Genomic DNA, 56,316 nt, shown 5'->3' on the forward strand with positions numbered 1-56,316 from the left:
CCGAATGGCCGGGCTGGACACCGCCGGCCGCCATGCGCGTGCGCGAGAAGGCGAAGGGCCGCATCCTGCCGGCCTACATGCCGGGCGGCCCGGAAAATCCGCTCGGCGCGCGCGCCATGTATCTCTATCGCGGCGGCGGCGACTCGATGTTCCGCATCCACGGCACCAACCAGCCCTGGACCATTGGCCTCAACATGTCGTCGGGCTGCATCCGCATGATGAACGACGACGTCGCCCACCTCTACGAGCGCGCCAAGCGCGGCACCAAGGTCGTCGTCATCGGCCCGGGCCAGCCGAACCGTCTTGTCCAAGAGACCGGCACCGTGCGTCCGGCCGGCCGGAAGCCCGGCCTCTTCGCCGGCGTCTTCGGCTGATCGCAGCCCTCCCAACCTCCTCGAACGGCCCGCCCTCGCGCGGGCCGTTTGCCGTTCCTACTCCGCCGCCACGGCAGCAGGGCGCGGCGTGAAGCCTTCGAGCGCGGCGGGCTTCTCGCCTCCGAAGGCCCAGTCGAGAAGCTCGACCGTGTGGACGATCGGGATCGCGGTGGCCGAGCCGATCTGCGTCATGCAGCCGATATTGCCGGTCGCGATGATATGGGGCCGGATGCTTTCGATGTTGGCGACCTTGCGGTCGCGCAGCTTTGCCGAAATCTCCGGTTGAAGGATGTTGTAGGTCCCGGCCGAGCCGCAGCACAGGTGCCCCTCCGGCACGTCGCGGACCGTGAAGCCGGCCTGCGCCAGAAGCACCTTCGGCGCCTGGCCGATCTTCTGCCCGTGCTGCATCGAGCAGGCGGAATGATAGGCGACGACGGCGTCGACCGGCCGCTCGGGCAGGGGCAGGTCGAGCCTCGCCAGATACTCCGTCACGTCCTTCGCCAGCGCCGAGACGCGCGCGGCCTTCTCGGCATAGGCCGGATCGAGCCGCAGCATATGGCCGTAGTCCTTGATCGTCGTGCCGCAGCCCGACGCCGTGATCACGATGGCCTCGAGCCCCCGCCCCTCGATCTCGGCGGTCCAGGCGTCGACGAGTCGCCGCGCGAAGCCGAGCGCCTCGTTCTCGCGCCCCATGTGGTGGACGAGCGCCCCGCAGCATCCCTCGCCCGGCGGCGAGACGACCTCGATGCCGAGCCGCCCCAGGAGCCGGACGGTGGCGGCGTTGATGCCGGGATCGAGCACCGACTGGGCGCAGCCGGCGAGGATCGCAACGCGCCGTTCCCTGACCGCGGCCTTGGCCGCGCTCGCGACCGGCCGCACCGGCGCGGCCGGCAGGCTGGCCGGGGCAAGCCTCAGCATGGCCGCAAGGGGTTTGAGCGGCTTGATCCCGTCGAGCACGCCCGCGAACGGCCGCCCGAGGCGCGCGGCTTGGAGCGCGAGGCGGAAGCGGCCGGGATAGGGCAGCACCTTGGCAAGAAGCCATCGGATCAGCCGGTCGGGCATCGGGCGCCGGTAGGTCCGCTCGATATGCACCCGCGCGTGATCGACGAGATGCATGTAATTCACGCCGGACGGGCAGGTCGTCATGCAGGCGAGGCAGGACAGGCAGCGGTCGATATGGGTGACCGTCTTCTCGTCCGCCGGCCGGTTGTTCTCCAGCATCTCCTTGACGAGGTAGATGCGCCCGCGCGGGGAATCGAGCTCGTTGCCAAGCGTGACATAGGTCGGACAGGTCGCCGTGCAGAAGCCGCAATGCACGCACTTGCGCACGATCCCTTCCGTATGGGCCGTATCCGGATCACGCAGGGCTTGCGGGGAAAAGGCGGTTTGCATGGTGACGCGGCGCTCCTGATTTCAGACACGGCCCCGGGAGCCGACCGTTGTCACGGTGCCGGGTCGGGCGGTCCTGACTGCATGGACGATCTCCTCGACCATGGTAGCGAGGACGTGAAGGCGCTGGCCTGGAACGACGATCAAAGCCAGTGCCCGATCGCTGAAGGTCTGTTGATGCGCCATGTTACGATCGCAGGTCAAAAGTACGGCGCAACCCTCCGCCTGCATCGCCGTGAGAAGGTCCCCATCCTTGAGCCCTTTCCAACCCGCCGGAAACGGTTCGACTAAGCACCTGGCCTCGGTGAGTAGGCTGGCCAGCTTTCTGGGGAGTGCCTTGTCGAGAACGACCCTCACGGTCAGGCAACCAACCGGTCGACCCGCTCCGTCACGAGGTGAAGAGCGGCTTCGACCTGCCAGCGCTGCACGGTCGGGAAGTTCTCCAAAAATTCGTCGAGCGACATGCCGTCCGCAAGGTTTTCGAACAGCGCTTCGGCTGGAACGCGAGTGCCGGTGAAGACGACCGCACCCGACAAGACGTCCGGGTCGCGGGAAAAGACCTGATCCGACCTCATGCCGATCTCCATCGATTGCTCGGCCACGTTATCCCATCCTTCCGGGATTGAGGATGCCCTTGGGGTCGAACTGGTCCTTCAGGCGCTGCGACAAAGCCGCGAGCGGGCCGGGCTGGGGCTGGAATACCGGCACCGCCGCCCGGTCGGAAAGGCTGGCGCGCACGAGGGTCGCGTGGCCGCCGCCGTGGCGGGCAAGCTCGGTGCGGACCGTCTCGGCTTGCGGTCCGCCGTCGAGGCGCAGCCAGACGAGGCCGCCCTGCCAGTCGTAGAAGGCGTCGGCGGCGAGCCGCATCCGCAGCGCCATGACGAAGCCCGGCGCACGCGTCGGCGTCATCGAGATGCGCCAGACCGGTCGCTCGGTGCCGTCGGCAAACGGCATGACGTCGCGCACGTCGCGCCAGAAGGCGACCGACGCCTCGCCGTCCAGCCGCTCGAGCAGCCCGACGCGCTGGAGACCGGCGCTTAAGTGCGCCGCGCGCGCCTCGACCGACGGGCCGAACCCGTCGAGCCGGATCGCGGTGGCCGCCTCCCGCCCGAGCGCGCCCTCGGCAACGCGTGCCGGGATGCCGTAGGGCAGATGCGCGGCGCCGGACGCCTCGGCGGAGGAGCCAATCGCCGCGGCCATCGCGCCGGCCGCCGCCTCGTCGTCGAGGCCGCGCACCACCAGCGTCGTCTCGGCCGGGGGCTTCGGCATCACCTTGATCGTCAGATCGGTGAGGACGGCGAGCGTGCCGAAGGAGCCGGTCATCCCTTTGGACAGGTCGTAGCCCGTCACGTTCTTGACGACGCGCCCGCCCGCCTTGAAGGCCTCGGCCCGGCCCGAGACGGCCGACAGGCCGAGGACGTGATCGCGCGCCGCGCCCTGCTTCAGCCGGCGCGGGCCGGACAGGTTGCAGGCGATCGCGCCGCCGAGGGTGCCGAGACCGCGCGGGCGGCCGTGCAGCGGGCCGTAGTCCATCGGCTCGAAGTCGAGGCGCTGCCCCTTCGCCTCGACCAGCGCCTCGACTTCCGCGATCGGCGTGCCTGCGCGGGCCGACAGGACGAGTTCTTCCGGTTCATAGAAATGGAGGCCGGACAGCGCTGACAGCGAGAGCGTGCGGGCCGCCTGGACCGGGCGCCCGAGCCCGGCCTTCGAGCCCGACCCTTCGACGGCGAGCGGCGTCTCGTCGGCGAGCGCCGCAGCGACGATCTCGAGGACCTCCTCCGGCGAGCCGGGACGGAGCATGTCGCCTTGCGGAGGCGCGAGGGATGCTGCGGACATCAGAACCGGGGAAGCTCGGGAAAGGGCAGCTGCCCCTTATGGACATGGAGCCGGCCGAGTTCGGCGCAGCGGTGCAGCACCGGAAACATCTTGCCGGGATTGAGGAGGTGCCTGGAATCGAAGGCGCACTTCACCCGCTGCTGGTGCTTGAGATCGTCCTCGCCGAACATCTCGGGCATCAGGTCGCGCTTCTCGATGCCGACACCGTGTTCGCCGGTGAGCACGCCGCCGACCTCGACGCACAGGCGCAGGATGTCGGCGCCGAAGTCCTCGGCGCGCTGCAGTTCGTCGTCCTTCGAGGCGTCGTAGAGGATCAGGGGGTGGAGATTGCCGTCGCCGGCATGGAAGACGTTGGCCACCGCCAGCCGATGCTTCTGCGACAGGGCGCGCATGCCGGCCAGCACCCGCGGCAGTTCCTTGCGCGGGATCGTGCCGTCCATGCAGAGATAGTCCGGCGAGATGCGGCCCACCGCCGGGAACGCCGCCTTGCGGCCGGCCCAAAAGGTCATGCGCTCGGCGTCCGACTGCGAGACGCGCGCGGTGGTCGCGCCGTTCTCGCGTGCGATGCCCTCGACCTCGTTCAAGAGATGGTCGACCTCTGCGCCCGGCCCGTCGAGCTCGACGATCAGCAGCGCCTCGACGTCGAGCGGGTAGCCGGCATGGACGAAATCCTCGGCCGCGCGGATCGCGGGTGCATCCATCATCTCCATGCCGCCGGGAATGATGCCGCGCGCGATGATCGCGGCGACGCAGGCCCCGGCCTGTTCCGAGGTCGGGAAGCCGATCAGGACGGCGCGCGCCGTTTCGGGCTTCTGCAGGATGCGAACGGTGACCTCGGTGACGACGCCGAGCAGCCCTTCCGAGCCCGTGAGGAGGCCGAGAAGGTCGTAGCCTTCCGAGTCGAGGTGCTTGCCGCCGAGGCGGATCACCTCGCCCTCGATGGTGACGAACTCGACGCCGAGAACGTTGTTGGCCGTTAGGCCGTATTTCAGGCAGTGCACCCCGCCCGAATTTTCCGCCACGTTGCCGCCGATCGAGCAGGCGATCTGCGAGGACGGGTCGGGCGCATAGTAGAAGCCGGCATGCTCGACCGCCTTGGTGATCCCGAGGTTCGTCACGCCCGGCTGCACCACGGCGCAGCGGTTGTCGAAGTCGACCTCGAGGATGCGGTTGAAGCGCGACAGGACGAGGAGCACCCCGTCTTCCAGCGGCAGCGAGCCGCCGGACAGCGACGTACCGGCCCCGCGCGGCACGACAGGCACCTCGTTCTCGTGGCAGTAGCGCAGCACGGCCGCCACCTGCGCCACGGTCTCGGGCAGCACCACGACGAGCGGCATCTGGCGATAGGCGGTCAGGGCGTCGGTCTCGAAGACGCGCATCTCGACGCCGGCGTCGACCACGCCCTCGCCCGGCACGATGGCACGCATGGCGGCCACGATCGCGGCCCGCCGCGCCATGATCTTGGGGTTCGGCTTTGGCATCGCGATGGTCATCGGCGCCTCCCGTCGGTATGCTTCTTGTCGGTCTTGAACGCAGATTAGAGCAATTCCGAGCCGTCCCGAAACCCGCACACCGCAATTTGTCGAGCGATGCGCGGGGACCGGCGGCCGAGGAGGACGTCATGGCGCGGATCGAGCGGGCCGGCACGGTGATCGAGGTCACGGTCGGCGACATCTCGGACTGCAAGGTCGACGCGATCGTCAACGCGGCCAACCCGAGCCTTCTCGGCGGCGGGGGTGTCGACGGGTCGATCCATCGCGCGGCCGGACCCGAACTCTTGGAGGAATGCCGCACGATCGGCGGCTGCCCGCCGGGCGAGGCGCGGATCACCTTCGGCTACAAGCTTCCCGCCGCGCGTGTGATCCATACCGTCGGTCCCGTCTGGCACGGCGGCACGCAGGGCGAGGACGAGGTGCTGGCGAGCGCCTACCGCTCGTCCTTCGCCCTGGCGCGCGACAACGGCCTTCGCTCGATCGCATTTCCGGCGATCTCCACCGGCGTCTACGGCGTCCCGAAATGCCGGGCCGCCCACGTCGCCGCGCACGAGGCGCTGGCAGCGGCCGACGCCGGCCATTTCCGCCGCATCGTCCTCGTCTGCTTCTCCGAAGGCGATGCGGCGACCTACGGCCGGGCGCTGGAGATGGCTGAAAGCAAGGATCGTTGAGCCGTGAGGCGCCGGGCTTCATCGCTTTGAAACGGAGGTGTCGTATCGTCCGCGCCCATGAAGCTGACCCGCCTCTTCGCCCGCCCCGGCGAGCGCATCCTTGCGATGGCCATTTTGTGCGTGTCCCTCGTGATCGCAACGATCACGTCGGTGCGACATGCGCCGATCGACTGGTCCGGCTACGCGCTGCAGGCAGCGCTCGTCCTGGTGGCAGGCCTGGTCGGAGCCGCGTATCGCTTCAGTGGAAGGGACGAGCGCCTTGCCTCCGCAGCGCTTTCGACGGCCCTGCTCCTGCAGTTCACATCGGTCCTTGCGACGTACAACTACCTCCTCCTGCCCAACTCCGGTTTCTCGCTCGATCCATGGCTGGCCCGAAGCGATGCGCTGATCGGCTACCGTTGGAGCGACTGGGTGGAGTGGAGCGCCGGCTGGCCGCACCTTGCGAGGCTTCTGGGATGGATCTACGCCTCGACCCTGGCTCAGATCGCGATGCTCATCCTGGCACTTGCCGGACTGCGTCTCTGGACAGTGCTGGACCGGATGCAGGTGACGCTCGTCTTCGCGGCGATCGCGACCGTCGTCTTTTGGGGCGCCTTCCCCTCAATCAGCATTTCCGCCTTCCAGCCGATCTCAGCGGAAGCTGCCCGCATCGTCGCGCCGATGGTCGGGCCGGACGTCGGCTCCATGCTCCTTCATCTGCTCCGGTACGGGCCCGACAGGATTTCTCCGAATGAGATGACCGGCGTTATCGGCTTCCCCTCGTTCCACACCGTGCTGGCGCTCTTGTGCACGCGATTCGCATGGCCTGTCCGTGCTCTGAGATATCCGTTCCTTGCGATCAATCTCGCGATGGTCCCCGCGATCCTGCTGCACGGGTCCCACTACGTTCTAGATCTCTTCGGCGGCGTCCTGTTCTTCGTGGCGGCGAACGCGGCGGCCCGTAGAACGGTCGCCGCACTGGGTGCGACGTCCGACACCACCCGCGTGGAGACGGCGCTCGCCCCCAGTCTCTAGTTCTGAACGGCCTGCACAGACCCGCCGTCGACGCGCATATTCGCGCCGTTCACGAAGGAGGTGCGTTTCGAGACGAGGAGCGCGATGACGGCGGGGCGACCTCCTCGGCCTCGCCGCGTCGCTTCTGGACGATGCCGGGACGCTCTTCCGCAAGGAAGCTCGGCCGTCGCCCAGCCCATGCCGTCGCCGGCGCCGGCGCCGGCGATGATGGCGACGCGCCCGCCGATCTGGATATCCCTGCCGCGGTCCTCGAAGGGTTTCCCGCGCGCGCCCGGTCGTGCGGGTGGAAATCGCGAGGCCGCTCGCTACAACGAAGGAAGCTTGGCCTGCCCGATGGGTCACGGCCAAGCGTTCGCAGCCCGTTCGGCTCCGCCCGACGCCTCGAGGACTTGGATGCCCGACTACGATTTCTCCGGTCAACGCCTATTCCTCGACGCGCCGCTCGCCTCGGGCGATGCCGTGGAGGCGGACGCCGGCCAGACCAACTACCTCCTCAACGTCCTGCGGCTCGACGACGGTGCGGGCGTCCTCGTCTTCAACGGGCGCGACGGCGAATGGCGCGCGCGGCTGAAGCGCGAGGGCAAGAAGCGTCTGTCCCTCGTTCCCGAGAGCCGCGTGCGCGAACAGACCGCGGCCGCCGACCTCCACTACTGCTTCGCACCGCTCAAGAGCGCGCGCCTCGACTACATGGTCCAGAAGGCGGTGGAGATGGGCGCGGGCCTCCTGCAGCCGGTCCTGACGCAGCATTGCCAGGCGCCGCGCGTCAACGTGGAGCGCATGGCGGCCAATGCCGTGGAGGCCGCCGAGCAGTGCGGCATCCTGTCCGTGCCCGAATGCCGCGAGCCCCTGCGCTTCGACCGCTTCCTGGCGGACCGGGACGCCGCCCGAGCCCTCATCTTCTGCGACGAGCGCGCCGACGCGGCGAGCCCGCTCGAGACGCTGGCCGCGCTGAAAGGGCAGCCGCTCGCCCTCCTGATCGGCCCGGAAGGCGGGTTCTCGGCGGGCGAGCGCGACGCGCTCCTCGCCCTTCCGAACGTTCACCGCATCTCGCTCGGGCCGCGCATCCTGCGCGCCGACACGGCGGCGGTCGCCGCGCTCGCCGCCATCCAGGCGAGCGCGGGCGACTGGATCGCCGCGTGAGGCGGCCGCACCGTTCACCGCAAGGCCCTTGCCTGCCGCCCGGAAAGCGGACAGACACCGCCCCAATACGCCGTGGTTCTCGGACCGCGGCGATTCCGACTTCTGGCTGGAGCCCCTGATGGCGCGCGACACCACCGACCTGACCCCGATCCGCTCCGTCGACGAACTGGTCGCCCACATCGCCGAGGGCGAGAAGCCGCCGCAGGACTTCCGCATCGGCACCGAGCATGAGAAGTTCGGCTTCTACGCGGCCGACCTGTCGCCCGTGCCCTACGAAGGCGATCGCGGCATCCGCCGCCTTCTGGAGGGCATGGCCGCGCTGTCCGGCTGGGAGCCGATCCTCGACGAGGGGCGGATCATTGGGCTGGCAGGCGCCAGCGGCCAGGGCGCGATCTCGCTCGAGCCGGGCGGGCAGTTCGAGCTGTCGGGCGCCCCGCTCGAGACGCTGCACGAGACGTGCATCGAGACCGGCCGCCATCTCGCCGACGTCAGGGAGATCGCCGATCCGCTCGGCATCCGCTTCCTCGGGATCGGCTCGAGCCCGCTCTGGCGGCTCGACGAGACGCCGGTCATGCCGAAATCGCGCTACGCCATCATGGCGCGCTACATGCCGAAGGTCGGTACGCGCGGCCTCGACATGATGTTCCGCACCACCACGATCCAGGTCAACCTCGACTTCGCCTCCGAAGCCGACATGCGCGCCAAGATGCAGGTCGGCATGCGCCTGCAGGCCGTCGCCTCGGCGCTGTTCGCCAACTCGCCCTTCACCGAGGGACAACCGAACGGCCTCCTGTCCTGGCGCTCCGACGTCTGGTCCGACGTCGACAACCAGCGCTCCGGCCTCCTGCCCTTCGTGTTCGAGGAGGGCTTCGGCTACCGGGACTATGTCGAGTGGGCGCTGGATGTCCCGATGTACTTCGTGATGCGCGAGGGGCGCTATCACGACGCGACCGACATCACGTTCCGCCAGTTCCTCGACGGCGCGCTGAAGGGCCGGGTCGAACAGCCCGAACCCAACATGGGCGACTGGGCAAACCACCTCTCGACCCTGTTTCCAGACGTGCGGCTGAAGCGCTTCATCGAGATGCGCGGCGCCGACGGCGGACCGTGGCACGGCATCTGCGCCCTGCCCGCCTACTGGACCGGCCTTCTCTACGACGAGGGTGCGCTCGACGCCGCGATGGCGCTGACGCGCGACATCGACTTCGACGAGGCCTCGCGCCTGCGCGCGAACGTGCCGCGCCTCGGCCTCGCGACCCCGTTCCGGGACGGGACCGTCCTCGACCTCGCGCGCGACACGCTGGAGATCGCCCGCCAGGGTCTTGCCGCGCGCGCGCGCCTCAACGAGGACGGCCACGACGAGACGATCTTCCTCGCGCCGCTCGCCGATATCCTGGCGCGCGGCGAGACGGCGGCGGAGGAACTCCTGCGTCTTCATCGCGGGCCCTGGGGCGGCCGGATCGATCCCTTGTTCCAGCATCTCGCCTACTGAAACGGCACGCGCGGGCGGCGACTTGCCGCCCGACGGCTTGGCAGCGCCGCCGGGGCGCGTCATGCTGCCCCCTCGCGCCGTGCCGCGTTTCGCACGGGGAATACGGGGACCGGAATGACCGATTTCTTCGACTGGCTCACCGCGACCGACGCGGGCGTCCTGGCCGACCGGCTGGCGACGCAGTTCCGGCTCAGCCAGGAGGAAATGCGCCGCACGACGGATGCGCTGGTGCCGGCCTTCATGCTCGGCTTCCAGCGCTCGATGCTCGACCCCGACGCCTGGGGCAAGCTCCTGCGGGGCTTTGCGCCCTCGCTCCCCTCGGGCGCGACCTCCGCCCTGCCCTCGCAGGAGGCGGGCGAAGCCTTCGTGCGCACCCTGTTCGGGCCGGAGCTCGCGGGGGCCGTCGCGCGGCAGGCCTCGCTCCTCAGCGGTCAGGCGCCGGACGTGATCGAGAAGATGATGCCGGCCCTCGGGCTCCTGTCGTTCCAGTCGATGCTGCAGACCATGGCGGCCTTCGGCCGGCAGGCGCCGGGTTCCTACCCGACCGACCCGGCGGGACAGGCGATGGCGGAGGCCATGCGCCGCTCGGCCAACGCGCTGGAAGCCTTCAGCCGCCCGGCCGACGCGCCGCGCTCGCAGCAGCAGGCGATGACCGATCTCTTCGCGGGCGCCCTGCGGGGCTGGCCCTGGATGAACGCGGCGGCCGCCCAGCCGATGGACCCGATGGCGCTGATGACGGCCTGGACCACCGGCTGGATGCGTCCGGCGGCCCCCGCCGCGCCCCCGCCGCCGCGCCAGCCCGCACCGGCGCCCGAGCGCGGGAGCCCCGCGCCGTCCGGTCCCTTCGCGTTCGCCGGGATGCTGGCCAACGCCCAGTCGCTGCAGGCGGAGTACATGCGCGAGATGCTCGGACTGTTCGACCGATACGGCGCCGGCCCCCGCGCGCCCGGAAGCTGAACGCGGTAGCGGGGGCGCGAGCCTACAAGGCTTGGGCCGCCCCGACGCAAGTTTGCACGCGAACGCTATTGGAAGAGTGGGGCTCTGCCACCTATAATCCCGCGCATCGTCAATCGAGGGACCCGGGTTCCCTCACGGATACCGGATGCTAGTCGCTAACCTTCTGATCGTCGTCTTCCTGATTCTTCTCAACGGCTTCTTTGCAATGTCGGAACTGGCGGTGGTCTCCTCCCGCCGCGCCCGGCTCCAGCAGATGGCACAAAGCGGGAAGCGAGGGGCGGAAGGGGCGATCAAGCTGATCGACGACCCGACGAGCTTCCTGTCCACCGTCCAGATCGGCATCACGCTCGTTGGCATCTTCGCCGGCGCCTACGGTGGCTCGGTGTTCTCCGGCCCGCTGGCCGAGTTCCTGGCGCCCCTCCCGGTGATCGGCGCCTATGCGGAAGGCTTCGCCTTCGGCCTCGTGGTCGTCCTCATCACCTATTTCTCGCTGATTCTCGGCGAACTGGTTCCCAAGCGCTTCGCGCTGGCGAACCCGGAAGCGATCGCCTGCTTCGTCTCCTCGCCGATGCGCGCGCTCGCCAAGATCGGCGCGCCGATCGTCTGGTTCCTGCGCGTCTCGACCGAGACGGTCGGCAAGCTCGTGGGTGCCAACGAGAAGAACGAGAACGCCGTGACCGAGGAGGAGGTCAAGGCGATGATCGCGGAAGGCACCGAATCGGGCGTCTTCGAGGAAAAGGAGCGCGAGATGATCGAGGGGGTGCTGCGCATCGCCGATCGCAACGTGCGCTCCATCATGGTGCCGCGCCCCGACGTCGCCTGGATCTCGCTGGCCGATTCGCCGGACGCGATCCTCGACGAGATCCATTCGAGCGGCCACTCGCGCTTCCCCGTCGCCTCCGAGGACGTCGACGACCTCGTCGGCGTGGTGCAGGCGAAGGAACTTCTGGAGCAGTACCGCAAGACCGGCTCGATCGACGTGCGGACCGCCGTGCGCGAGCCGCTCTACGTCAACGAGACCATGCCGGTCCTCAAGCTTCTCGACCGGTTCCGCGCCGTCAATATCCACATGGCGATCGTGCTCGACGAGTACGGCTCGTTCGAGGGCGTGGTGACCCCGACCGACATCCTCGCCGCCATCGCGGGCTCGCTGCCCGAGGGCGCCGAGGAGGACTATTCGGCGGTGCGCCGCGACGACGGCTCCTATCTCATCGATGCCGGCATGCCGATCGACGACGTCGAGCGCACGCTCGGCTCCGCCCAGCTGCCGCGCGAGCGCGACTACGAGACGCTGGCCGGCTTCATCCTCGACCAGTTCGGCCACATCCCGGAGGTCGGCGAATCGATCCAGTACGGCGCCTGGCGCTTCGAGGTGGTCGATCTCGACGGACGGCGCGTCGACAAGATCCTTGCCGTGCAGACCGGCGAACTCGTGGGCGCCTTGCGCGAGGACGCCTGACCGCGCCGACGCGGCCCAACGCCCTGACATGAGAAAGGCCGCCGCGATCCCTCGCGGCGGCCTTTTTCTTGTTCGGATCGATCCCGTCAGTCCCGGCGGGGGCTGATACGGCCCCGCCGACGGGCGGCGGCCAGCGCCAGCTTGAATGTCGGGTCCTCGCGCCAGTCGGCATGCAGCGCCTCGTGCACGTCGTCCCGCTTCAGCCCGATGTCCTTCAGGAGATGATCGGGAAGCTCGGACACGCGATAGGCCGCGCGACGATTGAGGAGCGTGCGGACGATCGCGCGGAAGGCGGGAAAGGCCAGGCCACCCTTGGTCGGGGCGAGCATCTCCATCACGGACGGGCGGGGCGTCTTCGTAGCGAGCGTCATGGCAAGGTCTCCTTTCGAGGGCCATACGGTGCGTCGGGACAAGGCGGGGCCGTTCCGCCGGACGGAGGGTCCGGCGGCGGAAACGATCGGCGCGGTGTTGACGAGGTTGGAGATAGATCGGCTTGACGGATCAGGCCAACGAATGTTCCTTATGGGCTGCATCATCAATCCTGATGGATCGCCGCCATGGCCTCGCCGCTCGATCTCGACCAGCTCCGCACCTTCGTCGCCATCGTCGACACCGGAAGCTTCACCCGCGCGGCGGAGGAGGTGTTCAAGACGCAGTCGGCCGTGTCCATGCAGGTTCGCCGCCTGGAAGAGCGGCTCGGCGCCGACCTCTTCGAGCGCAACGGACGGACCGTGAAGCTCACCGACGACGGGGCCCGGCTCCTGACCTATGCGCGGCGGATGCTCTGCCTCAGCCAAGAGACCCTCTCGGCCTTCGACGAGGAGACGATCGAGGGCCATGTGCGCATCGGCCTGCCGGACGACTATGCCGAGCGCTTCCTGCCCGAGATCATGGCGCGCTTCGTGCGCTCGAACCCGCGGGTGGAGCTGCAGATCGCCTGCGAGACGACCTCGAGCCTCATAGAGCATGTCGAGAAGAACCATCTCGACGTCGCCCTCGTCTGTCCGACCAAGACCCATGCCTGGTCCGAGATCGTGCGAACCGAGCCGCTCCACTTCGTCACCTCCGCCGCCCATTCGGTCCATGAGGAGCCCGTGCTGCCGCTCGCGATCGGACGGGCGGACTGCGGCTGGCGCCAGCAGGGCATCGAGGCGCTGCGGCGCGTCGGGCGCGAGCATCGCATCCTCTTCACCTCATGGTCGGCGCAGATCGTCACCTCCGCCGTGCTCGCCGGGCTGGCGGTCAGCGTCCTGCCGGAATGCGCGCTGCGGCCGGGCATGCGCGTCCTCACCGAAGCCGAGGGCTTCCCGCGGCTCACGGATGCGCAGATCGCCCTCATGCGCGGGCGCAACAGCCAGTCCTCGGCGGTCGCAGCGCTCGTCCAGCACATCCGCGAGAGCCTGCAGAACCTGCCGGTGACGCCGCGCGAGACCATCACGACGCGCCTGCCGGAAACGCGGATGATCCGCTCGCAGCGCCTTCGCCCGGGCGTGGGGCTCGCCGGATGGTGAAGCGCGCGCGCGCGGCGATCGCGCCGGTCGAGGACGTCACTGAAGCCGAGGCCGGCAGCAACGTCGCGGAATATTCGGTCTCGGAGATTTCCGGCGCGCTGAAGCGCACGGTCGAGGACACGTACGGGCATGTGCGGGTGCGCGGCGAGGTGTCGGGCTATCGCGGGCCGCATTCGTCGGGGCACGCCTATTTCGCCCTCAAGGACGACCGCTCGCGGCTCGAGGCCGTGGTCTGGCGCACCACCTTCTCCAAGCTCGCCTTCAAGCCCGAGGAAGGGCTCGAGGTCGTCGTCACCGGCAAGCTGACGACCTTCCCGGGCTCGTCGAAGTACCAGATCGTGGTGGAGGCCATGCAGCCGGCCGGGGCCGGCGCGCTGATGGCGCTCCTCAACGAGCGCCGGCTCAAGCTGGAGGCCGAGGGGCTGTTCGCAGCGGAGCGGAAGCGCCCCCTGCCCTTCATGCCGCGCGTCATCGGCGTCGTCACCTCGCCGACCGGCGCCGTGATCCGCGACATCCGCCATCGCATCGCCGACCGCTTCCCGCTTCACGTCCTCGTCTGGCCGGTGCGCGTCCAAGGCGAGACCTGCGGAGAAGAGGTCGCGGCCGCGATCGACGGGTTCAACGCCATCGAGCCGGGCGGGCCGGTTCCCCGGCCGGATGTCCTGATCGTCGCGCGCGGCGGCGGCAGCCTCGAGGACCTCTGGGGTTTCAACGACGAGGGCGTCGTGCGCGCCGCCGCCCGCTCCGCCATCCCGCTGATCTCGGCGGTCGGGCACGAGACGGACTGGACGCTCATCGACCATGCGGCCGACCGCCGGGCGCCGACGCCGACCGGAGCCGCCGAGATGGCCGTACCGGTGCGCGCCGACCTCGTGGCGACGCTCGCCGCACTGGACGCCCGCGCCTCGGCCGCCGTCTCGCGCACCCTCCAGGCCGAACGCCGCGCCGTCGCCCACCTCGCCCGCGCCCTGCCCTCGCCCGACCTCCTCCTGTCACTGCCCCGCCGCCGGCTCGACGAGGCCGAGACCGGGCTCGGACGCGCGCTTCGCTTCTACACCGCCGAGCGGCGACGGATGCTCGGCGACGCGGCGGCCGAACTCTCGCCCACCCGCCTCGAGGCGGCGATCCGCGACCGCCGCGCCGACCTGCGGCATGCCGAGGCCGGCATCTTCCACGCTCTTACGCGCACGCTCACGCGGCGCCGCCACCAGTTGGAGCGGCTGGAAGGATCGCTCCGCCCGCATGTCGTCGCCGCGCGCTCCGACCAGGCGCGCCTGCGCCTCGCGCAGGCCGGCGAGCGCATGGACCGGGCGTTCGGCGATCTCGTCTCGCGCCGCAAGGTGGCGCTCTCGGGTGCGTGGCGCGTCGCCGCCAGTCTCGACCCGCGGCAGGTGCTGGAGCGGGGTTACGCCATCGTGCGCGGGGCCGACAACACGCCGATCACGAGGGCCGAGGACCTGAAGCCCGGAACCGCGTTCGAAGTGGAGTTCGCCCACGGCCACCGCCGGGCAGCCATCGCGACGGAAGGAGACGGCGAGGCGCCGCGGCTTGCCAAGCCGGCACGCCGCAAGTCCACGCTCGCACCGGAAACCGCGCAGGGCGATCTGTTCTGACCGTCAGGCATGGGTCGACGCTGGAACCTCGTGCCGGCTATCGATCTTGAATTGAAAACCTGAATCTCATACGCGTGATGGTTGACGCATGAACGCTCGTTCGATCTGATTAGCCCCGAAACGATCCCTGCCTGTCCGGAGCTCACCGTGTCCGTCGAACCGCCTCCCACACATCAGCCGAGCGGGCGGGGAACGGGCCGGATGCTCACCGGGGAACTCGTGTGGGAGTTCGGGCAGAACACCATGTCGCTGAGCCCGGACTTCGCCGAGCGGCTGGGATTTTCCCGCGCCAGCGCCCATGCGATCGGGATCACGTGCTTTCGCGATCGCGTCGTCCGCGAGGATCTCGACCTTCTCTACGAGCGCCTGTCGCGCAGTTTCCTGCGTTCGGAACCGATGGTCAACGTCTACGGGCTCCATCTGGCCGACGGGACCGTGCGCCGGGTGCGCAGCCTCGGGCAGTGGAAGATGAGCGACGCCGGCAAGCCGACGCTGTTCACCGCTTCCATCGCCGAGGTGCAGAGCCGACTTCATACGGCGGTCGAGGACGAGTTCATCGAACGGATGATCGACCTGCGCTTCCTCGCCGAGCGGGCCGAGGACGACCGCTACCGGCAGATCGTCGACCGGATGCTGCGCGAGATCTGGACGCACCGCCGCCCGATCTGATGCCGGGCGGCGGTGCTGCGATCAGGCGGCCTTCTTCAGGGTCGCCATGTCGATCACGAAGCGGTACTTCACGTCGCTCTTCAGCATGCGCGCGTAGGCCGCCTCGATGTCGTGGATGTCGATCATCTCGATGTCCGAGGTGATGTTGTGCTCGGCGCAGAAGTCGAGCATCTCCTGCGTCTCCGCGATGCCGCCGATCAAGGATCCCGCGAACGAGCGGCGCTTCCAGATCACCGAGAAGGCGGCGACCGAGAGCGGCTTCTCCGGCGCGCCGACCTGACACATCGTGCCGTCGCGCTTCAGGAGGTTGAGGTAGGCGTTGACGTCGTGGTCGGCGGCGACGCAATCGAGGATGAAGTCGAAGGAGGTCGCGTGCGCTTCCATCTGCTTCGGATCGGTCGAGACGATCACCTCGTCGGCACCGAGGCGCTTGGCGTCGTCGGCCTTCTTCGGCGAGGTCGTGAAGAGGACGACATGCGCGCCCATCGCATGGGCGAGCTTCACGCCCATGTGGCCGAGACCGCCGAGGCCTACGATGCCGACCTTCTGGCCTGGCTGGACGTTCCAGCGGCGCAGCGGCGAATAGGTCGTGATCCCCGCGCAAAGGAGCGGTGCGACGGCGGCGAGCTCGAGGTTCTCCGGGATGCGCAGCGTGAAGCCCTCGTCCACCACGATGGCGTCGGAATAACCGCCCATCGTGACCTTGCCGGTCTCCTTCTCGATCCCGTTGTAGGTGCCGACGAAGCCGTTGTCGCAATACTGCTCGAGACCGTCGGCGCAGTTCGGGCAGTTCTGGCACGAGCCGACCATGCAGCCGACGCCGGCGAGGTCGCCGACCTTGAACTTGGTGACGGCCGAGCCGACCTCCGACACGCGGCCGACGATCTCGTGGCCAGGCAGGCAGGGGTAGATCGTGTTCTGCCACTCGTTGCGGGCCTGGTGCAGGTCGGAATGGCAGACGCCGCAGAACAGGATGTCGATCTTGACGTCCCGCTCGCCGACATCGCGGCGCTCGAACGTCGTATGCGACAGCGGCTTGTCGGCGGAGTCCGTGGCAAAGCCTTCGCAGCGGAACATGGGCAATTCTCCGTTGATGGGTGCGGGCGCGCAAATAGGTTCGACTGGTTGCGCGCAAAGGGTCGTCGGGGGATTGTCCTCGCGACCGCGTGATCGGCCACGGGGCGACAGTTTGCAGCAGGCTCGATCGGAACCCGTTGCCCGCCCAAACTTTAGACAGGCTCGACGATTCATTTCGGTCCCGCGGAGCCCATGCCCCCATCATCTTCAGCCGACCGTCCGGCGCTGGTCTTCCTCCACGCCCTCGGCTCGAGCCGCCATGCCATCGACGGCGTCGCCGCGCGTCTTGCCGACCGCTTCGACGTCATCGGCATCGACCTGCCGGGTTTCGGCGAAACCCCGCTCAGCCGAGGCACCAGCGTCGAGGACATGGTCCGCCATGTGGCGGGCGAACTGTCCGGCCGCCTGCCATCCCGCTGGCTGCTCGCCGGCCACTCGATGGGTGGCAAGATCGCCACCGTTCTGGCCGCGCGGACGCTCGCCGGAGACGAGGCCCTGTTCGGCCTCTCCGGCATCGTGCTCCTGGCGGGCTCGCCGCCGAGCCCTGAGCCGATGGACGAGGCGCGGCGCGAGGACATGCTGGCTTGGGTCCGCAGCGGAGAGACGCTCGGCGACGAGGCCATCCGCCAGTTCATCGATGCCAATGTCGGCGCACCGCTGACGCCCGAGGACGATGCGCGGATGGCACAAGACCTTCGCCGCACGACGGGCGAAGCCTGGGCCGCCTGGCTCGAGCGCGGCAGCCGCGAGGACTGGTCGGAAATGGTCGGCACCCTGCCGCTGCCCGCCCTGATCCTTGCCGGCGGTGCGGACGGCGACCTCGGGCCGGACGGGCAGCGCGAGACCAACGCCCGCGTCTATCCCCAGGCGACGGTGGAGGTTCTGGACGGCGCCGGGCATCTCCTGCCGCTGGAGCGCACCGAGGCGGTGGCAGACGCCATCATCCGCTTCTGGGACGAGCACGCGGGCCTTGGGCCGACGGTTCCCCTGGAACAGTCGCAGCTCATCGCCTCGCCGCGCGTCAGCGCGCGCACCCGCGGCATCCTGGCCCGCCGCCTGCTCCCGCCCGATGCCGCGCCGCGATTCCTGAGCGACTCACAGCGCCGGACGCTGCGGGCGCTCGCCACGCGCGTCGTGCCGCAGGACGGCCCGCCGATCGACCTTGCGGCCCTCGTCGAGGGGCAGATCGCGGAAGGAAAGGGCGACGGCTGGCGCCCCGCCGTTCTGCCGAACGACCGCGAGGCCTACACCCGCGCGCTCGACGCGCTGGCGGGGCTCGACGCCCTGCCGGAAGCGGAACAGGACGCGCGTATTGCCGACGTCGCCGAGGGGCGCTTCGCACCCCCCGCTGGAGGCTTGAGCGCCGATCAGATGTCCGCCTGGTTCGAGGACGCGCGGGTCGATCTCGTGCGCAACTGGCTCGCCCATCCCGCCACGATGGCGCGGATCGGCTTCGATGGATTTGCCAACGGCGGCGACGGCGCGCGCAAGCAGGGCTTCGAGCGCCTCGGCGCCGGCGAGCGCGAAGGCTGGGAACCGGTTCTGGAGACGGCCCGATGAAACTCGACAAGATGCGCACCCACGGCGTCAACGACACGGTCGATGTCGTGGTCGTCGGCACGGGCGCGGGCGGCGCGCCGCTCCTCGCCATGCTGGCCGCCAAGGGCCTCAGCGTCGTGGCGCTCGAAGCTGGCCGCAATTTCGAGCCGGGCGAGCATACGCCGGACGAGATGGAAGGCTCCGACATCAACTGGATGGAGGAGCGCCTGTCGGGCGGCGACACGCCGACCGCCTTCGGCCCCAACAATTCAGGCATGGGCGTCGGCGGCTCGACGCTGCACTGGGGCGCCTTCACGCCGCGACCGAGCGAAGCCGACCTGACGCTGCGGTCCGGCAGCGGCGAGGGCCTCGACTGGCCGATCGCCCATGCCGAGGTGATCCGCTACATCGAACGGGTCGAGCGCTTCATCGGCGTGTCCGGCCCGGCTGACTACCCGTGGGACCCCGCGCGCCGTTATCCCCTGCCGCCGGCCAAGCGCAACGCCTCGGCGGACATGATGGCGCGCGGCTGCGAGGCGCTCGGCATCCGCGCCACGGACGCGCCCGCCGCCCTCGTCTCGCGCGACTGGGCCCAGGAGGCGGCGCCGCTCCGGCAGGCCTGCGTCAACTGCGGCTCCTGCCACCAGGGATGCCGCAACGGCTCCAAGGCGAGCATGGACACGACCTACCTGCCGCTCGCCGTCTCGATGGGTGCCGAGATCCGGCCGGAGGCGCGCGTCCACACGATCGAACGTGACGCCGCGGGCCGCGTCACGGCCGTCGTCTACCGCCGCAACGGGCGCGACGAGCGCCAGCGCTGTCGGCACCTGATCCTGGCCGCCGGCGGCGTTGAGACGCCGCGGCTCCTCCTCCACACGGGGATCGCCAACGGAAGCGGCCAGGTCGGACGCAACTTCATGGCGCATGGCGCGACGCAGGTCTGGGGCCGCTTCGACACCGAGATGCGCGGCTGGCGCGGCTATCCGTCCTCGCTCCTGACCGAAGATACGATCCGGCCTGCTGACGCGGACTTTGCCGGCGGCTACCTCATCCAGAGCCTCGGCGTCATGCCGCTGACGATCGCGACGACGCTCTCGCGCGGTGCCGGTCTCTGGGGCGCCAAGCTCGTCGAGGCGATGGACCAGTATCGCTTCATGGCGGGCGTCGGCATCAACACCGAGTGCCTGCCCTACGACGACAACCGCTTGGAGCTCTCGGACGAGGTCGACGACTTCGGCGTGCCCAAGGCGAAGGTCACCTTCAGCCTCAAGGACAACGAGCAGCGGATCGACCGGCACGCCGTGCGCACGATGAAGGCCATCGTGGAGGCGGCCGGCGGGCGCGACATCCGCGTCCTGCCGCGCACCGCCCACACGATCGGCACCTGCCGGATGGGCACCGACCCGTCCGCGTCGGTGGTCGATCCGGACGGTCGCAGCCACGAGATCGAAAATCTCTGGATCTGCGACAACTCGATCTTCCCGAGCGCGGTGATCGCCAATCCGGCCCTCACTATCATGGCCCTGTCGCTGCGGACCGCCGAGCGGTTCCTCGCACGGGCCTGATCAGGCGGTCGCCGCGATCACCTCGGCAAGCGTTGCCGCCATCTCGTCGATCTGCCCCGCCTCCACGATGAGCGGCGGGGACAGGGCGATGATGTCGCCGGTCACGCGGATCAGGAGGCCGCGCGCCAGACACTCTGTGAAGACGTCGTAGGCGCGCGTGCCCGGCGTGCCGTCGCGGGGCTGGAGCTCGATGCCGGCGACGAGGCCGATCGTGCGCACGTCGACGACGTGGGGCGCATCGGCCAGCGCGTGCATCGCCCTTGCGAAGTGATCGGCGAGTTCCCCCGCCCGGGTCAGGAGACCCTCGCTTTCGTAGATGTCGAGGGTCGCAAGGCCCGCGGCGCAGGCGGCCGGATGCCCGGAATAGGTGTAGCCGTGGAAGAGCTCGATCGCGCCCTCCGGCCCGTGCATCAAGGCGTCGTGGACATGACGCCCGGCAAATACGGCGCCCATCGGGATGACGCCGTTGGTGAGGCCTTTGGCGGTCGTCACGAGGTCGGGCACGACGCCGAAATGGTCGGTCGCGAAGGGCGAGCCGAGACGGCCGAAGCCGGTGATCACCTCGTCGAAGATCAGAAGGATGCCGTGGCGCGTGGCGATGTCGCGCAGGCGCTGGAGATAGCCCTCCGGCGGCAGGAGGACGCCGGTCGAGCCGGCCACCGGCTCGACGATCACAGCGGCGATCGTCTCCGCGCCGTGCAGCGCGACGAGACGCTCGAGGTCGTCGGCGAGCTCCGCGCCGTGTCTCGGCAGGCCGTCTTTGGTGTAGGCGTTGCGGGCGATGTCGTGCGTGTGGCGCAGGTGATCGGTGCCCGGCAGGGTCGGAAAGACGCGGCGGTTGTTGACGAGGCCGCCGACCGAGATGCCGCCGAAGCCGACGCTGTGATAGCCGCGCTCGCGCCCGATGAGCCGCGTGCGCGTGCCCTGTCCGATCGCCCGCTGGTAGGCGACCGCGATCTTCAGCGCGGTATCGACCGATTCCGAGCCGGAGCCGGTGAAGAACACGCGGTCGAGCTTCCGCCCCTCCGGTCCCGGCGCGATGGACGCAAGTCGCTCGGCGAACTCGAAGGCGATCGGATGTCCCATCTGGAAGGACGGTGCGTAGTCCAGCGTCATCAGCTGGCGCTCCACCGCGCTCGCGATCTCGCGGCGCCCGTGGCCGGCATTGACGCACCAGAGGCCCGCCGTGCCGTCGAGAACGCGTCGCCCGTCCATGTCGGCGTAATACATGCCGCTCGCGCTCGCGAGGAGCCGCGGCGCCTGCTTGAACTGCCGGTTCGCCGTGAACGGCATCCAGTAGCTGTCGAGGGCGGGCATGTTCGGTCGGGCGTGGTGGTTCATGGGATCGGCTCCTGACGATGCTGGAGGGAACCCCGGATCGCCCGCCGCAACAAGTCCTTTTCTGGCAACCACCAAGCCCCTGATCGCATTGACCCGACCCGTCCGCCTGTTCGATATGTCGAACGGCTGCAACGGGGGTGATGGTCTTGGACGCAATCGATATCGGCGGCCGGCTGCGCCAGCTCCGCCTCGCCCACGGCCTGTCGCAGCGCCAGCTCGCCAAGCGCGCCGGCGTCACCAACTCTACAGTCTCGCTGATCGAGGCGAACGCCACGAACCCGTCGGTTGGGGCGCTGAAGCGCATTCTCGACGGGCTGCCGGTGGGGCTTGCGGAATTCTTCGCCTTCGAGCCGGCGCTGGACGCGCGCGTCTTCTTCCGCATGGACGAGCTCGTCGAGATCGGCAAAGGCCCGATCTCCTACCGGCAGGTCGGCGAAAGCCTGTTCGGCCGCGCGCTGCAGATCCTGAAGGAATGCTACCAGCCGGGCGCCGACACCGGACAAGTGCCGCTCGTGCACGAAGGCGAGGAGGGCGGCATCGTCCTGTCCGGGCGGCTGGAAGTGACGGTCGGCGAGGAGCGCCGGATCCTCGGACCCGGCGACGCCTACTATTTCGAGAGCCGCAGACCGCACCGCTTCCGCTGCGTCGGCCCCAGCCCTTGCGAGGTCGTCAGCGCCTGCACGCCGCCGACCTTCTGACGACGGGCGTTACAGACCGCCCATGTGGAGCGACTTCAGCTCCAGATACTCGTCGATGCCGTAGGCCGAGCCTTCGCGTCCGAGGCCCGACTGCTTGACGCCGCCGAACGGCGCCGACTCCATCGACACGGTGCCCGTGTTCAGGCCGACCATGCCGAACTCCAGCGCCTCGCCGACGCGCCACGCGCGGCCGATGTCGCGCGTGTAGAAGTACGACGCGAGGCCGAAGGGCGTGTCGTTGGCGATCCGCACCGCCTCGTCCTCGGCGCCGAAGCGGATGAGCGGGGCGAGCGGCCCGAACGTCTCCTCGTTGGCGATCAGCATCGAGGTGTCGGCGCCGGTGAGAACGGTCGGGGCGACAAAACGGCCCTTCGTGGCGTCGCGGCCGCCGGTCACGAGCTTGGCACCCTTCGACAGCGCGTCCTCCATGTGGCGGACCACCTTCTCGGCCGCCGCATCGTTGATCAGCGGGCCGACGGTCACGCCGTCGTCGAAGCCGTTGCCGAGCTTCAGCTTGGCGGTCTCGGCCGCCAGGCGTTCGGCGAAGCGGTCGTAGATCCCGTCCTGCACCAGGATGCGGTTGGCGCAGACGCAGGTCTGGCCGGCGTTGCGGAACTTCGACATCATCGCGCCGGCCACCGCCTGATCGAGGTCGGCATCGTCGAACACGATGAAGGGCGCGTTGCCGCCGAGCTCGAGGCTGAGGCGCTTCAGCGTCTTGGCGGACTGCTCCATCAGGAGGCGGCCGACCGGCGTCGAGCCCGTGAAGGAGAGCTTGCGCACCGTCTCGTTGCCGGTCATCTCGCCGCCGATCGGCGCGGCCTTGCCGGTGACGACGCTGAAGACGCCCTTCGGGATGCCGGCGCGCTCGGCAAGAACTGCCAGCGCCAGCGCGCAGAAGGGCGTGAGGTCCGCGGGCTTCAGGACGATCGGGCAGCCGGCGGCAAAGGCTGGGGCGGCCTTGCGCGTGATCATCGCGATCGGGAAGTTCCATGGGGTGATGGCGACGCAGACGCCGACCGGCTCGCGCAGGACGAGGATGCGCCGGTCGCCCGTCGGCCCGGTGAAGGCGTCGCCGTAGATCCGCCTTGCCTCTTCCGCGAACCACTTGGCGAAGCTCGCGCCGTAGGCCACCTCGCCCTTCGCCTCGGCGAGCGGCTTGCCCTGCTCGGCCGTCATGATGGCGGCGAGGTCATCGGCGTTCTCGAGGATGAGGTCGTTCCAGCGCTCGAGGATCGCGGCGCGCTTGGCGGGCGGCGTGCGGCGCCAGGCCGGAAACGCCTCGTTCGCCGCCTCGATCGCGGCGCGCGTTTCGGCCGCGCCGCAGTCGGGCACCGTGGCGATCACCTCGCCGGTCGCGGGGTCGATGACGTCGATCGTACCGGCCGTGTCGATCCATTCGCCGGCAACGAGGGCCTGCGTGCGCAGGAGGGACGGGTCTTTCAGGCGGCTCTGGAGCTGCATGCCGGCTTTCCTTTCCAAGTCTATTCACAACGAGATGTGGGACGCGGGCGCCGATGTTGCCCGTTCGCAGGCGCATCGCAAGCGCGAAAGCGGCTTCGGACACCGATAGGCGGCGAAGCCGATCCGGCGCGCTTTTCGTCGCGTGGCGGGTCGGACACGGGACCAGAGGATGCGACGCGAGGAAATCGCGCGGCCGGCACGCAACCAAACGACCTCACGAGGACTTGATAGCCGGCTGAACGCAGGTGGCGCTCCGGCGCGACGGTCATCGGGGACAAACGCATGAGCACCATCGCCGCCGCGCCGGGCGCGCAGGTCAAGTCCACACCCTCGCGCTCGATCCGCGCGCTGGGGGCGGTCAACTTCTTCCTCGCCGACGTGCGCGACGGTCTCGGACCGTTCCTCGGCATCTTCCTCGTCGGTCAGGGCTGGAGCGCGGCGGAGATCGGCCTCGTGATGACGATCGGCGGCATCGCCGGGATGCTGGCGACGACGCCGCTTGGGGCGCTTGCCGACGCCTCGCGCGCCAAGCGCTTCATGGTCGGCTTCTGCGCCGCCCTCGTGATCGTCGCATCGCTCGCGATCCTATTTATTCCGACCTTCGCCTTCGTGACCGCCTCGCAGATCGCGACGGGCATCGCGGGCGCTGCGATCGGCCCAGCGCTCGCCGGCCTGACGCTTGGCCTCGTCGGCCAGAAGGGCCTCGCCCCGCAGCTCGGGCGCAACGAGGCCTGGAACCACGGCGGCAACGTCTTCGCCGCCGCCGGCGCCGGCTTCTTCGGCTACGAGTTTGGCCTGCCCGCCGTCTTCATCCTGATGACGATGATGGCGGTCGGATCGATCGTCGCCGTCCTGATGATCCGCCCGGATGACATCGACCACGACGTGGCGCGCGGTCTCGACCGCAAGGAGGGGGCCGAGCGCGAGGCGCCGTCGGGCTTCAGCGTCCTGTGGAAGTCCGGACCGCTCCTGATTCTTGCCGCGACCCTGATGCTCTTCCACTTCGGCAACGGCGCGATGCTGCCGCTTCTCGGCCAGCAGGTGGCCGCGCAGGCCGAACAGGACACGACCGCCGGCGCGGCGACCGGTACCGCCGACACCGCGCCCGCCTCGGCGGCGGGCACCACGACAACGGCCGTCTCGCCGGGTCAGTCCACCGCCGGGCGTCCGGCTTCGGAGCCGGTGCGCCAGCCTTCGACGCTCCAGACGCTCCTCTCCGACCCCGTGTCCTACACGGCGGCTACCGTCATCATCGCGCAGCTGACCATGATCCCGATCGCGCTCCTCGCCGCCGGGTTCGCCAGCCGGCGCGGCTACTTCCTGCTTCTGGTCGCCGCCCTCGTGGCGCTGCCGATCCGCGGGCTGATCGCGGGCCTGTGGCCGAGCCCTTACGCGCTGATCCCGGTGCAGATGCTCGACGGCGTCGGTGCAGGCCTCCTCGGCGTCGCGGTGCCCGGTCTCGTCGCGCGGATGCTGCGCGGCACCGGCCACATCAACGCGGGCCTCGGCGCCGTGATGACGGTGCAGGGCATCGGCGCGTCGCTCAGCCCCGCGATCGCGGGCGTGATCGTGACCAACTTCGGCTATTCCACAGCGTATCTCTCGCTCGCGGCCTTCGCCATGTGCGGTCTGGTGCTATGGCTCGTGTCCTCGCCCAAGGTCGCGGCCGCCTGTTCGGGCGACTGACGGCTCCTCAAGGCGAACCCACACTCGTTTTCGACCACGCCTCGGGGCCTGCCGCCCGCGAGCCTCAAGATCCTGCGGCCCATGACCCAAAGCCTTCCCATCGCCATCTGGGTCGTCAGCGCCCTTACCGTCTTCGGCGTCATCTTCCGGCCGGGAAACTGGCCGGAGTGGATCTTCGCGGTGGCGGGCGCGGTGATCCTCGTCGTGCTTGGTCTCCTGCCCTGGCAGGAGGCCGCCCACGGCGTCGAGATGGGGACCGACGTCTACCTGTTCCTCGCCGGCATGATGCTGCTGGCCGGCACCGCACGGCGCGAAGGCCTCTTCGACTACCTCGCCGCCTTTGCCGCACGCTCGGCGAGGGGCTCGCCGCAGCGCCTCTTCCTTCTCGTCTACCTGATCGGCACGCTCGTCACCGTGTTCCTTTCGAACGACGCGACGGCCGTCGTGCTGACCCCGGCTGTGATCGCGGTCGCGCGGGCCGCCAAGGTCGCCTCGCCCCTCCCCTATCTCCTGATCTGCGCCTTCGTCGCCAACGCCGCCTCGTTCGTGCTGCCGATCTCCAACCCGGCCAACCTCGTGGTATTCGGCTCGGACATGCCGGCGCTCGGCGAGTGGCTGGCGCGCTTCGCGCTTCCCTCGATCCTGTCGATCGTGGCGACGTTCTGGCTCCTGCGCTGGACGCAGCGGAACGAGCTCGTCGGCACGACCGACACCGACGTCGCCATTCCCACCCTTTCGCTCGGCGGCCGGATCGCGGCGATCGGCCTCGTCGCCGCCGCGCTGGTGCTTCTCGTCTCCTCGGCGATCGGGCTGGAGCTCGGACCGCCGACGCTGGTCGCAGGCCTTCTCACCGCCCTCGCGGTGACGATCGGCGAGCGCTCGAGCCCCCTGCCGCTCGTCAAGGAAGTGTCCTGGGACACGCTGGTACTGGTGGCCGGTCTGTTCGTGATCGTGCGCGCGCTCGAGGTCAGCGGCTTGCAGGCGACGCTCATCGACGCGCTGCAGGGCCCGCTCAATGCGGCGCCCGATGCCGGCGCCTTCGCCTCCGGCGCCGCGCTCGCCTTCGGCACCAACCTCACCAACAACCTGCCGCTCGGCCTTCTCGCCGGCGCCTTCACGACCGCCGCGGACCTGCCGCAGAAGGTGGTGGATGCGATCCTCGTCGGCATCGACATCGGGCCGAACCTGTCGGTCACCGGCTCGCTGGCGACGATCCTGTGGCTCACGGCGCTGCGCCGGGAAAACCTCGACTTCGGCGCCATGGCCTTCCTGCGGCTCGGCTTCGTGGTGATGCCGCCCGCGCTCGTCCTCGCGCTCCTGGCGGTCGTCTACCAGCCCTGGGGCTGATCGCCACAACGCGGCGCGTATGGGTTGCGGGCAGGACGAAGCGGGCGCAATCTTAATGTCCCATCGGGGAGAGCGTCGATGTTCCTCGAATACCGAAACTGGAGACCGCCCGAGCCGATCAAGCCCACCCCCCGCCTGTCGAAGCGCGGGGAGCGGATTCTCTTGTGGGTCCTTGCGGTCAATTTCGCGATGCTGCTCTTCGGTCCGCTCGCGGGAACCAGCGTCTTCCAAGGCCTGTGGGCGCTCGTCTTCGGCTGACGGCGCTTGCCGTCAGGCGTCGCTCGCCTGCGCGTTGACGGAGCTTTCGGCAAGGTCCGACAGGATGTCGTCGGTGTTCTCCTCCTCGATCAGCGTTTCCTTCAGGAGATCGGCGGCCTCGTCGAGGCCGAGCTGGCCGGCCCAGGCGTAGAGCGTGCCGTAGCGCGTGATCTCGTAGTGCTCGACGGCCTGCGCGGCGGCGATGATCCCGGCGTCGAGCGCGTCGGACCCTGCGAACTCCTCCATCACCACTTGCCCTTCCGCGATGATGCCGAGGATCGCCTGGCACTCGACGCCCTCGGGCTTGGTGTCCAGAAGCCCGAACACCTCGTCGAGGCGCGAGACCTGCCCCTCCGTCTCGTCGAGATGGACGCCGAGCGCCGACTTGAGATCGGTGGAGACCGCGGCCTCCATCATCTTCGGCAGCGCCTTCAGGATTTGGTTCTCCGCGAAGTAGGTGTCCTTCAGCTGGTGGAGGAAGAGGTCGTGCAGCGTCTTGTCGGCCATGGGGCGCCCTCGAAATCGGTTGCGGGCCGGGCCCTGTCGCCCGGATCGTCGGCGGGTGAAGCCGCCGCCCGGCGCCCGCGTTCCCCGCTCTCTTCGTAGCCGCCTGCGCACATTGTGGCGCCCTGCGACATTGCGGCCCGCGCCCAAGCGGCGCGCCGCCGCGTTTCCCGATGGAACCGCATCCCGCATGACCCGAGGATCCGCCTTGCCCCTTCGCTTCCTGATCGTCGCCAGCGAGACCCCCGACCAGCGGGAGGCCCGGCGCAAGGACATCGGCGCCGCGTCCGACGAAACCTATGCCGACACGCTGCGCACGATCGAAACTGAGATCGCGTGCGAGACCGTCTCCTGCGTCGACGGCACGACACCACCCTCGTCCGAGGCTCTCAGCGCGTTCGACGGCATCGTCCTCTCGGGATCGCCGATCCAGATGCATGCCGATACGCCGGAGACGCGCTCGGCAGCCGCCTTCATGACGCGCGTCTTCGAAGCGGGCGTGCCCGCGTTCGGCTCCTGCGCCGGTCTCCAGATCGCGAGCGTCGCGGCGGGAGGGCGCTGCCAGCCGCGCTCGCCGCGCATGGAAGCCGGGTTCGTGCGCGGCATCGTGGCGACCGATGCCGGGCGCGTCCATCCGCTCCTCGCCGGGCGTCCGCTGACCTGGGACGCGCCGGCCATGCACTCCGACGAAGTGTCCGTCCTGCCCGACGGGGCGAGGATCCTTGCCGGCACCTGCACGACGCCCGTCCAGGCCGTCGAGATCCGGCGCGGCGCGGGCACGTTCTGGGGTGTCCAGTACCACCCCGAACTCTCGCTCGCCGAGATCGCCGCCGCACTCCGCCGCCAGAGGGACGACCTTCTGGAGGAGAAGCTCGTCGCCGACGAGGCGGCGCTGGAGGCCCATGCGCGGCGGATCGAGGCGCTCGACGCCGAGCCGGAGCGGCGCGATCTCGCCTGGCAGTTGGGTCTCGACCGGGAGGTGACGGAGCCCGAGCGGCGCATGCGCGAGATCCGCAATTTCATCGCCCATGCGGCATCTCGGAAGGCCTCATAACCGTTGTAGCTCAAGGGTTTGACACCCATATCAGGGAGACGAAACGAACCGTTGGACCCCCTGCTGAAACCCGACCTTCTCCATGCCCTTTTCCACGACCTCCAGGCCTATGGCTCGGTGCGCCTCAAGAAGTCGAAACTCCTCTGGATGCTCGGCCGCGTCCTCGAAACGCCGACCGTCTGGGACATGCTGATGCGCGAATGGGCCGAGTTCGGCCAGACGAAGCCGCTCTTCGGTTTCCAGCACGGCGACGAGATCACGCTCGCGGTGCAGGCGAGCGAGGACATCGGCGCGCGCTGGACGACGCGGCGCGAGCCGGCCCAGCGTCCCGTCCCGCTCCTCCAGCATCTCGAGACGGCGGCGGCCTGAGGCCGCCGCTCAGCGCACGAGGATCGCGCGGAAGTCGTTGACGTTGGTGTAAGTCGGACCCGTCACGACCAGCCGATCCAGCGCCGCGAACGGCGTGTAGGCGTCGTGATTGCGAAGGTGCCGCGCGAGATCGATCCCGCGCCGTGCGGCGTCCGGCACCAGCGAGGCGTCGAACCAGGCGCCAGCATTGTCCTCCGACCCGTCGATCCCGTCGGTGTCGCAGGCGATCGCGGACATGCCGGGATGCCCGTCTAGAGCATGGGCCAGCGACAGAAGATACTCGCTGTTGCGCCCGCCGCGCCCACCCCTTTCGTTGGTGCCCACCGTGACCGTGGTCTCGCCGCCCGACAGGAAGAGGGTCGGCCGGTCGACGTGCGCGGCGCGAACGCGGGCCGCATGCTCGGCCCCGACCGCGCTCGCCTCGCCCTCGATCGCATCGCCCCAGATGACGGGGTCGATCCCGAGGCCGCGTGCCGCCTCGGCCGCCGCTTCCAGCGCCATCAGCGGCGTCGCCAGCATGTGGAAATCGCCGCGATCCTCGCGCAGCGCCGTGTCGGCATTGGCGAGGATCGCATCGCGGATGCGGTCGTCGACCGCGATCTTGTATCGGTCGAGGATCGCGAAGGCCTTGTCAGGACCGCTCGTCGTCGCGACGGTCGGTCCCGAACCGATCGTGCCGGGATCGTCGCCCGGCACGTCCGAGATCGTGTAGGTGACGAGGCGGGCCGGGGCGACGGCCCGGGCGAGACGCCCGCCCTTGATCCGCGACAGAGCCTTGCGGACCGTGTTCATCGCGTCGATCGGAGCGCCGCTCAGAAGCAGCGCGCGGTTGATCGCCTGCTTGTCGGCAAGCGTCACGCCGGGCGCCGGCAGGGCGAGGAGCGACGACGCGCCGCCCGAGATCAGGACCACCACGAGATCGTCGGCGCCGGCCCCTTCGGCAAGGTCGAGGATGCGCCGCGCGGCCGCCTCGCCGGCTGCGTCCGGCACGGGATGGGAGGCCTCCACGACCTCGATTCGACGGGTCGGAACCGCATGGTGGTAGCGGGTGACGACCAGCCCCTCGCAAGGGCCGTCCCAGGCCTCCTCGAAGGCGGCAGCCATCGACGCCGCGGCCTTGCCGGCGCCCAGCACCAGGGTGCGCCCACGCGTGCGCTCCGGCAGGCGCCCCTCGAAGCGTCCGGCCGGCATCGCGTGGCGCAGCGCCGCATCGAAGACCTCGCGCAGGATCGCGCCGTCACCCTCGTTCATGAATCCCCTCCCCCTTTTCGCCCGCCGGCACGCATCCCGTCGACGAAGACGTCCATCAGGCGGATCACGTTGTCCTCCCAGTCCGCGTGCTTGGCCATCAGGCAGAGGCCGATCAGGGTCTGGAGGAGATCCTCCGCGCCGACGTCGCCCCGGATCTCGCCCGCCTCGACGCAGCGCTCGAGCAGCATGCCGACGGCGCGCGTCAGGTGCCGGAAGGAAAAGGCGTAGATCTCCGAGCCGCTGTCGATGGCGAGCGCCAGCGTCGTCAGCATGCCGCGCTTGGTGGCGACGAGGCGAACCTCCTCGCGCAGCCACAGGCGGAGCGCGGTGAGCGGCGGCTCGCTTTCAGCCAGCGTCTCGGCGAGTTGCGCCAGCTGTTCGACTTCGCGGCGGTAGACCGCCTCGAACAGGGCTTCGCGTGTCGGGAAATGGCGATAGAGCGTCCCGATGCCGACGCCCGCGCGGCGCGCGACGGCCTCGAGGCTGGCGCTCCCGTCGGCGACGCGAAAGACTTCCGCCGCAGCCGTCAGCAGGCGATCGCGGTTTTTCGCCGCGTCCGCCCGGACCTTGCGCGTTGGCTTCGGAGCATCAGTTTCCATTTCCGGAATTGGAATGCCTCCAGTCTTGTAAACGGAGGGCGCCTCCGTATAATCGGTCTGCGGCGCATCGGCCTTCGAAGAAAGGCCGGCCCGCCTCCGCCTGATCGGCGCCGAGCCCTCGCGGCTCCTGGTTCCGATGCGTCCGGTTCGACATATCACCGAAAGGGTGACGGCATGAACCACTCGATTCAACTGACCATCAACGGGGAACGGCGCGAGGTGATCCTCGATGATCCTCGGGTCACCCTCCTCGATCTCCTGCGCGAGCGCGAGGGCCTCACCGGCACCAAGAAGGGCTGCGATCGCGGCCAGTGCGGCGCCTGCACCATCCTCGTCGACGGGCGGCGCGTCGTGTCCTGCCTGTCGCTCGCCCTCTCCCACGACGGCGCCGAAATCGTCACCATCGAGGGCCTGGCAAAGGACGGCGAGCTGCATCCCGTCCAGGCGGCCTTCATCGCCCATGACGGTTTCCAGTGCGGCTACTGCACGCCCGGCCAGATCATGAGCGCAGTGGGCCTCATCGGGGAAGCGCAGACCAACGGCGACCCCGAGCGCATCCGCGAGGGGATGAGCGGAAACCTCTGCCGTTGCGGCGCCTATGCCGGCATCACCGAGGCGGTGATCGAGGCCGAAGCGACGATCGCGGGCACGCGCCAGGAGAAGGCGGCATGAACCGCTTCGACTACATTCGCCCCGAGACCGTCGCCGAGGCGGTGGCGGCCGCGGCCGGGCCCGGCTCGGCGTTCCTTGCCGGCGGCACCAACCTCCTCGACCTGATGAAGGGCGGCGTCACGACCCCTGAGCGGATCGTCGACCTCACCCGCCTGCCGGGCCTGTCGGCGGTCGAGACGCTGGCCGACGGCAGCGTGCGGATCGGCGCCCTCGTGCGCAACGCCGATCTCGCGCACGACCGCGCCTTCGCCACGCGCTTCCCGGCCGTCGCCGAGGCGCTGCTGTCGGGCGCCTCGGGCCAGCTGCGCAACGCGGCGACCGCCGGCGGCAACATCCTGCAACGCACGCGCTGCCCCTATTTCGCCGACACCGCCAGCGCCTGCAACAAGCGCGAGCCGGGCTCCGGCTGCGATGCGCGCGGCGGCGAGAACCGCTCGCACGCCATCCTCGGATGGAGCGACAGCTGCATCGCCACCCACCCGTCGGACTTCTGCGTACCGCTGGCAGCGCTCGGCGCCGTGGTCGAGCTCGAAGGGCCGGAGGGCCGCCGCGAGGTGCCGCTCGTCGACTTCCACCGCCTGCCCGGCGACACGCCCGAGATCGAGACGGAGCGGCGCGCGGACGAGATCGTCACCGCGCTGCGCCTGCCGGCGGACGCCGCCGGCTTTGCCGCGCACGCCCGCTATCTCAAGCTGCGCGAGCGCACCTCCTACGCCTTCGCCGTGGTCTCCACCGCCGCCATGCTGCGGATCGAGAACGGGCGGATCGCGGAAGCGCGGATCGCGCTCGGCGGCGTTGCCCTGAAGCCGTGGCGCGCGATGGAGGCCGAAACGCTTCTCCGCGATGCCGAGCCCGGCACGGCGATCTTCGAGCGAGCGGCCGAAGCGGCGCTCGCGGGCGCCCGCCCCTCCGGCGACAACGCGCACAAGATCGAGCTCGCCCGCCGCCTCGTCGCGCGGGCGCTGCATCTAGCGGCGGCCGGCACGCCCGAGCGCGTGCCCGCCCTGCCCGGCTCCCCCTTCGCCCCGGTTCCGGAAGGAATGCTCCATGTCTGAGATCGGCCTCACCAACGATCCGGCGCGCATGCGCCACGGCTCCAACATCGGCCAGCCGATGACGCGCCGCGAGGGCGTCCTGAAGGTGACGGGCGCCGCGACGTTTGCCGCCGACAACCATCCGCCCGGCATGCTCTACGCCGTGCCGGCCACCGCCACGGTGGCGCGCGGGCGGCTCGTCTTCCTGGACGTGGCGGCGGCGCGCGCCCATCCCGGCGTCGTCGACGTGATGACCACCGCCAACCGGCCGACGCTGGCGATGGACCCGGACGCCAAGACCAACCCGTTCATGTTCCGGCTCGACCTCCTGCAGAACGATCACGTGCGCTATGCCGGCCAGCCGGTCGCGGTGGTGATCGCCGAGACGCTGGAAGCCGCGACGGAAGGCGCGCGGCTCCTGAAGCCCCGCTTCGAGGCCGAGCCGGCGCGCGTGACACTCGACGACGCCGAGAGCTTCGTGCCGGAGGTCGTCGGCGCCGGAAACCCGGCCGAGGCGGCGATCGGCGACGTCGAGGCAGGGATCGGCGAGGCCGCGCTCGTGGTGGACACGACCTACGAGACGCCCGCCCAGTACCACAATGCGATGGAGCCGCACGGGGTCGTGGCGCGCTGGGAGGGCGACAAGCTCATCCTCGACATGCCGACGCAGGCGCTCGCCATGGCGCAGCAGCGCCTTGCCGGCCTCTTTGGCATCGCGCCGACCGACATCTACATCCGCAGCCCGTATCTCGGCGGCGGTTTCGGCTCCAAGGGCTTTCCGGCCGGACCCCAGGTGCTCGGCATCATGGCGGCGCGCCTGACCGGGCGCCCGGTCAAGCTGGTGCTCCGCCGCGATCAGATGTACGGCCCCGTCGGCCATCGCGGGCCGACCCGCCAGCACATCCGCGTCGGTCTCCGGTCCGACGGCGCGCTGACGGCGATCGAGAACCGCACCCGCACGGCCTCCTCGACCTTCGACGACTTCTTCGAGCCGGCGGCCGACATCGCCCACACGCTCTACGCCGCGCCCGCGATCCGCACCGCGCACGAGGGCGTGCGCCTCGACACGGGAACGCCGCTCTTCATGCGCGCGCCGGGCGAAGCGTCCGGCTCGATTGCGCTCGAATGCGCCATCGACGAGGCGGCCGAGGCGGCTGGTATGGATCCGCTGGCATTCCGGCTGAAGAACTACGCCGAGCATGAGCCCATCTCCGGCAAGCCGTTCTCCTCGAAGGCGCTGCGCACCTGCTACGAGGAGGGCGCACGCCGCTTCGGCTGGGCGGGGCGGCCGTCGGAGCCCCGTTCGATGCGCGACAAGGCGGGACGTCTTCTCGGCTGGGGCATGGGCACGGCGACCTTCCCGGCGCTGATGTTCCAGGCCAAAGCCCGCGCCACCCTGCGCGCCGACGGCTCGGGGCTTCTGGAAACGGGTGCCCACGACATGGGCCAGGGCGCCTGGACGGCGCTCGCCCAGATCGCGGCCGACGCCGTCGGCCTGCCGATCGAGCGCGTCGAGTTCCGCGCCGGCACGTCGGACCTTCCGGACGCCGGCATTGCGGGCGGCTCGGGCCATACGGCGACCGCCGGCATGGCGCTCCATTCGGCCGGTCAGGCGGTGATCGCCAAGCTTGCCGAGATCGCCACCGCCGACGAGGCCTCTCCGCTGTTCGGGGCGGGCAACATCGGCACGCTCGCGCGCGACGGCCGCCTCGTGCGCCGGGACGACGAGAGCCGCGGCGAGGCGTTCGGCGCGATTCTCCGCCGTGCCGGTCTGGAGACGATCGAGGCTGACGGTCAGGCGGCCGCCGACCCCGCGGCCCAGGAGACCTACGCCATGCACGCCCACGGCGCGGTGTTCGCCGAGGTCAGCGTCGATCCCGACCTTGGCCAGATCCGGGTGACGCGCCTCGTCGGCGCGTTCGCCGCCGGCCGCGTGATCAACCCGCGCATGGTGCAGAGCCAGCTCTATGGCGGCATGATCTGGGGCCTGTCCTTCGCCCTGCACGAACATGCCGTAATGGATCGCCGGACGGGCCGCGTCATGAACGCGGACCTTGCCGAGTACCGCATTCCGGTGAATGCCGACGTGCCGCCGATGGAGGCGATCCTCGTCCACGAGGACGACCCGCACGTCAACGCGCTCGGCATCAAGGGCGTCGGCGAGATCGGGATCACCGGCACCGGTGGCGCCATCGCCAATGCGGTGCGCCATGCCACCGGTCGCCGCATCCGTCGCTTCCCGATCGGCCTCGCCGATCTCGTCGGCTAGCCGTCTAGCGGCCGAGGAACGGCCGCCCCCGCCTTGCCGTTGGCATTTTGGATGCAACGGGATGGCGGGGGCGACCCATGACGGACTGGGAGATCGTCTGGCGGCTCGGACTGGCGTCGCTGTCGGGGCTGGCGCTCGGTCTTGATCGCGAGCTGCGCGGCATCTCGGCCGGCGTGCGCACCCATGCCCTTGTCGCCCTCAGCTCCGCCCTCATCACCGTCTCGGCGCTCGAGCTCCAGGCCAGCCTTTCGGCACAGGGCGAAAGCGGGCTCGACCCTCTGCGTGTGATCCAGGGACTGGCGCCGGCCGTCGGCTTCGTCGCGGCCGGCGCGATCTTCGTCTCGCGCGGCAGCGTGCATAACCTCACCTCGGCCGCCAACATCTGGCTGGCCGCCGCGCTCGGCATCGCGTCGGGCGCCGGTCAGTTCCGGCTCGTCGCCATCGGGCTGGCGTTCGGGACCGTGATCCTGACCGTCGTGCGCATGTCCGAACGCTTTCTTCCCCGCAGCGACAGGCGCAACGCGCGCGCCGAGGACGGGGCGCGGCGTCCGGACTGCGGCTGACCGTCAGGCCTTCGGCACGTCCCAGACCTCGCCCGGCAGCATCGGGCGGAAACGCTCGCGCGCGATGTCGCGTTTGCGCAGCGTCTCGGCGAGGAGCCGTCCGGGCTCGTCGATAGGCTCGTCGGTGAGCTGAAAGGTCGACCAGTGATGGCCGGCAGCATACTGCGCCTTCGCCAGTACCATGCCCGCCACGGCGTCCTCCGGCCCCTGGTGCTGGCCGGCCATGAACCACCGGGGCTCGTAGGCGCCGATCGGCAGAATCGCGAGCCGGAAATCGCCATGCTTGGCGGCGGCCGCACGGTAATTGATGCCCTCGTGGAAGCCGGTGTCGCCGATATGGTAGATCCGGCCGGCCGCCGTCTCGACGACGAACGCCGCCCACAGCGCCATGCGCCGGTCGCGGAGGCCTCGCGCCGACCAGTGGTGCGCGGGCTCGACATGGACGACCGCACCCGGCGTCTCGATCCGGTCGCCCCAGTCGCCGACCTGAAGCCGCATGCCCGGCACCGCGTCGAGCACGATGCGGTCGTTGCCGAGCGGCGTGACCACCAGCGGATCGTGCTCGGCCTTCAGCCGCGCCAGCGTCTCGACGTCGAGATGGTCGTAGTGGTTGTGGCTGAGAAGGACGAGGTCGATCTTCGGCAGGCGCTCGAAGGCGATCCCCGGCTCGACGACCCGCCGGGGCCCGAGGAAGGAGACCGGCGAGACGCGCTCCGACCAGACCGGGTCCGTCAGGATGTTGAGGCCGGCGACCTGCACGAGAAGCGTCGCATGCCCGACCATGGTCAGCCTGAGGTCCTCGACCCGCGCGTCGGGCACGGCCGCCGGGAACGGGCTTTCGACGCGCTCCGGCCAGACGGCGCGCTCGCCGCCCCCGCCGAAGCGCCAGCGCAGGACGTCGGTGAAGGGGCGCGGCTCGATGCCGCCCGGATTGAAGAAGCGCGTTCCGTCGAAATGGTCGCTCGGTGGGCCGTCGTAATAGCGGTTGCCGGCCATCGCGGTCCTCGTGCCTGCGACCGTGGCGGTCGCCGCGGCGCCCAGCCCCAGGAGCTGAAAGATCTGTCGTCGGTTCATCGGGCTCAAGATGAGGCGCGCCCCGCCGTCCAGCAAGGCCGCCGGGGCAGGCGATGGGGGCGATCACGCGAACGCGTCGAGGCCATCGATCGCCAGCGGGTGGTCATGCCATCGGTATGGCGAGGATCAAGCGGGCGGGCACGGGCCCGCATCGTCTGGTTGGGGGGAGGCGAGCCTGCGGATCAGCGACGATCATCTGTTCGGCTGGGAGGTCGACGGCGGTATCAGACGGTTCCTGATGGGCTGAAACAAACCTCAGATACCGGGCGACACCGTCGAGATGCGCCTCGCCCCTCGCCCCTCGCCTAGTCGCCGCTCGTGGCGGCCGCGCGGCTCACGGCCATCGCGTCCTCGATCGCGGCCTGCAGCGACGAGGGCGAGGAGGGCTTGGAGCAGATCCGCGCGGACGGGTAGCGCTGGCGAAGCTGCTGATCGTCGGCATGGCCGGAATGGAAGATGATCGGGACCGCGGCGGCATGGAGCGCGTCGGCCACCGGAAACACGTCCCCGTCCTTCAGGCGGACGTCGAGGATCGCGCAGTCCGGGGTCTTGGCCGACAGACCGTCCCCGGCCTCGCGGACGGTCGGATAGGGACCGTCCATCTCGTAGCCCATTCCGGTCAGCACATCCTCGATATCCAGCGCCACGAAGAACTCATCTTCCACCACCATCACGACGCTAGACACGAGCAAGAACCTCCGCGGGCAACCGCATCTCGATCTGGAAACGCCCGTCGCCCACCTCTCGGCGGATCTGCGTGTCCAGCTGACGGGAAGACGTCTCGACCAGAAGCGTTCCGAACCCAGGCTCGCCATCGTCCGCCTTGGTCCGGTCCGAACGCTCCAGCCAGGAGAAGTCCAACCCGTCGTCACGCATCGCCCACGATACGCGCAACCGTCCGTTATCTGCTCCAAGCGCGCCATATTTGTAGGAGTTGGTCGCCCATTCGTGCAGAAGAAGAGCGAGCGGCGAAAGGTAGCGTCCGTCGATCGTGGCGCTTGGGCCGTCGATCTCGATCTCGGCCTGCCCGCGATAGGCCGCCAGCGTCGTGTGGAGGAGTTCGCCGAGATCGATCGCGTACTGCTCGCCCGAGGGGGCGGCCAGCGAATGGGCGCGGCCGAGCGCCGCGATCCGCTCGCGCATTCCGCGCGAGAAGGCGCGGACGTCGGAATGGGTGCGCGAGCCCGCCGTGATCATCCCGCCGATGATGGCGAAGAGGTTCTTCACCCTGTGGTTCATCTCGCGCAGCATGATCTCGCGCGTGTTGGTCGCCTCGCGCTCGGTGGTCACGTCGATCGAGACGCCGACGAGGCGCCGGGGCACCGAGTCAGCGACGAGGCGCCCGAATCCCTTGAGGTAGCGCGTCTCGCCGCCCTGCGTGGCGATGCGGAAGCTCGCCTCGAAGTCCGCCTCGCCCGAGGCGGCGCGCCCGAGTTCCTCCTCGATGCGCTCGCGGTCCTCAGGCTCGATCGTCGCCAGGAGGTTCTCGATGCGATGCGTCTCGGCATCGTCCGCCCCGAAGAGGTCGCGCTCGGTGGGGTCGAGGATTACCTGGCCGCTGTCGGGCAGATACTCCCAGATGCCGATGCCGCCGGCCTTCACCGCCAGATCCAGGCGCTCGCGCTCGGCGGTCAGCTCGCGCTCCAGCGAGAGCGCGTCGGTGATGTCGGTGAAGACCAGGGTCACGCCGTCGACGCTGTCGGTCTGCGTGCGATAGGGCATGATGCGCAAGGCGAGCGTCCGGTCGGCCTTGCGCAGGGTGACGCGCCTCTGCATCGGCGCGTGGCCCTGGAGCACGGCCTCGGCGTCGCCGAGATAGGCGTCGTCGTCGAGGCGGCTCGTCATGTCGGCAAGCGGGCGACCCCGGTCGGACGGCTGGAACGGAAAGAGCTTCAGCGCTGCCGCCGTGAACGAGCGCAGGCACAGGTTCCGATCGAGGACGACGACGGCGAGCTCGGTCGATTCGAAGAAGTTGCGAAGGTCGGAGTTGGCGACCGTGATCTGGTCGACCTTGCCCTTCAGCTCGTCGTTGACGGTGGAGAGCTCCTCGTTCGTCGACTGGAGTTCCTCGTTCATCGACATCATTTCTTCGTTGGAGCTTTTCAGTTCCTCGTTCGCCGTCTCCAGTTCCTCCACGGCCGAGCGGAGCCGGTGCCGCGTCGCGCGCAATTCGTGCTCCAGCGTCTCCAAGTGATCGTCGCCGTCGCTCATCGCCACGAGGTCCGGGTCCGACGCCGGGCGGAAGGGCGCCGTCTCGCGGAAGACGAAGAGGAACGTGCCGTCGGGCATCGGATCGCAGACGACCTGCACCTCCTGCGCCCCGTATTCCGACTTCACCTCGACGGCGTTGACGACGAGCCGCTTGCCGTTGTCGCGGACCTGACGCAAGAGCGGGCCGACGACGCTGCGAAGGCCGGGCTTCGCGAGCGAGGTCGCGCTGGAGCCGCCCGCGCGCGAGACGGGAAAGTCGAAGAAGCGGCTGAGCGGCCCGTGCGCGGCGGCGATGTTGCCGTCCTGGTCGAGGACGAGCGTCGCCGGGGCGTAGCGATCGACGATCCGGCGCAGGAGCGCCATCTCGTCGCTTTCCGAACTCGCGAGCCGTCGCCCGCCGGCATCGGCATGGCGCACCGGACGGCGCGCACCGCTGCCCGGCAAGTCGATCGGATATTGCGGGGCGCCCGGCGAGCGCTCGAAAAGGCGCGCCTGATGGTCGATCGTCGGAAACAAATATTCGAAGCGGCTGACGCTCTCGGAGGGCCCAAGAAACAGGTAGCCGCCCGGCCGCACGGCGTAGTGCATCAGCGGGATCACCGACTGCTGCAGACGGTCGTCGAAATAGATCAGGAGGTTCCGGCACGACAGGAGGTCGATGCGCGAGAACGGCGGATCCTTGACGAGGCTATGCGGCGAAAAGCGGATGAGGTCGCGGATCGCCGGATTGATCGCAAAGCTTTCCGCATGGGGAACGAGGTACCGCTCGCGCCAGTCGGCGGGGATGTCGGCCAGCGCGGACGCGGGGTAGATTCCGTCGCGGGCGATGCGCAGCATGCGCTCGTCGATGTCGGTGGCGAAGATCTGGACGCCGAGCGGTTGGCCGGTCTCGCGTGCGACTTCCGCGAAGATCATCGCGATCGAATAGGCCTCCTCGCCGCTCGAGCAGCCGGGCACCCAGACGCGCAGGTCCTCCTCGCCCGTGTGCTCGCGCATCAGGGGCTCGATCGCCTTCTCGCGCAGGACCTTGAAATGCTCGGCGTCGCGGAGGAAGCGTGTGACGTTGATCAGGAGGTCGCGAAACAGCGCCTCGCATTCGGCGCCGTCGGCGCGAAGGCGCGCGACGTAGCTGCGGCCCGTGTCGAGGCCGAGGACGTGCATGCGCCGCTCCACCCGGCGCACCAGGGTCGAGCGCTTGTAGCCGGAAAAGTCGTGTCCCACCGTGGTGCGCAGGACGCGCGTCAGATCGTCCACGAGATCGGCGCTGAAGCCGGCCTCGGTTTCCGTCGCCTCGCTCTCGCGCCGGCGGAAGAACGAGGACAGGCACGCGAGGATCTCGCCCGGCGCCTTGATGAAGTCGACGAGGCCCGTGCCCACCGCCGAGACCGGCATGCCGTCGTATTTCGCGGTCGAGGGATCCTGCACAACGCAGAGACCGCCGTGCTCCTTGACGGCGCGAAGGCCCGTCGTGCCGTCACCCCCGGTCCCCGACAGGATCACGCAGGCCGCGCGGGTCTGCTGGTCGCCGGCCAGCGAGACGAAGAAATCGTCGATCGGACGCCGCAGGCCCCGCGGCTGGGCGAACTCGGTCAGCTCCAGCACCCCGTCGCTGACGATGAGCCCGTGGCCGGGCGGGATGATGTAGACGGTTTCTGCCTGCAGGCGCTCGCCGCCCTCGCTCTGCACGACGGTCAGCGGCGTATGCCGGTCGAGAAGCTGGGCCAGCATGCTCTCGTGATAGGGGTCGAGGTGCTGCACCACGACGAAGGCCATGCCGGTCGGCACCTTGGCTGCGCCCAGCATCTCGCGCAGCGCCTCGAGACCGCCGGCCGACGCGCCGACGCCGATGATCGGCAGGAAGGGAATGCCCTCCTGACCCTCGATCTCGGCCACGGTTTCGGACGACTGGCGATCCATGTCCTGCGGCAGCTCAACCATCGAGTTCGGCGAGCCTCAGCTTGGCCTGGGCGACCGTGGACGCCGTGTTGGCGATCGTCATCAGGGTGCCTTCGATGACGATCCCCGTGTCGGCCAGCTTCGGCTTCAATTCGAAAAGCGTGCGCGCGAGTTCGCGGTCGTAGGCGGCAAGGAGCTCCGGCTGCGAGCGGCTGACGTCGAACTGCGAGGCGAAGATAAATTCGCAGCGGCCGGACTGATTGCGCAGCTTCGACATGAAGAGGAGATTGACGAAGGGATGGCCGTCCTTGTGGAAGTTCACGATCGGCGTGCGCACGGTCTCCTGCGTGTTGGAGGCGAGGAACGTGCGGATCCGCTCGCGCGCCTCGCCGTTGTCGGCGTCCCGCTGGAGCATGCGGCAATTGCGCCCGACGACATCGGCCGACGTGTAGCCCGTCAGTTCCTCGAAGGCGCCGTTCACGCGCAGAAGCGGATTGTCGTCGCCGCAGGCCGCCAGCGCGATGGCCACGCTGGCCCGCTCGAAATAGGTTTCGAGCTGCGGCGGAATGGAGTGCGACTGCAAGTCAGGGACCTTTCGGAACGGCGGCGCCTTCACGCTGCCCTAGCATGGATGCGGACGATACCGCATGCGGCCTAACGCATCGCGCGCCAACACTTAGGGTCTTTCACGATCGAATGCGAGAACCGGACTTTACTGCAGCCGCGTTGCCCGGTCGCGTCATGCTCCGACATGGAGCCAGAGCACGAGCGCCGACAGCCAGAGGATCGTCGACAGAACGAGCCCGGTCGCGAGCCCCCGGGCCGCAGCGAGACTGTCGGGTCGATCCTGTCGCCGACGCCTGACCGTTCGAACCTGTTCGATATGTCGGATTGCCTGAGCCATGCCATATTCCCTTCGCGAAAGGGAACGCAGCAACCGGTTCGTCGGGTTCAAGTCGAAATCCGTAGACGGGATCCAAGTCCCGCGTCGTCGAGCCGCCATCTGCCGAGGTGCCATATGGAACAGCACGGGGACGTCATCTGGAGCGAGGACGGTTACGTGGCGAAGCTGCTGCAGCTTCTGCCGGACGAGGCTGCGAGAGCCGCGGTTCGGGCTCGTCATGCGGACATCGCGCATCTGTTTCGCGACGCCTACGCGGACGGCGTCGAGAACGGGATTCTGGCGGCGCGCGCGGCCGATCCGCTTCTCTAGCGACCCCGTTCTAGCAACCCAGTCGGCAGGCCCGCCAGCGACACCGGACGTGTCGCGGATCAGCGCGACGGCAGGTCGGCGCTCGCCGCGGTTTCGCGCCGGACTAGCGCGCCGCTCATGGTCGATTTCAGACGCTGGCGGAGCGGGATGTCGTAGAAGCGGGTGATGACCGGGGTGACGAGGCAGAAGGCCGCGACCAGCCCGACCATGCCGATCCAGGGCGGCGCGCCGGCCTTGCCGGCGGCCAGACTGCCGATCGACAGCAGCGAATAGTGCAGCGCGTAGACCGGATAGGAGATCTCGCCAAGCCATTTGGCCCCCGCGAAGGACCGGCTGTGGGCGCCGAGGACCACGAAGAGCGGTGTCAGGACGACCACGAAGACGAGGTCGTAGAGCGGATGTTTGATCGGCGCGACCAGCGCCGCGAAGAGGAGGGCCGCCAGCAGATAGGGGTTGATCGACCATTGCGGCAGGCGGTCGAGGACGTCGTAGAGAAGCAGTCCCATCGAGAACGAGAAGACGACCCGCACGAGACCGACCTGGAACGTGTCGATCGTGCCGCCCGCCCCGAACAGGCCGCCGTTGGCGATCGGGACCAGAAGCGGGCCCGACACGAGAAGGATGAGGACGAGGATGCCCCTCGTCAGATACCGCGTCCATTTCGCATAGGCGAAGTTGGCGAGGATCTCGAACATCAGCGACCAGGCGGGCACGTTGAGGAACATGTACGCGCCGATGATCGGCGTCGGCAGGAGGAGGAGATTCAGCGTGGCGCCGGACACGATCTCCTCCAGCGACGGGGCGCCCGGATCGTGCAGGACGAAGAGCGCGACCGCCCGCAGAAGCGCCAGGAGGAACCCGAGAAGCAGCACGGGATAGAGGCGCGCCACCCGCAGGATCGCGAACCGCGCAAAGGACATCCCGGACAGCAGCCGCTGGCGATAGGCGTGGGCGATCACGAAGCCGCTGAGGGCGAAGAAGAAGTCGACCGCGAGATAGCCGACCGGGGCCCTTAGGTAGGGAACGGTCGCGATATGATAAAGAACGACCGCGAGCGCTGCGATCCCTCGCATGCCGTCGAGGGCGACGTAGTGGCGGGTCATCGCGGCGCGGCTCCGGCGGCGACGATGCCCTCGGTCGCGCCGAAGCGCCGTCGGGGTTCGCTCTCGCCGCGGTCACCGGCCGACGCCCGCACCATCCTCCGTCCCTCCTCGACCGGAGCGCAGGCCGCGAAGATGCCGACGATCACGAGAAGGAAGTGCGTCGGCGTGGCCAATGCGTTGTCGGTGATCGAGATGGACAGGAACCCGATCAGGGCGAAGATCGGCGCGTTGTCGCCGCGTCCCCACTTCTGCTTGGTGTACCAGACCGTCGCCACGAGGAGGATGTAGAACACCCAGACCCCGACGTGGCCGAGTTCCACGAGAAGCCGCAGGTAGTCGTTGTGGGCTGCCATGGACGAGAAGAGGATGTAGATCTCGCGCGGGGTCGACCAGTACTGGTGTCCGAAGCCGATCCCGAACTCGGGATACATCGAGGAGAGCTCCTCCAGCCACGGCCACATGATCTCGCGCCCGCTCAGACCGCTGCCCGTGGCGCGTGCAGCATAGCGCATGTAGGCGAGCGGGCCGATGACGCAGGCGGCCGCGACGCCGACGGCCAGCCCCGTGATCTTCTGGCTGATCGTCCGGCGCCTAGAGAACAGGAAGGTCAGAGCGCAGACGCCGAGCGCGACCGCGAAGGCGACGCGGGCGCTGGTCAGGATCATGATCCCGGCGTTCATCAGGAGGAGGACGTAATATTTCTGCCGGCCGAGTTCGGTCAGAAGGAGCGAGGCCAGCATGCCCGACATCGCGAGCCCGCCGAGGAAGGCCGCGTTCAGCGAACCGCCGAAGCGGGCCTGCCCGGTGTTGAACTCGACCGAGAACGCCGACCGCAGCCCGACGACCTGATAGGCGAACCCGATCACCGCGCAGGCCACGGCGAACCAGGCGGCAGAAATCAGGATCGCATCGCGATCGGCAGCTGTCGGTCGGGCCGACAGGAGCAGATAGATCAGAATATATTGGTTCAGAGCGTTGAGGAGATACGACCACTGGAAGTCGGGATAGTCGGTCATCGACCCCAGGAAGAAGATCATCACCGTGATGAACACGAGGTTCGCGAGCGCGAAAAGGTTCAGCTCCCGCCCGACGAGGAACAGCCCGCCGGCCAGGAGAAACAGCGACTTGACCAGAGCGTTCGCGGCCTCGATCTTGAAGAGGTCACCGATGTTCAGGATGAAGGCCGCGTATGCGGCCAGATACATCAGTCGAAATGGCATCGCTCGCCGGCCCTGGATCGAAGTCGGTCGGACACTGCCCCATCGGTGCGCGCGTCACAAGGTCATGTCGGATCGACCGGAATGTTGCAGCCTGCGAAAACGGCCGCTCGCGACGCATCGCCAGCGGCCGTCCCAATTATCGAGGTCTTAAGCGCTCAGCCGACGAGAATGTGGGCGTTGTCGAGGAAGTCGAGGTTCTTGCCGACATAGGCGATGTCCTGCGCCGCACCACCGCCGGTGCCGTCCGCGTCGTAGGACAGATAGCCGGTCGCCTTGTCGTAGATGACCTGCCCATGGTCGGCATTCGCCGCCGTGCCCACCACGAAATCCGTTCCGGCGAGATGGCCGTCGACCGCCGTCAGGTTGGTGAAGACCGACTTGTTCAGCTTGATGAAGTCGTTGCTGTCGAAGTCGAAAATCTGGTCGCGGTTCGACGCGCCGAAATGGCTGAAGGCGAAGGTGTCGGAGCCGCCCTTGCCCCAGAGCTGGTCGTTGCCCGCCCCGCCGTCGATGACGTTGTTGCCCTTCGAACCGGTGATCAGGTTGTTGAGGTCGTTGCCTGTCCCGTCGATATTGCCGGTCTTGAGGCGCAGGTTCTCGACGCCCGCGCTGCGGTTGAGGTCGACCGAGGCGCTGGTCCAGATGGTGTCGATGCCGGCGTCGGGACCGGCGACATACTCGTTGCTGTTGTCGAACGTATAGGCGTCGTTGCCGTTCGAGCCCTGGTAGGTGTCGACGCCGCCGCGCCCGTCGAGGAAGTCGTTGCCGCTGCTGCCGACGAACGTGTCCGCGTTGTCGCTGCCGTAGACGACGAAGCGCTCGACATGGCTCGCGACGATGGTGCCGCCCGCGCCGACGGCGACATTGGCGCCGGTGTCGGTCGCAGTCATCGTGATGGTCGCACCGTTCGAGGCAAGCTCGAGACTGTCGGTGCCCGCGCCACCGTTGTAGATCGTGGTGCCGACGACCGTGTCGTTCGCCTTGACGATCAGGCGATCGTTGCCGTCGCCACCCGAGAAGGCGGAGCTGGCGAAGGTTCCGCCGGTCGGGACGGTGCGGAAAATGTCGTTGCCCGACAGTCCGGCCACGATCGCGTTCGTGTAGCCGGAGGCCGACAGGGTGTCGTCGCCTGTCGTCAATTGCAGGTAGTCGTCGACATTGCCGACAGTCACGGGGTTCGCCATGGGTCCCTCTCGAAGCTCGAGCCGACGGGGTTTCAGCCGAGAGGGTTTATGCTCCTGCCCCGATCTATCGTCAATTCTTCGTTATCTAGAGGAACGCCGCGAATGCCGGCTTGGTGAATCGCGGCTGAGCCTGCCGCAAGCTTCGATCCAGCCCCCTTACGATCACGACGAGGTCGCTCCCGCCTGTGCCTTCGCCTCCCGCACGCGGGCTTCCTCGGCCTCCCACAGCGCGTTGCCGGTGGCGTTCGCGCTCGGGAACCGCCCGTAGGGGCCCACCTCGATGTCGCTGCGGATGATGCGGGCGGGATTTCCGGCAACGATCGAGCGGGGCGGCACGTCCTTGGTGACGACGCTGCCCGACCCGACGATGCTGCCGTCGCCGATCTGGATGCCCGGCATGATGATGCTGCGCGCGCCGATGAAGCAGTGCCGACCGATCCGGGTGTGGAGGTATAGACCGCGCGTCATGTCGTGGGTGAGGATCGAGACGTCGAAGGCGACATAGCTCTTCTCGCCGACATGGACGCCGCGCGGGAAGGTCTTGTCGAAACGGGCGCTCAGCGAAAAGTTGGCGGTCGGATGAATGTCCATCTGCCAGACCCGGCAGTAGATCCACCACTTGGTCTTCACGATGAGCTTGCGCACGCCGAGGAAGCGGTTGAGGCTGGGCAGCGTTCGTTTGGACATTGTCGGACCGTTCTCCAGCGTCGCGCTCGGATCGAAATTCGCCGCCGCATCCCGGACGGAGACGGCATGCCGTTGGGGTCGGGCCTTCAGGCGTGCGCCCTTGTGCACCGCAATGCCGACGACGTTTAGCCAGATGCGGGCGTCTTGAACAGGGCATGCGGATGGCACACGGCACCTGATCGGCAGGACGGGCGCACCTTTGAGACAAGGGCGCCCGTTCGTTCGGTCGGATCCGTGCCGGGTTTCCCTGGCCTTCCGGACGATCCTCAGGCGAAGAGGACGTTGGCTTCGGTGAGCGCCGCGAGCTTCGTGTTGAGGAGCGTCACGCTCGAGTGGTCGTCAATCTGGATCAGCACGTCGCCCCCGACCTGGTGAGCATCCGCCAGAAGCTCGTTCAGGCTGTGGAAGCCCGTCGCTTCGAAGCGCAGGACATCGCCGCCGGCCGACAGAGGTCCAGCCTTGAAGTCCTGCACCACGTCGTCGCCACCGTTCGTCTTGAAGACGAAAGTGTCGGAGCCGCCGTTGCCGATCATCACCTCGTGCGCCGTCGTGCCGACGATCCGCTCGCTGCCCGTCGTGCCGAGCACATAGCGATCCCCGAGCGCGGTAACGTTACCCGCCGCATCCTTTGCCGAAAAATCGAACGTGTGGATCTTGGAGGGGTCCACGGAAAGCTTGGCCGTCCAGGCGCTCGAGGTCGCATTCACCGTCGTGGTCGCAACGCCGTCCCGCACGACGCTGATCTGGCCCGGCGTCTCGCTGATCGTGCCACGCAACTGGACCTCGCCGCTGGCGGTCGCCGTGAGCCGGGAGATCGCAAGATCCGGCCCCGTCATATCCACCACGATGTCCTTCGACTTGGAGAGCACCCCGGTGTTTCCGGCGACGTCCGTCGCGGTCGCGGTCAGGCGGTGGGCGCCCTCGTCGAGACCCGAGGCCAGATAGGTCCACTTGCCGTCGGCCCCGGTGACCGCGCCGCCGATCCGAACCCCGTTGTCGAAGACATCGACCTTCGACAGGGCTTCGGCCGTGCCCTTCAGGAGCGACGCGTCCTCGCGGACATAGAGCTTGGCGGTGTCGCCCTCGAAGACGGGCCGCGCCGGCCCCTTGGTGTCGACGGTCATGGCGGCGCCGGCCGATGTCGCGCTCTTGTTGCCGGCGACATCCGTCTCGATCACGGAGAAGACGTGCTGGCCATCGGCGAGCGTCTTGGTCGAGAAGCTCCACTGGCCCGAGGCATCGGCGACCACGGTGCCGAGGACCCGCGAGCCGTCGAGGATTTTGACCGAGGAGCCGGCATCCGCCCGCCCGGACAGATCGGCGGTCTGGGCGTTGGTCACGCCGTCGCCGGCGAGACCGCTGTCGGCGTAGCGGAGCGTCGGCTGAGCGGCCACGGGGGCCTTGGTGTCGATGACGAGCTTGTCGCCGAGATTGCCGCCCGCCGTGGTCGCCTCCGTGGCGACCCCCGTCTTGACGGACCGGATCGCCGCATCGCCGAGCGTGATCTTCGAGACCGACAGATCCGAGGCGTCCTGACCGTCAGCGACCTTGTAGGTAAAGACCAGCGTGTCGCGTCCATTCCCGTAGGCATAGGTGGCGACCGCGCCGTTGCTGAGCGTGACGGCAAGGCCGCCGCCCTTGACGTTGACCACCTCGTCGAAGCGCACGGCGACCGTCACCGTCTCGCCCGCCTTGGCGGAGCCATCGGAATTGAGGAAGCTGAAGCCGAGCACCGACGGACCCGCCGTCGGGGCGGCCGGCGTCGTCGAAGGCAAAGTCGCAGGGGCCGAGCCGCCGGGCGCAGCGGCAGCCGGAGTGCCTGAGAGTTCCGGTGCCGACGCCTTGCCGGCGCCCAGCGCTGCGGTCGTGTCCGACATGCGCCACTGGACGTTGGCGGCCGAGAAGTCGCCGGGCTTCACGCCCTGCAGCGTGGCGAGCGTCGTCCAGCCGCCGTGGCCGTCCGAAGCCTGCACCAGCGTACCGGCGCCGGCGGCCGAGACGCGAAGGTGACCATCCGCCAGAGGATCGCCGCTGCCCCAGCCAAGGCGCGCCGCAAGGACGGAGACGTCGAGGATGTCTCCCTTCGCTCCGGCCTGGAAGTCGGTGATCGTGTCCCCGCCTTCCGACAGTTCGTGATAGGCGAAGCGGTCGCGGCCCTCCCCGCCCGTCAGCTGGTCCACCCCGGCGCCGCCCCAGACATAGTCGTTGCCCGCGCCGCCGTTGACGACGTCGTTGCCCTTCCCGCCGAGCATCATGTCGGCCTTGACCGAACCCGTCAGAACGTCGTCGCCCGAATTGACCGTGTCGCGGATGGCCGAGTTCACCATGGCCACGACGTCGGACTTGACGTTGTAGCCCTTGCCGATGCTCTCGAAGACGCTGTCGGTGACCGTGTTGTTCTGCGTCTTTCCGGAGATCATGAAGGCGTATTGCCCGATCTCGCGCGCCACGACGTTGGAGACCTTCGCGTCGCGTCCGTCACCCTTGCCGTATTCGAAGAACTGGAGGGCGTAGCTGTTGTTGACGCCGCCGCTGTCCTTCAGACCGTTTCCGATGCCCCGGAAGTCGGCGATCATGCGGGAGTCGAAGGCGAGCACGTTCTCGTAGAGACCGCCGCGGGACTCGGAGTGGAAGTCGAATGCGGCGCGGTCGGCGTCGTAGGCGACGGCATCCTTGGCGTGAAGCTGGATGTCGGCCCCGTAGCTCGTGGCGCTCGTACCGTTGGCGGTCGTACCGACGCCGTGCACGAGGACCGCATGGCTCGAGTGCTCGACGAACAGGCCCTTGATGTCGGTCGAGAACGAGGCCGAGGACTGCACGCCGGCATAGACGTTGTGCGCGGCCACGTCGCGGACGTCGGCATTGACGCCGTTGACGATCTTGAGACCGACGCTGCCGTTGCGCAGATCGACGTCGGTCACCGTCGGCTCGACGAGATTGCGCAGCTGGATGAGGTCGGCCGCGCCCTTGGCGGTTGCAAAATCGCCGCGCCCGCCGTCGATCGCACCGTTCTTGATCGTGAACTCGGCGGTCGAGAAGGTCGAGGCGCGAACGTTGGTGTGATAGAGGCCCTGGTCGACCAGCGCGCCCTTCAGGATGACCGTGTTGCCCTGGATCGCCACGACCTCGGCGGCCTGGCCGAGGCGGGTCGGCTGGCCGCCGTCGCTCGCGTCGATATGATCGCCGGGCAGCGCGTCGTCGGAGACGACCTTGACCCAGCTGCCGACCTTCAGGTCCACCGGGATCTTGTCGTAGGTGATCGTCGCGTTGCCGTTCTGGGAGCCGAGCGACACCGACGACAGGGCGGAGGCCTTGGCGTCGACGTAGAGGATGCTGTTGGCGCCGCTGCCGACCAGCGTGCTGCCGTTCAGATCGATCGTGATGTTCTGCTTCTCGAGGAACATGACGATCTGCTTGGCGACCGCGATGGTCTCGTCCTTGGGCAGCACGAGGGTGCCGCCCGTGGCGGTCAGCGCCTTCAGTCCCGTCTCGATGTCGGCCTGCGTCGCCTTGGGCCGAAGCTGGATGATCTGCGACATAATCTTCCCCGAAGTCTACGCGTCGCTCGCATGGGTCGGCGACGAACTGTAACTTCAAGGTACGAAAGAAAATTTCCCAATAAGCTCACCAGAACGACTGTCTTTGATTCAAATTATATATTGATCTTATCTTGGGGATCATCTTCAACCTCAACGGGCAGCCGGAGTGCCAGTGCCGCCGCCAGAATCTCGGCAGGGCATGGCTTTCCCAGGAATCCCGGAGGTATCCGGTTGAATCGAAGAAAGAATTTTGACGACTTCGCTTTCGGGCCGGAGACGCCAGCATCTCGCAGCCTCGGCGGGCGCCGCGCCTCCGACGGGCCCGACGTTGCTGTCGGCACCCCCGCATCATTCTTCAAAATGGTGTGAGGCGCCCCGACGGGATGGCCTCGCCGGGGCCGGCGCGGGTGGGAGGAGACGCGCCGGCCTCGAAGGCCCTAAGGCGGACAGGCCTTCGCAACAGGCGAGCCGACGCGCGCGGTGATGTTCAGCGCGATGAACTGCGAGGACACCGGCCCCGATCGCGCCGAGGCACATTCGAGCCGCTTCGAGATGACGGGGTCGTCATGGCGGAAATGATCCCGGAGAATTTCCACGAACGGGGGCAGCGTCTTCGGCATTTCCTGCGGCCGGGTCGTGTAGGGCTTGAGGATCGACGGATCGTCCAATGCGTCGAGCGTGAAGCGCGTGACGTTGGCGAGGCGGCGATCCTGCTCGCGTGTGAGAGGACGTCCGTTCGCCTCGACAATGCGCACGAGGATCGCCATCGGGTTGAGCGCGAAGATCTGGTAGTGGAGCGCCTTGCCGCCCCGGCGCAACTCCTGCGGCATGGCGCCGTCGGGCGTTGCGGTCTTGAGGGCCCGATCGAGCTGATACGCGGCGAGATCGACGCCGCCCGCTTCGCCCCGCGCGATCGCCAGCATCGAGAGGGCAGCCGCTCCCCAGTGGGCATGGTTCGTCGTGGGCTTGTCCCAACCCGACGCGCGCGGCGAAGGCGGCAGTTCGGGATAGCCGCCTTCGATCGCCCGCGAGAGACGGGCGAACCAATCGACGACCGCCGCCCGGTCGCCGTCCTGCCAGGGCGCCATGTCGGCGGCCTGGAAGGCGTTGACCGCAGCGATCGCGGTCCAGCTCGTCAGAAGCGCCGCCTGCCGCCGCCCGTTCCGGTCGTTGTCGTCGAGCCCGTCTAGCATGGCACCGGCGCGGGCCCAGGTCACCAACGTGCGCTGAAGGCATTCGGCGGCCTCGGCACGGCGCTCCGGCTCGTCTTCGTATCGCGTCAGCCACAGGAGGATCGACGTCTTGAACCGTTCGGTCGCGCCGATGCGGCGCGAGTAGGCCGCCATCTTGCCGCGATCGACGACCGACTGCGTGGCACCCGGTGCGTAGAAGGTGAACATGCCGGACATGTCGACGAGCGGCGGGACGATGTGGCGGCAGGAGGGCTTCTGCGACGCTGGCGAAGAGCCGTCGATCCGGCTGGTCAACTCGAACGGGTAGCGCAACTCGGCGTTCGCCGCGCCGGCCCCGAGGACGACGGCCACACCGGCGGCGAACGCCAGGGTGCGGAGTAGACGGTCGAACCGACCCGACATCGGCTTCATGGCAGGATCCTTCCTTGATCGACGGCTCTCACCGCATGTGGCCCTGACGGAGGGCGACCGCGTGCGAGAGCCGGAGAAGTAGCCGAAGGCTGGCGGTGACAGTCGATCGCGCGAACCAACGCAATCGAGATTGCGGCGTGCGATGCGCGCCCATAATACAACCCTTGCGTGCAGTTGACTCGTCCTCGCGATTTCGGTCTAAGCCGCTCCGCCCGGACCGACATGACCTGCAAATGTGCAGCTCTCCCTGCTTGATCCTTGTGTCCGGAATGCGAATTACAGAAAATTTTGCAGTGCAGCGAGGAATTGTGCAATGATTCATCGCTATGTCGTGATCGGCGTCTTCATCGGCCGTTCCGTCGGGAACGACGACGCGGCACGGTTTCGTCAGGATTTCGCGGGGACACGTGACGTCAGTCAGAACTAGCCTGATCTGGTCCGCCGCGCGCAACTGGGGGACGCGGCTCGGATCGGTGATCGTCTTCATCGTGGTCGCGCGCGTCCTGCCCCCGAGCCAGCTCGGCCTCTTCGCGACCGCTGCGACCGTGATCGCCGTGGCGGAACTCGTCGCCGAGAACGGCCTCGGCGAAGCGGTGGTCCAGGCGCCGGAACTCGACGACCGCCTCCTGTCGGCCGCGTTGATCGTCAACGTCATTCTCGCCATGGTGGTCGCCGGCGCACTCCTTGCGATCGGCCCCTGGCTCGAGACCGCCCTGGAGGCTTCGGGGCTCGAGGCGATCCTCAGCGTCGTCGTTCTCGTCATCCTCTTCAACGCCTTCAGCTATGTGCCGCAGGCCTATCTCCGGCGTCGGTTCGAGTTTCGCTGGCTGGCCTTCCGGGCGCTCGTCGCGACCGTGGTCTCGGGCGGCGTCGGCATCACCATGGCCCTCACCGGCTTCGGCGTCTGGAGCCTCGTCGCGCAGGCCCTTCTCGCCGCCTTCCTCAATCTCGTCCTGGTCTGGCGCGCCAAGCCCTGGCACCTGCACCTCGTGAACCCTCTGGCCGCCGCGCCGCTGTTCAAGGTCAGCGGCCACATCTTCGGCTCCAAGCTCGTCGACTTCGTGGCCAACCGCGGGATCGAGCTGGCCATCGCCGCGGGCGCGGGCCCGGCCGCCCTGGCGCTCTGGGTGATGGCGTCGCGCCCTTGGGCGGTGCTCATGCAGCTCGTCTCGGCGGTGACGATGGACGTGGCGCTCCCGAGCTTCGCGCGGCTCGCCTCCGACCGCGAGGCGCTCCTGCGCGCCTACTACACCTCGATCCAGACGACGGTCGCCATCGGCACCCCGATCTTCGTCCTCCTCGCGATGGTCGCGCCGGAGGTCATGAAGGTCCTCTTCGGCGAGAACGGGCGCGACGGCGGCTACGTGCTGATGCTCCTCTCGCTGCTCGGCGCGATGCAGCTCATGCAATACTACAACGGGACGCTGCTGAACGCCGTCGGCCTGTCGCACAAGTCGTTCATGATCTCGATGGTGAAGGCGGCCGCGATCAGCATCGCCCTGGCGGTCACGTTCGGCCAGAGCCTCTGGAACGTCGCCCTCGGCTTCACGATCGCGCAGTTCCTAATCACGCCGCTGAGCTTCGCGGTGGCCAGCCGTGCGCTCGACTACTCGATCCGGCACCTCCTGAAGCTGATGGCGCCGTTCCTCATCGCCGAGGTCGTCGCCTGCGCGGCGATCCTCGCGCTCCGCGAGATCACGCTGCCGTTCGACGCCGCGTTCCTGCGCGGCGCGTGCCTCGGGGTCGCGGGCGGCGTCGTCTATCTCGTCGTCGCCTTCCTGATCGACCGTCGCACCACGCGGCGCATTCTGACCAACATCGTAAAGCGATAGGACTGAGGGCCTTTATCCATGGCGGACGGTAACAAGAAGGCGCTCCGGGAACTGGCGCGCGAGGTCATCGTGGCGCCGCGGATGTTCCGCGAATGGCGCAAGCTGACGAAGGCGCCCGTGCGCAAGGTGGCGTCCGGTTCGGCGACGCGCGTGGCGATCGTCCCCTGCGTCCCGCGCAATCCGTTCGGCTCGCGCGGCGACGAGGCGATGATCCAGGCCGTGATCGACGCCCTGCGCCAGAACGGTATCGCCGGATCGATCGGCATCGTCACCGAGACCGACGCGCTGCCGCCGCACATGGCGTCGCAGGGTCTCAAGGCCGAGCCCTGCTGGGGGGCGCCGTGGCGGCTCGCCAAGGTCTTCGACCGCATCAAGGACTACGACGCCGTCGTGGTCATCGGCGCGGACCTCATGGACGGCTACTATTCCAGCATCTCTTCGCTTCGCCTCTGGATGGTGGCCGATCTCTTCAGCCGCGTCCGGACCGCCGGCGTCATCACCGGCTTCTCGTTCAATGCCGCGCCGCGCTGGCCGGTCCGCGCGTTCCTGAAGCTTCGGGGCCGCTCGCCGCTCGTGGTCAACCTGCGCGATCCCGTCTCGCTGAAACGGTTCGAGCAGGCAGCCCCTGGCGTCGGCCGTCTCGTCGCCGACTGCGCGTTCCTCCTGAAGCCGGCCGCCGGGGCCGACACCGCCGCGACGATGGCATGGATCGCCGCCCAGCGCGCGAGCACCAACGTCGTCGGGCTCAACGTCCACCCGATGCTGTCGCCCGACCGCGATCCGGTGGCGATTGAGCGCATCGTCCAGGCGACCGCGGAAGCGATCCGCACCCTGATCGACCGCCGCGGCGTCTCGGTCCTTCTCCTCCCGCACGACTTCCGCGCCGGCAACAACGGCGACGTCGCCATGCTGGAGCGCGTCGCCGTCGCGGTCGACCGCCCGGACCGGGTGCGTCTCCAGGCCGGCGAAATTTCGGCCGCCGAGATCAAGGGTCTCGCCGCCGAGACGGAGCTCGTGATCTCGGCCCGCATGCACCTGGCCATCGCGGCGCTGGGCGCCGGTGTCCCGGTCGTCGGCATCACCTACCAGGACAAGTTCGAAGGCCTCTTCGAGCACTTCTCGCTGCCCAAGTCCTACCTGATCGACCGCACGAAGGCGGGGGACGCCGCGCTGATGACGCGCGTCTTCGACGACGCGTTCACGGCCCGCAGCGATCTTCGCGCCTCCGTCGAGGCGCATGTCGGCGACGTCAGGGCCAAGTCGCGCTCGACCTTCGACGCGCTCGGCTCGGCCATCGCCGGATGACCGGTTCCGCCTCGCCGCCGAACGCCGCCCGCAGAGCCGTCCTCGTCTGCGAGGAGGTGCCGGTCGCCGGCACCAACGGCGCGGGGAGCTACAATCTGACGGTCCTGCGCGCACTGCGCGCGCTGAGCTGGCGGATCGATCTTCTGGTCACCGGTCGGCGCGTGCCGGAGCGGATGCCGCAGACCGACTTCGGCGGGCGGGTCGACTTCCTACATGCGCGGCGGATCGGTCCGTTCCTCCTGCCGACTTCGCCGGGCGCCGTGGCCCGCTCGGTCCACCGTCTCCTGAAGCGGGTCCGACCGTCCGGGACGGGCCAGACGCAGCACCGACAGATCGCCATCGGCCGATTCTTGAGCGACCGGGAAATCCGCGCCGCCGGACGGCATCTTTCGGCCGCACCGCCGGACGCCGTCTTCGCGGACACGATCTTTCGCAGCGGCGTCCTGGCGGCGACCCCGCCGGCGGTGCGCCATCGCATCCTGATCGGCCACGACGTCTTCCACCACCGCGTCGCTTCGCTGCGCGCCAACGGCTTCGAGGCGACGCCGGGCGTCGACCGCGCGATGGAGGAACGCCTCTACCGGCAGTTCACCGGCATCGTCTCGATCAACGCCAGCGACGACCGCACCGCGCGCGAGATGGCCCCCGCTGCGCGGCACGCGACGGTCCTGCCAAGCGCCGGCGGCGCGCAGCTCGCGGCGGACGGGCGCCCGCATGCGGGCCACCGTCTCTTCTATCTCGGCAGCCTCGGCGCCCATAACGTCGACGGACTGGCCTGGTTTCTGGAACGCGTCTGGCCCGCGATCCGCCTCCGCCTTCCCGGCGCGACGCTGGACGTGGCGGGTGCGATCGCCGAGCGCTTCCCCGATCCGGTCGCGGGCGTCACGTTCCACGGGCGCGTCCGGGATCTCCAGGCGCTCGCCTCGCAATGCGCGGCCGCCGTCAATCCGGTGCGGATGGGCAGCGGCATCAAGATCAAGATGGTCGACTATTTCGGGCTCGGCCTGACCTGCGTCGCGACGCCGAAGGCCGCGGAAGGGTTCCCGCAGGAGCCCGCGCCACCGTTCGAGGTGGCCGGCGAGGACGCGTTCGGCGATGCGGTGGTCGCCCACCTCACCGACATCGATGCGCGGATGGCGATGGCGGGCCGGGTGCCGGCCTACCTTATGCTGTTCTCGGATGCGGCCGCCGCCGAACGGGTCTCGAGCCTTCTTGCGGACTGAGCCCGGCGGCACGGTCCTAGCCGTGCCGCTCGCCTTCGCTTTTCCTGCCCGTCAGGCGCCGGCAAGACCCTTGGCGCGCGCGGGCGCTGCGAGCCGCGCATAGGCCGCGACATAGCGCTCGGCTTCGCGGTCCCAGTCGAACTGGGCGTCCGCCAGCGCCTTTGCGCGCAGGCCCGCTGCGCGGCGAAGCTCCAGGTCCTCGATCAGCGGACGGGCGGCGGCGGCGAGGCCCGCCGGCGTCGCGTCGGCGGCATAGCGGCCGGCATCACCGAGCAGGCGCCGCGTTTCGGTGAGGTCGTAGGAGACGGACGGGATGCCGAGCGCGGAATACTCGAACACCTTGTTCATGCTGATCTTGTCGTTGTACTCGTTCACCGGGTCCGGGATGATACCGATGTCGAAGGTCGACAGCGCCGCGAGGAGGTCCTCGCCGCGCAGGTAGCCGGTGAAGGTGATGTGCTCGGCGACGCCGAGTTCGCCTGCCAGCTGCCGCACGGACGCCAGCGCCGGCCCGTCGCCCACGACCACCGCACGGATGTCGCGCTGCCCGTGGTCGGCGACGAGGTGATGGACGCAGCGCACGAGATGATCGACGCCGTCCTGGTCGGCGATGATCCCGACATAGCCGAGGACGGTGCCGGCGCCCGCGCGCAGCGCCTCGTTGGGTGCCACGCGCCGGATGCGCGCCTTGTCCGGCACGCTGTAGACGGTGACGACGTCCTCGGGCTTTTTGCCGCCGCGCGATATGGCAAGGCTCCGGTAGGTCTCGTTGGCCGAGATCACGAGATCGGCCGTGCGGAAGGTCGCCTTCTCCGCCATCAGGAGCAGGCTGTGGAAGAAGCCCTTGCGCTCGAACTTGGCGACGAAGAGTTCCGGGCAGACATCGTGATGGTCGAAGACGAACTTCTTGCCGAAGAGCTTGAAGGGCGCGGCGACGAGGAAGATGAGGTCCGGCGGATTGCACGCCTGGATCACGTCGAAGCCGCGGCGGCGGCTCACTTTCAGGAGCAGGCGCAACTCGTGAAACAGCGCGGCCGCGTATTCATAGAGGAACGCGAACTTGCCCGAGGCCTCGAGCGGCAGGTTGTGGCGGAAGATCTCGATATCGTCGATCGTCTCGAAGGCGGCCGGGAACTGCTGGCTCTTCGGGCAGATCACCGAGACCGTCCAGCCGGCATCGCGCAGCGCGCAGGCTTCCTGCCAGACGCGCCGGTCGAGCGGCACGGGAAGATTCTCGACGACGATTACGCAGGACGGCATCGCGGGCCCTCAAATTGTTCGGGAACGATCGGCCGTGCGGCAGAGGCGCCGGCGTCG

The 56,316-nt window shown here is 68.9% G+C and carries 50 protein-coding genes; 27 read left to right on the top strand and 23 right to left on the bottom strand.

Going from position 1 to position 56,316, the window contains the following annotated elements:
* Positions 1–374, top strand: a 374-nt coding sequence (locus QZ753_RS17175; protein ID WP_294645381.1) for a L,D-transpeptidase, incomplete at its 5' end; no start/stop codon positions are given.
* A gap of 57 nt (positions 375–431) precedes the next feature.
* Here QZ753_RS17175 and glcF read toward each other — a convergent pair.
* The gene (glcF, locus tag QZ753_RS17180) at positions 432–1,766 is read right to left on the bottom strand and encodes a glycolate oxidase subunit GlcF (RefSeq protein ID WP_294645382.1); all 1,335 of its coding nucleotides are present in this window, start codon (positions 1,764–1,766) and stop codon (positions 432–434) included.
* 81 nt (positions 1,767–1,847) lie between these two features.
* On the opposite strand from glcF, the gene QZ753_RS17185 reads away from it, so the two are divergent.
* Positions 1,848–2,054 (top strand): hypothetical protein, encoded by a 207-nt coding sequence (locus QZ753_RS17185; protein WP_294645384.1) that lies wholly within the window; start codon positions 1,848–1,850, stop codon positions 2,052–2,054.
* A gap of 68 nt (positions 2,055–2,122) precedes the next feature.
* Here QZ753_RS17185 and QZ753_RS17190 read toward each other — a convergent pair whose 3' ends face one another.
* From QZ753_RS17190 to QZ753_RS17200, 3 genes are read right to left on the bottom strand one after another with little or no spacing between them, the layout of a single operon-like run.
* The gene (locus QZ753_RS17190; RefSeq protein WP_294645386.1) at positions 2,123–2,365 is read right to left on the bottom strand and encodes a DUF433 domain-containing protein; all 243 of its coding nucleotides are present in this window, start codon (positions 2,363–2,365) and stop codon (positions 2,123–2,125) included.
* 1 nt (position 2,366) lies between these two features.
* Positions 2,367–3,599 (bottom strand): glycolate oxidase subunit GlcE, encoded by a 1,233-nt coding sequence (glcE, locus tag QZ753_RS17195; RefSeq protein WP_294645387.1) that lies wholly within the window; start codon positions 3,597–3,599, stop codon positions 2,367–2,369.
* A complete protein-coding gene (locus tag QZ753_RS17200; protein ID WP_294645389.1) occupies positions 3,599–5,092 on the bottom strand; it encodes an FAD-linked oxidase C-terminal domain-containing protein in 1,494 nt (497 codons plus the stop codon). Before QZ753_RS17200 ends, glcE begins: the two co-directional genes overlap by 1 nt.
* 128 nt (positions 5,093–5,220) lie before the next feature.
* Here QZ753_RS17200 and QZ753_RS17205 point away from each other — a divergent pair, with 128 nt between their 5' ends.
* The 6 genes from QZ753_RS17205 (at position 5,221) to QZ753_RS17230 (ending at position 11,825) form a co-directional block, all read left to right on the top strand.
* Positions 5,221–5,763, top strand: coding sequence for an O-acetyl-ADP-ribose deacetylase (locus tag QZ753_RS17205; protein WP_294645391.1), 543 nt, complete (start codon positions 5,221–5,223; stop codon positions 5,761–5,763).
* A gap of 57 nt (positions 5,764–5,820) precedes the next feature.
* Positions 5,821–6,777, top strand: coding sequence for a phosphatase PAP2 family protein (locus tag QZ753_RS17210; RefSeq protein ID WP_294645392.1), 957 nt, complete (start codon positions 5,821–5,823; stop codon positions 6,775–6,777).
* A 393-nt stretch (positions 6,778–7,170) separates the two neighbouring features.
* On the top strand, positions 7,171–7,917 hold the full coding sequence (locus tag QZ753_RS17215) for a 16S rRNA (uracil(1498)-N(3))-methyltransferase (RefSeq protein WP_294645394.1): 747 nt from the start codon (positions 7,171–7,173) through the stop codon (positions 7,915–7,917).
* Between the two features lie 118 nt (positions 7,918–8,035).
* Positions 8,036–9,409 (top strand): glutamate--cysteine ligase, encoded by a 1,374-nt coding sequence (locus tag QZ753_RS17220; protein WP_294645396.1) that lies wholly within the window; start codon positions 8,036–8,038, stop codon positions 9,407–9,409.
* 114 nt (positions 9,410–9,523) lie between these two features.
* Positions 9,524–10,366, top strand: coding sequence for a hypothetical protein (locus QZ753_RS17225; protein WP_294645398.1), 843 nt, complete (start codon positions 9,524–9,526; stop codon positions 10,364–10,366).
* 145 nt (positions 10,367–10,511) lie between these two features.
* On the top strand, positions 10,512–11,825 hold the full coding sequence (locus QZ753_RS17230) for a hemolysin family protein (RefSeq protein ID WP_294645400.1): 1,314 nt from the start codon (positions 10,512–10,514) through the stop codon (positions 11,823–11,825).
* 86 nt (positions 11,826–11,911) lie between these two features.
* Here QZ753_RS17230 and QZ753_RS17235 read toward each other — a convergent pair whose 3' ends face one another.
* Positions 11,912–12,196: a DUF1127 domain-containing protein gene (locus tag QZ753_RS17235; protein ID WP_294645402.1), complete on the bottom strand. Its 285-nt coding sequence runs from the start codon at positions 12,194–12,196 to the stop codon at positions 11,912–11,914.
* 186 nt (positions 12,197–12,382) lie between these two features.
* Between QZ753_RS17235 and QZ753_RS17240 the strand changes: the two genes are divergently transcribed.
* From QZ753_RS17240 to QZ753_RS17250, 3 genes are all read left to right on the top strand, one after another.
* A complete protein-coding gene (locus tag QZ753_RS17240; protein WP_294645404.1) occupies positions 12,383–13,336 on the top strand; it encodes a LysR substrate-binding domain-containing protein in 954 nt (317 codons plus the stop codon).
* Positions 13,330–14,949 (top strand): exodeoxyribonuclease VII large subunit, encoded by a 1,620-nt coding sequence (gene xseA, locus QZ753_RS17245; protein WP_294645406.1) that lies wholly within the window; start codon positions 13,330–13,332, stop codon positions 14,947–14,949. Before QZ753_RS17240 ends, xseA begins: the two co-directional genes overlap by 7 nt.
* A gap of 201 nt (positions 14,950–15,150) precedes the next feature.
* Positions 15,151–15,618 carry a hypothetical protein gene (locus QZ753_RS17250; RefSeq protein ID WP_294645408.1) on the top strand — a complete coding sequence of 156 codons (468 nt, stop codon included), beginning with the start codon at positions 15,151–15,153 and terminating at the stop codon, positions 15,616–15,618.
* A gap of 21 nt (positions 15,619–15,639) precedes the next feature.
* Here QZ753_RS17250 and QZ753_RS17255 read toward each other — a convergent pair whose 3' ends face one another.
* Positions 15,640–16,695, bottom strand: coding sequence for an NAD(P)-dependent alcohol dehydrogenase (locus QZ753_RS17255; protein ID WP_294645409.1), 1,056 nt, complete (start codon positions 16,693–16,695; stop codon positions 15,640–15,642).
* A gap of 192 nt (positions 16,696–16,887) precedes the next feature.
* Here QZ753_RS17255 and QZ753_RS17260 point away from each other — a divergent pair, with 192 nt between their 5' ends.
* Both QZ753_RS17260 and QZ753_RS17265 read left to right on the top strand, forming a co-directional pair.
* The gene (locus QZ753_RS17260; RefSeq protein WP_294645411.1) at positions 16,888–18,255 is read left to right on the top strand and encodes an alpha/beta hydrolase; all 1,368 of its coding nucleotides are present in this window, start codon (positions 16,888–16,890) and stop codon (positions 18,253–18,255) included.
* Positions 18,252–19,799 (top strand): GMC family oxidoreductase, encoded by a 1,548-nt coding sequence (locus tag QZ753_RS17265; RefSeq protein ID WP_294645412.1) that lies wholly within the window; start codon positions 18,252–18,254, stop codon positions 19,797–19,799. The genes QZ753_RS17260 and QZ753_RS17265 overlap by 4 nt, the downstream gene beginning before the upstream one ends.
* Here QZ753_RS17265 and QZ753_RS17270 read toward each other — a convergent pair whose 3' ends face one another.
* Positions 19,800–21,140, bottom strand: coding sequence for an aspartate aminotransferase family protein (locus QZ753_RS17270; protein WP_294645414.1), 1,341 nt, complete (start codon positions 21,138–21,140; stop codon positions 19,800–19,802).
* 146 nt (positions 21,141–21,286) lie between these two features.
* Between QZ753_RS17270 and QZ753_RS17275 the strand changes: the two genes are divergently transcribed.
* The gene (locus QZ753_RS17275) at positions 21,287–21,838 is read left to right on the top strand and encodes a cupin domain-containing protein (RefSeq protein ID WP_367171524.1); all 552 of its coding nucleotides are present in this window, start codon (positions 21,287–21,289) and stop codon (positions 21,836–21,838) included.
* A 9-nt stretch (positions 21,839–21,847) separates the two neighbouring features.
* Here QZ753_RS17275 and QZ753_RS17280 read toward each other — a convergent pair whose 3' ends face one another.
* Positions 21,848–23,302: an NAD-dependent succinate-semialdehyde dehydrogenase gene (locus QZ753_RS17280; protein ID WP_294645417.1), complete on the bottom strand. Its 1,455-nt coding sequence runs from the start codon at positions 23,300–23,302 to the stop codon at positions 21,848–21,850.
* Positions 23,303–23,584: 282 nt separating this feature from the next.
* Between QZ753_RS17280 and QZ753_RS17285 the strand changes: the two genes are divergently transcribed.
* From QZ753_RS17285 to QZ753_RS17295, 3 genes are all read left to right on the top strand, one after another.
* On the top strand, positions 23,585–24,988 hold the full coding sequence (locus tag QZ753_RS17285) for an MFS transporter (protein ID WP_294645418.1): 1,404 nt from the start codon (positions 23,585–23,587) through the stop codon (positions 24,986–24,988).
* A 72-nt stretch (positions 24,989–25,060) separates the two neighbouring features.
* Positions 25,061–26,335, top strand: coding sequence for an arsenic transporter (locus QZ753_RS17290; protein ID WP_294645492.1), 1,275 nt, complete (start codon positions 25,061–25,063; stop codon positions 26,333–26,335).
* Positions 26,336–26,413: 78 nt separating this feature from the next.
* Positions 26,414–26,593, top strand: coding sequence for a hypothetical protein (locus tag QZ753_RS17295; protein WP_294645419.1), 180 nt, complete (start codon positions 26,414–26,416; stop codon positions 26,591–26,593).
* Between the two features lie 12 nt (positions 26,594–26,605).
* On the opposite strand, the gene QZ753_RS17300 is transcribed toward QZ753_RS17295, so the two are convergent.
* Positions 26,606–27,100: a ferritin-like domain-containing protein gene (locus QZ753_RS17300; RefSeq protein WP_294645420.1), complete on the bottom strand. Its 495-nt coding sequence runs from the start codon at positions 27,098–27,100 to the stop codon at positions 26,606–26,608.
* A 205-nt stretch (positions 27,101–27,305) separates the two neighbouring features.
* On the opposite strand from QZ753_RS17300, the gene QZ753_RS17305 reads away from it, so the two are divergent.
* Positions 27,306–28,151, top strand: a complete 846-nt coding sequence (locus tag QZ753_RS17305) for a type 1 glutamine amidotransferase (protein WP_294645421.1) — start codon at positions 27,306–27,308, stop codon at positions 28,149–28,151.
* 51 nt (positions 28,152–28,202) lie between these two features.
* Positions 28,203–28,520 (top strand): hypothetical protein, encoded by a 318-nt coding sequence (locus QZ753_RS17310; protein WP_294645422.1) that lies wholly within the window; start codon positions 28,203–28,205, stop codon positions 28,518–28,520.
* Positions 28,521–28,529: 9 nt separating this feature from the next.
* On the opposite strand, the gene QZ753_RS17315 is transcribed toward QZ753_RS17310, so the two are convergent.
* Together QZ753_RS17315 and QZ753_RS17320 are read right to left on the bottom strand one after the other, a co-directional pair.
* The gene (locus QZ753_RS17315; protein ID WP_294645423.1) at positions 28,530–29,771 is read right to left on the bottom strand and encodes a glycerate kinase; all 1,242 of its coding nucleotides are present in this window, start codon (positions 29,769–29,771) and stop codon (positions 28,530–28,532) included.
* On the bottom strand, positions 29,768–30,370 hold the full coding sequence (locus tag QZ753_RS17320) for a TetR/AcrR family transcriptional regulator (RefSeq protein ID WP_294645425.1): 603 nt from the start codon (positions 30,368–30,370) through the stop codon (positions 29,768–29,770). The genes QZ753_RS17315 and QZ753_RS17320 overlap by 4 nt, the downstream gene beginning before the upstream one ends.
* Before the next feature lie 174 nt (positions 30,371–30,544).
* Between QZ753_RS17320 and QZ753_RS17325 the strand changes: the two genes are divergently transcribed.
* The 4 genes from QZ753_RS17325 (at position 30,545) to QZ753_RS17340 (ending at position 34,908) form a co-directional block, all read left to right on the top strand.
* On the top strand, positions 30,545–31,042 hold the full coding sequence (locus tag QZ753_RS17325) for a (2Fe-2S)-binding protein (RefSeq protein ID WP_294645426.1): 498 nt from the start codon (positions 30,545–30,547) through the stop codon (positions 31,040–31,042).
* Positions 31,039–32,097 (top strand): xanthine dehydrogenase family protein subunit M, encoded by a 1,059-nt coding sequence (locus QZ753_RS17330; RefSeq protein ID WP_294645428.1) that lies wholly within the window; start codon positions 31,039–31,041, stop codon positions 32,095–32,097. Before QZ753_RS17325 ends, QZ753_RS17330 begins: the two co-directional genes overlap by 4 nt.
* The gene (locus QZ753_RS17335; protein ID WP_294645429.1) at positions 32,090–34,345 is read left to right on the top strand and encodes a xanthine dehydrogenase family protein molybdopterin-binding subunit; all 2,256 of its coding nucleotides are present in this window, start codon (positions 32,090–32,092) and stop codon (positions 34,343–34,345) included. The genes QZ753_RS17330 and QZ753_RS17335 overlap by 8 nt, the downstream gene beginning before the upstream one ends.
* Before the next feature lie 77 nt (positions 34,346–34,422).
* Positions 34,423–34,908 carry an MgtC/SapB family protein gene (locus QZ753_RS17340; protein WP_294645430.1) on the top strand — a complete coding sequence of 162 codons (486 nt, stop codon included), beginning with the start codon at positions 34,423–34,425 and terminating at the stop codon, positions 34,906–34,908.
* Positions 34,909–34,911: 3 nt separating this feature from the next.
* Here QZ753_RS17340 and QZ753_RS17345 read toward each other — a convergent pair whose 3' ends face one another.
* From QZ753_RS17345 to QZ753_RS17365, 5 genes are all read right to left on the bottom strand, one after another.
* A complete protein-coding gene (locus QZ753_RS17345) occupies positions 34,912–35,904 on the bottom strand; it encodes an MBL fold metallo-hydrolase (RefSeq protein WP_294645494.1) in 993 nt (330 codons plus the stop codon).
* A gap of 383 nt (positions 35,905–36,287) precedes the next feature.
* Positions 36,288–36,668 carry a response regulator gene (locus QZ753_RS17350; RefSeq protein WP_294645495.1) on the bottom strand — a complete coding sequence of 127 codons (381 nt, stop codon included), beginning with the start codon at positions 36,666–36,668 and terminating at the stop codon, positions 36,288–36,290.
* A complete protein-coding gene (locus tag QZ753_RS17355) occupies positions 36,661–40,131 on the bottom strand; it encodes a CheR family methyltransferase (protein ID WP_294645432.1) in 3,471 nt (1,156 codons plus the stop codon). The genes QZ753_RS17350 and QZ753_RS17355 overlap by 8 nt, the downstream gene beginning before the upstream one ends.
* Positions 40,124–40,672 (bottom strand): PAS domain-containing protein, encoded by a 549-nt coding sequence (locus tag QZ753_RS17360; RefSeq protein WP_294645434.1) that lies wholly within the window; start codon positions 40,670–40,672, stop codon positions 40,124–40,126. Before QZ753_RS17360 ends, QZ753_RS17355 begins: the two co-directional genes overlap by 8 nt.
* Before the next feature lie 156 nt (positions 40,673–40,828).
* Complete coding sequence (locus QZ753_RS17365; RefSeq protein WP_294645436.1) at positions 40,829–40,993, bottom strand: hypothetical protein; 165 nt, start codon at positions 40,991–40,993, stop codon at positions 40,829–40,831.
* 114 nt (positions 40,994–41,107) lie between these two features.
* Here QZ753_RS17365 and QZ753_RS17370 point away from each other — a divergent pair, with 114 nt between their 5' ends.
* A complete protein-coding gene (locus tag QZ753_RS17370) occupies positions 41,108–41,302 on the top strand; it encodes a hypothetical protein (protein ID WP_294645438.1) in 195 nt (64 codons plus the stop codon).
* Between the two features lie 59 nt (positions 41,303–41,361).
* Here the strand turns inward: QZ753_RS17370 and QZ753_RS17375 are convergent, their stop codons facing one another.
* The 6 genes from QZ753_RS17375 to QZ753_RS17400 form a co-directional block, all read right to left on the bottom strand.
* A complete protein-coding gene (locus tag QZ753_RS17375; protein WP_294645439.1) occupies positions 41,362–42,405 on the bottom strand; it encodes an acyltransferase in 1,044 nt (347 codons plus the stop codon).
* A complete protein-coding gene (locus tag QZ753_RS17380) occupies positions 42,402–43,610 on the bottom strand; it encodes an O-antigen ligase (protein ID WP_294645441.1) in 1,209 nt (402 codons plus the stop codon). The genes QZ753_RS17375 and QZ753_RS17380 overlap by 4 nt, the downstream gene beginning before the upstream one ends.
* A 170-nt stretch (positions 43,611–43,780) precedes the next feature.
* Positions 43,781–44,809 carry a calcium-binding protein gene (locus tag QZ753_RS17385; protein ID WP_294645442.1) on the bottom strand — a complete coding sequence of 343 codons (1,029 nt, stop codon included), beginning with the start codon at positions 44,807–44,809 and terminating at the stop codon, positions 43,781–43,783.
* A gap of 162 nt (positions 44,810–44,971) precedes the next feature.
* Positions 44,972–45,496 (bottom strand): DapH/DapD/GlmU-related protein, encoded by a 525-nt coding sequence (locus QZ753_RS17390; protein WP_294645444.1) that lies wholly within the window; start codon positions 45,494–45,496, stop codon positions 44,972–44,974.
* Positions 45,497–45,762: 266 nt separating this feature from the next.
* A complete protein-coding gene (locus QZ753_RS17395) occupies positions 45,763–49,035 on the bottom strand; it encodes an Ig-like domain-containing protein (protein WP_294645445.1) in 3,273 nt (1,090 codons plus the stop codon).
* A gap of 437 nt (positions 49,036–49,472) precedes the next feature.
* Positions 49,473–50,639, bottom strand: a complete 1,167-nt coding sequence (locus tag QZ753_RS17400; protein WP_294645447.1) for an alginate lyase family protein — start codon at positions 50,637–50,639, stop codon at positions 49,473–49,475.
* Between the two features lie 407 nt (positions 50,640–51,046).
* Between QZ753_RS17400 and QZ753_RS17405 the strand changes: the two genes are divergently transcribed.
* From QZ753_RS17405 to QZ753_RS17415, 3 genes are read left to right on the top strand one after another with little or no spacing between them, the layout of a single operon-like run.
* Positions 51,047–52,471 (top strand): oligosaccharide flippase family protein, encoded by a 1,425-nt coding sequence (locus tag QZ753_RS17405; RefSeq protein WP_294645448.1) that lies wholly within the window; start codon positions 51,047–51,049, stop codon positions 52,469–52,471.
* Positions 52,472–52,489: 18 nt separating this feature from the next.
* Complete coding sequence (locus tag QZ753_RS17410; RefSeq protein WP_294645450.1) at positions 52,490–53,776, top strand: polysaccharide pyruvyl transferase family protein; 1,287 nt, start codon at positions 52,490–52,492, stop codon at positions 53,774–53,776.
* A complete protein-coding gene (locus tag QZ753_RS17415) occupies positions 53,773–54,999 on the top strand; it encodes a glycosyltransferase family 4 protein (RefSeq protein WP_294645452.1) in 1,227 nt (408 codons plus the stop codon). The genes QZ753_RS17410 and QZ753_RS17415 overlap by 4 nt, the downstream gene beginning before the upstream one ends.
* A gap of 51 nt (positions 55,000–55,050) precedes the next feature.
* Here QZ753_RS17415 and QZ753_RS17420 read toward each other — a convergent pair whose 3' ends face one another.
* On the bottom strand, positions 55,051–56,259 hold the full coding sequence (locus QZ753_RS17420) for a glycosyltransferase family 4 protein (RefSeq protein ID WP_294645454.1): 1,209 nt from the start codon (positions 56,257–56,259) through the stop codon (positions 55,051–55,053).
* Between the last annotated feature and the right edge of the window lie 57 nt (positions 56,260–56,316).

The sequence above is a fragment of the uncultured Aureimonas sp. genome (genome assembly GCF_913775355.1).
Classification (GTDB): Bacteria; Pseudomonadota; Alphaproteobacteria; order Rhizobiales; family Rhizobiaceae; genus Aureimonas.

What these genes read in the sequence shown, in the direction of transcription:
- glcF (WP_294645382.1), bottom strand. Translation starts at nt 1,766, where the DNA reads ATGCAAACCGCCTTTTCCCCGCAAGCCCTGCGTGATCCGGATACGGCC.
- QZ753_RS17185 (WP_294645384.1), top strand. Translation starts at nt 1,848, where the DNA reads ATGGACGATCTCCTCGACCATGGTAGCGAGGACGTGAAGGCGCTGGCC.
- glcE (WP_294645387.1), bottom strand. Translation starts at nt 3,599, where the DNA reads ATGTCCGCAGCATCCCTCGCGCCTCCGCAAGGCGACATGCTCCGTCCC.
- QZ753_RS17200 (WP_294645389.1), bottom strand. Translation starts at nt 5,092, where the DNA reads ATGACCATCGCGATGCCAAAGCCGAACCCCAAGATCATGGCGCGGCGG.
- QZ753_RS17205 (WP_294645391.1), top strand. Translation starts at nt 5,221, where the DNA reads ATGGCGCGGATCGAGCGGGCCGGCACGGTGATCGAGGTCACGGTCGGC.
- QZ753_RS17210 (WP_294645392.1), top strand. Translation starts at nt 5,821, where the DNA reads ATGAAGCTGACCCGCCTCTTCGCCCGCCCCGGCGAGCGCATCCTTGCG.
- QZ753_RS17215 (WP_294645394.1), top strand. Translation starts at nt 7,171, where the DNA reads ATGCCCGACTACGATTTCTCCGGTCAACGCCTATTCCTCGACGCGCCG.
- QZ753_RS17220 (WP_294645396.1), top strand. Translation starts at nt 8,036, where the DNA reads ATGGCGCGCGACACCACCGACCTGACCCCGATCCGCTCCGTCGACGAA.
- QZ753_RS17225 (WP_294645398.1), top strand. Translation starts at nt 9,524, where the DNA reads ATGACCGATTTCTTCGACTGGCTCACCGCGACCGACGCGGGCGTCCTG.
- QZ753_RS17230 (WP_294645400.1), top strand. Translation starts at nt 10,512, where the DNA reads ATGCTAGTCGCTAACCTTCTGATCGTCGTCTTCCTGATTCTTCTCAAC.
- QZ753_RS17235 (WP_294645402.1), bottom strand. Translation starts at nt 12,196, where the DNA reads ATGACGCTCGCTACGAAGACGCCCCGCCCGTCCGTGATGGAGATGCTC.
- QZ753_RS17240 (WP_294645404.1), top strand. Translation starts at nt 12,383, where the DNA reads ATGGCCTCGCCGCTCGATCTCGACCAGCTCCGCACCTTCGTCGCCATC.
- xseA (WP_294645406.1), top strand. Translation starts at nt 13,330, where the DNA reads ATGGTGAAGCGCGCGCGCGCGGCGATCGCGCCGGTCGAGGACGTCACT.
- QZ753_RS17250 (WP_294645408.1), top strand. Translation starts at nt 15,151, where the DNA reads ATGCTCACCGGGGAACTCGTGTGGGAGTTCGGGCAGAACACCATGTCG.
- QZ753_RS17255 (WP_294645409.1), bottom strand. Translation starts at nt 16,695, where the DNA reads ATGTTCCGCTGCGAAGGCTTTGCCACGGACTCCGCCGACAAGCCGCTG.
- QZ753_RS17260 (WP_294645411.1), top strand. Translation starts at nt 16,888, where the DNA reads ATGCCCCCATCATCTTCAGCCGACCGTCCGGCGCTGGTCTTCCTCCAC.
- QZ753_RS17265 (WP_294645412.1), top strand. Translation starts at nt 18,252, where the DNA reads ATGAAACTCGACAAGATGCGCACCCACGGCGTCAACGACACGGTCGAT.
- QZ753_RS17270 (WP_294645414.1), bottom strand. Translation starts at nt 21,140, where the DNA reads ATGAACCACCACGCCCGACCGAACATGCCCGCCCTCGACAGCTACTGG.
- QZ753_RS17280 (WP_294645417.1), bottom strand. Translation starts at nt 23,302, where the DNA reads ATGCAGCTCCAGAGCCGCCTGAAAGACCCGTCCCTCCTGCGCACGCAG.
- QZ753_RS17285 (WP_294645418.1), top strand. Translation starts at nt 23,585, where the DNA reads ATGAGCACCATCGCCGCCGCGCCGGGCGCGCAGGTCAAGTCCACACCC.
- QZ753_RS17295 (WP_294645419.1), top strand. Translation starts at nt 26,414, where the DNA reads ATGTTCCTCGAATACCGAAACTGGAGACCGCCCGAGCCGATCAAGCCC.
- QZ753_RS17300 (WP_294645420.1), bottom strand. Translation starts at nt 27,100, where the DNA reads ATGGCCGACAAGACGCTGCACGACCTCTTCCTCCACCAGCTGAAGGAC.
- QZ753_RS17315 (WP_294645423.1), bottom strand. Translation starts at nt 29,771, where the DNA reads ATGAACGAGGGTGACGGCGCGATCCTGCGCGAGGTCTTCGATGCGGCG.
- QZ753_RS17320 (WP_294645425.1), bottom strand. Translation starts at nt 30,370, where the DNA reads ATGGAAACTGATGCTCCGAAGCCAACGCGCAAGGTCCGGGCGGACGCG.
- QZ753_RS17325 (WP_294645426.1), top strand. Translation starts at nt 30,545, where the DNA reads ATGAACCACTCGATTCAACTGACCATCAACGGGGAACGGCGCGAGGTG.
- QZ753_RS17330 (WP_294645428.1), top strand. Translation starts at nt 31,039, where the DNA reads ATGAACCGCTTCGACTACATTCGCCCCGAGACCGTCGCCGAGGCGGTG.
- QZ753_RS17335 (WP_294645429.1), top strand. Translation starts at nt 32,090, where the DNA reads ATGTCTGAGATCGGCCTCACCAACGATCCGGCGCGCATGCGCCACGGC.
- QZ753_RS17340 (WP_294645430.1), top strand. Translation starts at nt 34,423, where the DNA reads ATGACGGACTGGGAGATCGTCTGGCGGCTCGGACTGGCGTCGCTGTCG.
- QZ753_RS17345 (WP_294645494.1), bottom strand. Translation starts at nt 35,904, where the DNA reads ATGGCCGGCAACCGCTATTACGACGGCCCACCGAGCGACCATTTCGAC.
- QZ753_RS17355 (WP_294645432.1), bottom strand. Translation starts at nt 40,131, where the DNA reads ATGGTTGAGCTGCCGCAGGACATGGATCGCCAGTCGTCCGAAACCGTG.
- QZ753_RS17365 (WP_294645436.1), bottom strand. Translation starts at nt 40,993, where the DNA reads ATGGCTCAGGCAATCCGACATATCGAACAGGTTCGAACGGTCAGGCGT.
- QZ753_RS17370 (WP_294645438.1), top strand. Translation starts at nt 41,108, where the DNA reads ATGGAACAGCACGGGGACGTCATCTGGAGCGAGGACGGTTACGTGGCG.
- QZ753_RS17375 (WP_294645439.1), bottom strand. Translation starts at nt 42,405, where the DNA reads ATGACCCGCCACTACGTCGCCCTCGACGGCATGCGAGGGATCGCAGCG.
- QZ753_RS17380 (WP_294645441.1), bottom strand. Translation starts at nt 43,610, where the DNA reads ATGTATCTGGCCGCATACGCGGCCTTCATCCTGAACATCGGTGACCTC.
- QZ753_RS17385 (WP_294645442.1), bottom strand. Translation starts at nt 44,809, where the DNA reads ATGGCGAACCCCGTGACTGTCGGCAATGTCGACGACTACCTGCAATTG.
- QZ753_RS17390 (WP_294645444.1), bottom strand. Translation starts at nt 45,496, where the DNA reads ATGTCCAAACGAACGCTGCCCAGCCTCAACCGCTTCCTCGGCGTGCGC.
- QZ753_RS17395 (WP_294645445.1), bottom strand. Translation starts at nt 49,035, where the DNA reads ATGTCGCAGATCATCCAGCTTCGGCCCAAGGCGACGCAGGCCGACATC.
- QZ753_RS17400 (WP_294645447.1), bottom strand. Translation starts at nt 50,639, where the DNA reads ATGAAGCCGATGTCGGGTCGGTTCGACCGTCTACTCCGCACCCTGGCG.
- QZ753_RS17410 (WP_294645450.1), top strand. Translation starts at nt 52,490, where the DNA reads ATGGCGGACGGTAACAAGAAGGCGCTCCGGGAACTGGCGCGCGAGGTC.
- QZ753_RS17415 (WP_294645452.1), top strand. Translation starts at nt 53,773, where the DNA reads ATGACCGGTTCCGCCTCGCCGCCGAACGCCGCCCGCAGAGCCGTCCTC.
- QZ753_RS17420 (WP_294645454.1), bottom strand. Translation starts at nt 56,259, where the DNA reads ATGCCGTCCTGCGTAATCGTCGTCGAGAATCTTCCCGTGCCGCTCGAC.